This window comes from Streptomyces bambusae (genome assembly GCF_020532645.1).
Classification (GTDB): domain Bacteria; phylum Actinomycetota; class Actinomycetes; order Streptomycetales; family Streptomycetaceae; genus Streptomyces; species Streptomyces bambusae.
The window spans coordinates 1-56907 of the sequence record NZ_JAJAUZ010000048.1 but is presented as its reverse complement, the minus strand read 5'-3'; the positions used below and the strand labels follow the sequence as shown (position 1 = coordinate 56907).

Genomic DNA, 56907 nt, shown 5'->3' with positions numbered 1-56907 from the left:
ACTCGTCCTCGGCGACAAGGTCGCCGACCACGTGTTCCGCACGAAGCTCGTCTCCTTCGCATAGTCGACGACGTCCGCCCGCCCGCCGGTTCGACACCGCCGGGCGGGCGGGTGCCGGACCCGCCCGGACGCCCTCAGCCGGACCCGCCCGGCGGCGGACCCCACCTCCGGCACGGACAAGCCCGGGAGGGGCCGCGGCCTTGGTGCCTGCGGCCCCTCCCGGGCGTCGGGTCAGGAAGGGTCGCCGTACTGGAGACCGCGTCCGTTGGTGCCGACGTACACACGGCCGAAGGTGTCGGGGTCGCCGGTGATGACGCCGACGCCTCCGATGCTGCCCCACTGGTGGGCGTCGTCGTTGATGCGGACCCAGGTGCCGCCCTTGTCGGTGGAGCGGAAGACTCCGGTGACGTCCTTGACGGTGCCGATCAGGTACAGCGCCTGGTAGGACGCACCGGGTGCGGCCTTGCCGAAGCCGACGGCGGAGGCGGACTTCACCGCGGCGAGCGCGGTGAAGGTGCGGCCGCCGTCGGTGGAGTGCAGGAGCCCCTGGCCGCCGCCGGCGATCCACAGGTCCCCGGTGACTCCGGGTACCGCCTTGAGCCGGCCGTCGGCGGGCAGGTTGGCCGCCCGTGCGGTGAACGTCGCGCCGCCGTCGGTGCTCGCGTAGAGGGTGCCGCCGGACAACGAGTAGAAGGTCCCCGCCGAGGACCGGTCGGCGACGACCACGGCGTCGGCGCCCAGCCCGCGGACCTGCGACCAGGTCGCGCCCCGGTCGGTCGAGCGGTACGGCACCTGCCCGGCCTGGGTCCAGACGATGGTGGAGCCGTCAGCCGCGAGCGCTGCCCGGCCGGTGTCCGCGCCGGCCACCGGTTCGGACCGGAAGCCCGTCCAGGTGCGGCCGCCGTCGGTGGAGTAGGCGCCGTCCTGCGCGCCGCCGCGGCCGACCCGGACCATGATCGAGGGCTTGGACTGGGCGAAGTCGATCGACGTGCTGTTGGTCATCATCGGGTTCTTCAGCCGTCCGGCGGGCACCTTGGTCAGCGAGCCGTGGCGGAATCCGCCGAGGTCACCCATGGCGGTGATGACGTGGGCCCCGCCGGGCGGGGCGATCGCGTCCATCAGCGCGGTCTCCTCCAGCCCCCGCGCACCCACGCTCCAGTGGCTGGTGCCACCGCTGTCGGTGGCGTCGGCGTCCTTGCTGCGCAGGATGCCGCTGCCGGTGCCGTACAGCACGTGCCCGGAGTCGAAGGGGTCGATGGCCAGAGCGGTCATCCAGTGCCCCGTGCCCGTTCCCACGTAGGGGGCGGCGGAGGCGTCGCGTACCGAGTGCGCGGCCAGTGCCCTCCAGGTCGTCGCACCGTCGGTGGTCCGGTAGATCTCGTCCTCCGGCCACCAGCGGCCGAGGGTGGTGACCATCACCGTGGACGGTTTGCGCGGGTCGACGGCCAGACCGGAGAACCCGTAGGTGCCCTGGGACGGGGAGACGTCCTTCCAGGCCCCGCCGGCCGGCGTGTGCTTCCACACCGAGCCCGCCGTCACGCCGTTGGGGCCGAGGGCGTTGGTGTACGTCAGGTACAGCGAACCGTCGCCGGACAGCACGCCGTGCTGCGGCAGCCGGCCGGTCGGCTGCCCGGGGACGGTCTGCCAGGTGTCGCCGCCGTCGGTGGACCGGTACAGGGAGGCCGACTTGTCCGCGACGCCGACATACACCGTCTTGCTGCCGGCCGGGCCGTACGTCACGAAGGAGATGCCCGCACCGCTGCCCGCCCCGTCCTTGACCGGGAACGAGGAGACCTGCCGCCATGTCGCACCGTGGTCGTTGCTGCGCCACAGGCCGTTCTTGCGGGTGCCCAGCAGCAGGGTGCCGTGGCGGGCGGGGTCGATCGCCAGCCGCTCGCCCGCCCCGCGACCGTCCTCGTTGGCACCCAGCTTGAAGGGGAGAGCCGTGCGCTTGAAGGTGCGGCCCCGGTCCGTGGAGCGGAGAAGGGCGCCGTTGCCGGCCCAGTCGTTGGTGTAGGTGCCTGCCGCGAGGTAGAGCCGCCTGGGGTCGACGGGGTCGGTGGCCACCGCATCGATGCCGAGGAGGTTCCAGTCCTTCTCGCCGACCCAGTCCGTCAGCGGGATCCACTGGCGGGCGCCGGTGTCCCAGCGGTAGGCGCCTCCCATGTCGGTGCGTGCGTACAGCAGGCCCTTCTCGCGGGCGTTGAACACCAGCCCGGTGACGTAACCGCCGCCGACCACCTGCGCGTTGCGCCACACGTACGGTCCGGTCCCGGCCGCCGGGGCCTCGGCCACCCGCACCAGCTTCCACTGCTGGTTGGTGCTGCCGTGGCCGCGGTACTGGATCACTCCCGCACCGTCGGCCGTGGAGCCGCCGGAGACGTCGAGGACCAGGCCGCTCCTGCGGGAGGTGAAGACGACGGCGCCGGAGCCGCCCACCTCGTCGATGCGCCATTCCTGGGAGGCGGCGGGGCTGTCGGCCTGCTGCTCCGCGACGGCGGCCTGGGCGGTCGAGTCGCCGGCTATGCCGAGCACTTTGCCGCTGTTGCGGTTGACCAGCTCGTAGTGGCCGTCGCCGGTGGGCCGCAGTCTCCACTGCTGGTTGGCGCTGTTCTGGTCGGTCCACTGCTGGACGCGGGTGCCGTCGGCGGTGGAGAAGCCGTTCACGTCCAGCGCCTTGCCGCTGTGGACGGAAACCAGCCGGTAGTAGGCGTCGGGGTCGATCGTCGCAGCCTGCGAGTCGTCCTGAGTGAACAGGAGGTACGGCACGACGGCGGCGGGGACGCCGAGCAGCAGGGCGGTGGCGCTCCAACGACGGCGGTGACGGCCGCGGCTCCTGCCGCGGGTGGGGATGTTCATGTGCGTGTGCTCCTTGCGTTTCACCGTGGTCCGGGACAGCTCAGCGCTGCAGGGTGAGGACACCCGGCCGGTACGGCAGTCGGTCGTAGGGGCCGTCCGCGCGGGGGGACTTGCCCTGGTAGAGGAACTGCAGGTTGCACGGGTCGACGGTCATGGTCTGGTCGGGATTGCTGCGGACCAGATCGCCGTGGCTGATGTCGTCGGTCCAGGTGGCGCCGCTGTTGGCCTTGCCCGCGAAGGGGTTCGCCTCGCTGGTGGCCTGCGGGGTCCACGTACCGCTCAGGCTGGAGGCGGTGAACGAGCGGAAGTAGCGCCGTTCGTTCGCTCCGCGGGCCTCGACGATCATGAGGTACTGGTTCCGGCCCTGGACCTTGTAGACCTGCGGTGCCTCGAACAGGTTCTTCGCCGTGTCGCTCATGACCGTCGTGTACGACGAGCCGAAGTTGCCCGGGAAGTTCCCGATCGGCATGCTCGCCCGGTAGATCTTGCCGTTGTCACCGGCGAAGAACAGGTACATGGTGCGGTCGTCGGCGATCAGGGTCTGGTCGATCGGGCCGGTGCCGGACTCGGTGCGGGGGATGCTGCCGGTGAACAGGGGCTGCGGCGCCGACCAGCCGTTGGGGTTGGTGGGGTCGCTCGACGTGCGGTAGCTGAAGGGGTGCGCACCCCACTGGTAGGCCAGCACCCAGATCTTTTTGGGCGCGAAGTAGAACAGCGTCGGCGCCACCGCGTTCTGGCCCATTGCGGTCTGGCCGGCCGTCGCCATGTCCGGCCAGTCCGTGAAGGGGCTGAACGCCATCGAGCCGTACGAGGTGCCCGACGCGCTCGACGCGTAGACCAGGTGCTTGCCGCCGTGCACCACGTGGGTGAAGTCCTTCACCGCGGCCCAGCCCCGGGACGGCTGGGCGAGGGGGCCCGTGGAAGTCCACCGGTACGTGGACGGCAGGGCACAGGGGCTGCCGTCCGTCCCGGAGGGGGCGGACCACTTCTGGTTGCCGACGGACGCGCAGGCATGCAGTTGGATGGGGGTGCCGTTCGCGGTGGCCGCGCCGACGGCATCGAGGCACAGCCCGGACTGGACACCGGTGATCGTGCCGTCGGTGTTGACGTTCCACTGCTGGTTGGCGCCGCCGTTGCAGTCCCAGACGATCACGGCGGTGCCGTTGGTGGTGCCCTTGCTCCGGGCGTCGAGGCACTTGTCGTCGTGGACCTTCAGCTGCTTGGCGGCGGTGTGGGTCCAGCGTTGGTTGCCTTGTCCGTTGCAGTCCCACAGCTGCGCCCGGGCGCCGTTCGCGGTGGCGGAGCCGGGGAAGTCGATGCAGCGGCCGGAGGCCACTCCCTTGATCTCCCCGGTGCCGTGGACCGGCTTTGCCGGGGTGGTACCGGAGCCGGACCGGAGCGCCTTCATGACGGCGGTGTACGCGGGCTTGGGCTTGCCGTTGTGGTCGAACAGCAGGGGGCTTTCGCCGCTGCGCCAGGAGTCGCCGTCACGGATGCCCCACACCGTGATGCCGGTGCACCGGGCCACGGACAGGCAGGCGCCGACCGTGTCCGCGTAGTGGCTGGGGGATGCCTGGGCGATGTCCAGCTCGGTGATCTGGACGTCGACGCCCAGGGCCGCGAAGGCGGCCAGCGTGGTCCTGAAGCTCGCCGGCGGGCCGTTCGTCCCGAAGTGGCTCTGGAAGCCGACGCAGTCGATGGGCACGCCGCGGGACTTGAAGTCCTTGACCATGCGGTGGACGCCCTGGGTCTTGGCGTCCGACCAGTTCTCGATGTTGTAGTCGTTGTAGCAGAGCTTGGCCGAGGGGTCGGCGGCACGGGCGGTGCGGAACGCCTCCTCGATGAAGCCGTCGCCCAGCACCTTCTGGAAGACCGAGGTGCGCAGCCGGCCGCTGCCGCCGTCGGCGAACGCCTCGTTGACCACGTCCCAGGCGTAGATCCGGCCCTTGTAGTGGGTCATCTGCGTGGTGATGTGGTGGTTCATCACGCTGCGCAGCGTCGTGGCGTCGCCGATGGAGCCGACCCAGGACGGGAGCTGCGAGTGCCAGACCGTGGTGTGGCCGCGCAGACGCTGGCCGCGTGCCAGGGCACGGTCGACGATCCGGTCCGCGGGGCCGAAGTTGAACCGGCCGCGGGACGGTTCGACCGTGTCCCACTTCATCTCGTTCTCCGGGGTGATCATGTTGAACTCCCGGTCCGCGAGTGCGGCGTACGTCGAGTCGGCGAGCCTGCCGGCGGCCACGGCCGTGCCGAAGTACCGGCCCGAGGGGGCCGCCTGGGTGCCGAGGGACGCGGCTCCGGCGGAGCCGGGGAGAAGCGTCAGGGCACCGGCCAACAGCGCCGTGGCCGACAGTCCGACAACCCAGGTACGACGGCGCCGGCGGAGCCGGTGCGTGCCCTTCATGCTGCACCTCGGGTGGCGCGGCTCGCCTGGGGCTCGGTGGTCGTGTGCGCACCGGCCGGTACGGCGCGGTCCGCCGCGGGGCCGGCCGGGTGCACGGTGTGGTGCCGTTCCCGGGTTCCGGTGGCCCGGCGCGCGAGGGGATGTCGCTTCATGGAGCTGCTTCCTTGAGGGATACGTCGTGGGGAGGGGGAGCCCCAGCGCCGCCGCCCACGGCGAGCGGGAGGAGGGGCGCCCCACGAAGTGGAGGCTTCCGGGGCCGGGGGCGCGTAACGAAAATCTCGCGCCACCCCGGCGATCACTCCCGTGATGCATCCCACAGGCGAAAAGCGTTATGCCCCTCCCGCGGACCGGCGGTCCTTGCCGGCCGTCCCTGCGGGACGTCCCTACCGGCCGTCGCGCACGATGAAAGACGCCTGGCCGGCGAAGGCCCGCGTGCCGTCGGAGCCGTCGAGCCAGATGCCGCCGTCCCGGTGGCGGAGGACCGAACCGGGGTAGTTGTGGGCGTGCAGGGTCACCGACCCGGCGACCGCCCCGGGACGCGGGCAGAAGGTGGTGTCCTCCCGGAACAGCCCGCTGCCGTCGTCGCCGCTCAGCCGGAGCCGCAGGTAGCTGTGGCGCAGGTAGCGGCCGTCGGCGGCACGGAAGGTGACGCACCCCGCGTCGGCGAGCCCCGGGACCACGTGGAACGTGACCCGCTGCCGTGTCTGCGGGTTGCCGGCCGCGGACACCCGGCCGAGCGTCGCGAAGTCGCCGGCGTACGCGAGGTACGAGCCGGGTTCGTCGGCGGACTCCAGCGAGCGCGCACCCAGCGGAACCGTTCCTGCACGGGCGGACGGACTCGCCGACTGCGGTCCGGCCGACGGCCGGGTGCCCCTCGGAGCCGGGGCGGGGGTGCTCGGCGCGGGGCTGCCGGCCGCGGGGGCGCCCGTTGTGGACGGTCCGGCCGTGGGTGCGGCGACGGCGCCGGGCGCCCGGCGCTCCGGTTCCGGCCAGGCCGCGTAGGTCGCGGTCCCCGCGATGAGCACCGCACCGGCGGTGATTCCGATCAGCGGATGGGCGGTCAGCATGGGGAGTTTTCCGGCCAGCACGCCCGGCAGGCTGCCGCTGCCCCCCGTCGCCGTGGCGGCGGCGACCGGTGCCGCGGCCAGCCCTGCGGCGCCGCCGGCCGAGCCCGACAGCAGGCCCTTGGCGACCAGCGCGGCGAGCAGTCCGCCCGGGACCGCCAGGGGCGCGAGGCTGAGGAGCAGCAGCTCGGCAGAGACCCGGTTCGCCGCCCTCCCCGTGCAGAGCGGGCAGTCGCGGGTGTGCCGCGCGATCCGCTTCCGCCACACCGACGTGCGCAGTCCGTCCCAGCCGGCGACGGTCTCCTCCAGCTGCGGACAGCGCGGCCGGGCCTCCAGGGCGGCGACGATCGTCCGGCTCAGGTCCAGTTGCTCGCGCATGCGTTGCAGGCGGACTCCGGCGTGGGCGACGGTGAGACCGGTCGCGGCCGCCGTGTCCTCGCGGCTCAGGAGTCCGGCGTTTTCCTGCCACCACAGCGACAGGAGCACCCGGTGGTCCGGGTCGAGCCACCGGCCGGCTTCGGCGATCTGGCGGCGCTCGTCCGACACGTGGAGCCGCACGATCGCGGCGTCCTCGGGTTCAGCGCCGGCGGCCGGTATCCGGAGTGCCTCGTCGAGGACCGCGGTCCGGTCGGCGGCGGTGTGCTGCCGCTGCCAGTGCGCGTTCATCTGGCGGAGGGTGATCGAAACCAGCCAGGAGCGGAAGCTCTCGGGGGTGCGCAGGGCAGGCAGGTCGCGCACCGCGCGCAGGAGCGTTTCCTGGACGACGTCGTCGACGTCGGCATGTCCGCTCAGCGCTCGCCGGACGATGTTGTAGACCAGCGGCAGGTAGGCGGCGATCAGCTCTTCGCGCGCCCGGGCATCACCGGCCTGCGCCGCGACGACCAGCCCTGCGTGATCCGCATTCATGAGCCCCGTCCCCACCATCCTCGTCATGGCGTCAGACCCTAACCTCCGGAAAGGTACGCGGCCAAAGGCTGTGCCCTGGCAAACAACCGGTGGCCGCCTGACGGAGCCCCCCGGCACAGGGACGGTGGACCGGCCCGCCCCTGGACGGCAGGCAGGCGGCGGGCCCGGCCTTGTGCCGAGCCCGCCGCACCGGCACGGCTCCGGGACCGGACCCGTGCCGCACCGTCAGCGCTGCAGTGTCAGCAGGCCGGGCCGGTAGGGCCACTGGCCGTAGTCGCCGCCGGAGTTGGGGTCGCGTCCCTGGTAGAGGAACTGCAGGTTGCAGGGGTCGACGGTGAAGGTCTGATCGGCGGCGGTGCGGATCAGTTCGCCGTGGCTGATGTCGTTGGTCCAGGTGGCGCCGCTGTTGGCCTTGCCGGCGAAGGGGTTGCTCTCGGTCGCGGCCTGGGGTGTCCACGAGCCGTTCAGACTGCTGGCCGTGAACGAGCGGAAGTAGCGGCCCTTCGATCCGATCGCCTCGACGATCATGAGGTAGCGGTCCTGGCCCTGGAGCTTGTAGACCTGCGGAGCCTCGAACAGGTTGTCCGTCGTGTCGCTCATGACCACGGTCGAGGTCGTGCCGAAGCTGCCCGGGAAGCTCCCGATCGGCATGCTCGCCCGGTAGATTTTGCCGTTGTCACCGGCAAAGAACAGGTACATGTTGGTGCCGTCACCGATGAGTGTCTGGTCGATGGGTCCCGTTCCGGAATCGGCGATGCCGCCGGAGAAGAGCACCTGCTGCGAGGACCAGCCGTTGGGGTTGGAGGGGTCGGTCGACGTCCGGTACGAGAAGGCGCTGCCGCCTCCCCACTGGTAGGCGAGCACCCAGATGTTCTTCGGTGCGAAGTAGAAGAGCGTGGGCGCAACGACCGAGTTGGCCATGGTGTTCTGGGCGGCCGAGGCCATCTCCGGCCAGGTCCCGAACAGGCCGAAGTTCATCGAACCCCAGCCGGTTCCCGGTCCCGCGCCGTGCGTCGTCGCGTAGACGAGGTGCTTGCCGTTGTACGGGGCGACGGTGAAGTCCTTGAGCGAGGCCCAGCCCGCCTTGGGTTGCGCCAGCGCGCCCGTGGAGTTCCAGCGGTACGTGGACGGGAGGGCGCACGTGCCGGGGGTGCCGGCACCGACCTTGACGAGCCGCCACTGCTGGTTGGTGCCGCCCCAGTCGTCGTACTGGACCACGTTCGCGCCGTCGGCGGTGGATCCGCCCTGTACTTCGAGGGCCTTGTTGCTGTGGCGGGCGACCAACCTCACGTAGCCGTCCGGGCTGTCGGCCAGCCGCCACTGCTGGTTCGTCCCGTTCACGTCGGCCCATTGGACGACCGGGGCACCGTTCGCGGTGGACCCGTTCTGAACGTCGAGCACTTTGCCGGAGTGGCGGGACTTGAGGCGGTAGTGGCCGCCGCCGGAGTCGACGAACTGCCATTGCTGCTGGTTCTGGTCGTTCCTGGCCCACTGGGTGATGCGGGCGCCGTCGTTGGTCGCCAGGTTGTACACGTCCAGCGCCTTGCCGCTGTTGCGGTTGACCAGCACGTACGAGGCGCTGGGGTCGACGGTGGCCGCCGCCGCGGGCTGGACGCCGAGGAAGGCGGCGAGGAGCAGCAACGGCGCGAAGACGGCCGTCAGCCGTTTCACGTGCAGCGGGGACGGGGGGCGAAACCTCATGGGAGCTCCTTCGGTTCGGGGGTCTGGTTGTCGGGGTGGTTGGGGTTGTCGGGGTGGCGGGTCCGGGCCGCATGGCGAGCGATGTTAGCGCTAACAAAATTGGGTACGGTCGTTCGGCGAAGCTTTGTACGACCTCTCCTTCGGGGCGGAGCCTGCACAGGACGGGTCAGCCCTTGGTGGCGCCTGCCGTGAGGCCGCCGATCAGCTGCCGCTCGGCGACCGCATAGAAGGCGAGCGCGGGGACCATGGCGAGCACGACGTAGGCGAAGACGAAGGCGTAGTCCGTCGAGTACTGCCCCTGGAACTGCTGGACTCCGACCGGAATCGTCTGCCATCGCGGGTCGTTGAACACCAGCAGCGGCAGGAAGAAGTTGTTCCAGCTCGCGACGACCGCCAGCACCGACACCGTGCCGAGCGCCGGACGCGCCATCGGCAGCAGGATCCTCCAGAAGAAGCGGAACTTGCCGCAGCCGTCCATGACGGCTGCCTCCTCCAGCTCCGCCGGTATGGTCCGGAAGAAGCCGCGCAGGATCACGATCGTCATGGGAAGCCCGAAGGCCGCCTGTGGAAGGATCACTCCGAGCGGGTTGTCGAGCAGACCGAAGGTGCGCAGCAGCAGGAACAACGGCAGGACGGCCACCGCGAACGGGAACATGAGCCCGATCGTGAACAGGGTGTAGAACAGCTCCCGTCCCCGGAAGGCGTAGCGGGCCAGCACGAACGCCGCCATCGCGGACACCGCCACCGTGCAGCACGTCGTGCCGATCGCGATCCCCGCGCTGTTGGCGATCTGCCGCCAGAACACCGCGTCGCCGAGGATGCCGGTGTAGTTGCCGGCCTTCCAGTGCCCCGGCAGCCCGAACGGATTGGCGGTCAGCTCGCCGGTGCTCTTGAAACCGGAGATCACCGCGTAGCCCAGCGGCACGACGACAAACGCGCCGATCAGCCAGAGCACGGCGTGCAGCGACAGGCCCCGTACCCTGCTCCGGGCCTTCATCGGGCTCCTCCTGTGGTCACGGCTCCGCTCAGGTCGCGGCGCAGTACGTACCGCTGGTAGAAGAGGGAGAAGACCAGACTGATCATGAACAGCACCACGCTGATCGCACTGGCGTAGCCGACCTGGTAGCGCTTGAAGCCGAACTGGAACATCGAGATCGCCATCGTCTCGGAGGAGTGGTTGGGCCCGCCGGCCGTCATGACCCACACGAGGTCGAAGAGCTGGATGGCCCCGATGACCGAGAGGAACACGCTGATCCGGATCGTCGGGCCGAGCAGCGGCAGCGTCACGGAACGGAAGCGCTGCCAGGCGTTGGCACCGTCGATGGCGGCGGCTTCGAGTACCTCGCCGGGGATGCTCTGCAGCCCGGCGAGGAAGAGCATCATGTGGAAGCCGAAGTACTTCCAGGTCATGACCACGAACAGGGTCGGCAGGACCGTCGAGGGATCGGCCAGCCACCTGCCCTGCAGCCCCTCCAGGCCGAGTCGGCCGGCCAGCTGGTCGGCCATGCCGTCACCAGGAAGGAGGATCATCGTGAAGAGGACCGCCGTGACCACTTCGGACAGGACGTACGGCGCGAAGAACAGCATCCGGTAGACGGCCCGGCCGCGCAGTCTTCGGTTGAGCAGGGCGGCGGTGAACAGGGCGAGCGGCAGCTGCACGGTGAGCGACAGGGCGATGAGGTACAGCCCGCGCTCCAGATCGCCGAGGAAGACCTCGTCGCCGAACAGCCTGGCGTAGTTCTCGAAACCGACGAAGTCCTCCATCGGGCCGGCCCCGCCCCACTTGAAGAACCCGGTGTGGACGGCGACGGCGATCGGGGCGAGGACGAAGACGAGGAAGAGGACCAGGGCCGGGACGAGGAACCATGCGACCGACGCCCAGCTGCGGACCCCGCGCAGGAACGAGCGGGCCGGAGCGGGCGGGCGCGCCGGCGGGGTGTCCTGCGTGCGCTCCTCGGTCAGCGTGGACACGGGGCTAGGCACCCTGTGCAGCCTCGGTGATCGACTCGGTGACCTGCTCGGGCGTCCTCTTGCCCGCGATGAGGTCGGCCACGCTGTCGTTGATCTCCTGGCCGACCGCCGGCGGGTACGCCTGGTCGAGGAAGAGCTGGAAGCCCGTCGCCCTGACCAGGCTGTCGGCCACCGCCTTCCTGTTGGCGTCGGCGATCCGGCTCTCCGCGCCCTTGACCACCGGCAGGTAGCCGTTGGAGGCGAGCAGCTTGGACTCGTTGTCCAGGACGAAGAACTTCAGGAAGTCCAGCGCCTCCTTCGGCGCGCCCTTGCGCAGGGCGAAACCGCCGCCACCTCCGAGCACCTCGGTGACCTGGCCGGTGCCGCCGTCGACCGCGGGGAAGGGGAAGAAGCCCAGGTCCGCTCCGAGGTCTGCGCCCGCGTCCACCTGGACCGACGGCCCCCACTGCCCCATCAGCTCCATGGCGGCCTTGCCGTTGCCCATGGTCGCGGCCTGCCCGCCGGGGGTGGAGTAGCCGGCTCCGAGGAAACCGGTCTGGAACGGCCGGAGGTCGACCAGTTCCTTGAGGTGGGCGCCCGCGCGGACGAAGCCGGCGCTGGTGAAGTCCTTGGTGGTCGCCGCCTGCTGCAACGCGGGGAGCCCGGCGACGCGCATGGCGAGATAGGCCCAGTAGAAGTGGCCCGGCCACTTCTCCTTGCCCGCGAGGGCGATCGGAGTGACGCCCGCCGCCTTGAGCTTCCCGACGTCTTCGAGGAACTCGGCCCAGGTGGCCGGCGGAGCGGTGATCCCGGCCCTGGCGAAGAGCTTCTTGTTGTACCAGAAGCCGACCATGCCGACGTCGTAGGGCACCGCGTAGGTGCGGCCCCCGAACTGATAGGCCTGGAGCGAGACGGGGGTGAGGTCCGACGACCAGCCGAACGCGTCGGTGAGGTCCTCGACCAGCCCCGCGTCGACCTGCTGCCGCAGGACCCCGCCGCCCCAGGTCTGGAAGACGTCGGGCAGCCGGCCCGCGGAAGTACTGGCCGTCAGCTTGGACTTGAACGCCTCGTTCTCCAACGAGGTCGTCTTGATGGTGATTTGGGGATGGGCGGCCGTGAACGCCGAGGAGATCTGCGGGAACAGGGACTTGCCCGGCTCCGTGGTGGCGATGTTCCACCAGGCCAGGGTCACCTTGCCGCCGGCCGCCCGACCCGCCCCCGGTTCCCCGCCGCCGCAGGCAGCGGTCAGCGAGGCGGACAGGGCGGTCAGGCCCGAGAGCGCAAGGAAGCGTCGTCGACTCGGGGGTGTACTGGCCATGGGACCTCCGGGGTGGGGATGCCGGTTCGAGTTCGAAAATGTTTCGTAACACTCTCGAATTCGTGCTGCCACAAACTAGGAACATGGGATCCCCCGGTCAAGCCTTATCGCCGAATTCCCTTTACCTACAGCCTTCTTGATGGTTGACAACCCGGTCGAACCGACCGGAGACTCGTCGAAAGTTTGCGATATCTGTCGCCAGCCCGGGCGTCCGCGCAGAGGAGAGAAGTTGAGCGAGCAGCGTCCGACCCTGGCCGTCATCGCCGCCGCGGCCGGGGTCTCCCAGGCCACCGTGTCGAAGGTGATCAACGGCCGCACCGATGTGGCGTCTTCGACACGCGAACGGATCGAGAGGCTGCTGCAGTCCCACAACTACCTCCCGCCCGGCCGTCAGGGCAGAGCCCGAAGGTCGGGCCTGGTCGACTTGATCATCGGCGGTCTGGACAGCGCCTGGGCCGTGGAGATACTGCGCGGCGTCGAGGCCGAGTGCGCCCAGCGGAGGGTGGGCACCGTCGTGTCGCTCCTCCCGCCGGGCGAGGCCACACCGTCGAGCTGGGCCTCGCTGCCGGTCCTGCACCACAGCGACGGCGTCATCCTCGTCACCGCCTCGGTCACCCCGGCGCAACGCGCCCAGGTCGAACAGGCCGGTGTGGCGCTGGTCGTCATCGACCCGATCGACCTGCCGGGCAACGGTGTGCCCAGCATCGGCGCGACCAACTGGGCGGGCGGCCTCGCCGCCACCGAGCACCTGCTGGACCTGGGGCACCGCCGGATCGCCGCGATCGGCGGGCGCAAGGAGATGCTCTGCAGCCAGGCCCGCATCGACGGGTACCGGGCCGCGCTGGAGCGGGCCGGGATCGAGGTCGACCGCGACATGATCCGGTTCGGCGACTTCCAGCACGAGGGCGGATTCCAGCGCGCCCGGGAACTCCTCGCCCTCCCCGAGCCGCCGACCGCCGTCTTCGCCGGCAGCGACCAGCAGGCGATGGGCGTCTACGAAGCTGCCCGGCAGGCCGGTCTGAGCATCCCGCAGGACCTCAGCGTGGTCGGCTTCGACGACCTGCCGATGTGCGAATGGCTGTCACCGCCCCTGACGACAGTACGCCAGCCGCTGGAGGAGATGGGCCGGCTCGCCGCCCGCACGCTCTTCCAGCTCCTGGACGGCCAGCCCCTGGTCAGCCCACGGATGGAGCTGTCGACCGAACTCAAGGTCCGGCTCTCCACCGCCCCGCCCCGTCTCTAGGAGAACTCCGTTGACCGAGCCCTGGCGTGACCCCCTCCTGCCCGTGTCCACACGGGTCGCCGATCTGCTGAAACGCATGACGCTGGAAGAGAAGGCGGGCCAGCTCACCGGATTCTGGGCGCTGCCCTCGGATCCGGGTGCACCGGTCGCGCCGGTGGAGGACGACTCCGGCGAGTCCGCGCCGGCCCTCGACGACATCGCCGCCCACGGACTCGGCCAGCTCACCCGGGTGTACGGCACCGCGCCGGTCACGGCGGAAGCCGGAATGGAACGGCTCGCCTCACTCCAGAGGCGGGTGACCGGGTCCGGCCGGTTCGGGATCCCGGCGGTCGCCCACGAGGAGTGCCTGACCGGGTTCATGACGTGGGGTGCGACGGTCTTCCCCGCGCCGCCGGCCTGGGGTGCGACCTTCGATCCCGGGCTCGTGCGCGCCATGGCCGCCGCCATCGGCGATTCGATGCGGCGGGTCGGTGTCCACCAGGGGCTGGCTCCCGTGCTGGACGTGGTCCGCGACTACCGCTGGGGCAGGACCGAGGAGTGCATCGGCGAGGATCCCTACCTCGTCGGAGCCATCGGCACCGCGTACGTGCAGGGCCTGGAAGGCGCCGGGATCGTGGCCACGCTGAAGCACTTCGCCGGGTACTCGGCCTCGCGCGGCGGCCGGAACATGGCTCCTGTCGCCTCGGGACCGCGGGAGTTCAGCGACGTGCTGGTCGAGCCTTTCGTACGGGCGCTGCGCGAGGGAGGGGCCCGGTCGGTGATGAACAGCTACACCGACGTGGACGGCGTCCCGGTGGCTGCCGACGAACGGCTGCTCACCGACCTGCTCAGGGATGAGCTCGGTTTCAGCGGTGTGGTCGTCGCCGACTACTACGCCGTCTCCTTCCTGGAGACCCGGCACGGCGTCGCCGGATCGCGCGGCGCGGCGGGCGCGCTGGCGCTGACCGCCGGAATCGACGTCGAGTTGCCCACGGCCCGCTGCTACGGCGAGCCGTTGACCGGACTGGTGCGGTCGGGAAGCCTCTCCGAGGAGCTCGTCGACCGGGCCGTGGAACGGGTCCTGCGGCAGAAGGCCGAGCTCGGCCTCCTCGACCCCGGCTGGGAGCCCGTCAAGCCCGAGCCGCTCGACCTCGACCCGCCGGAGAACCGGGTCCTGGCCAGGCTCCTGGCCGAACGGTCCACCGTACTGCTCGCCAACGACGGCGTCCTGCCACTGCGACCGTGCCGGGTGGCGATCAGCGGGCCCTACGCCGACGACCCCCGGTCCTTGCTGGGCTGCTACTCCTTCCCCAACCACGTCGCGCTGCCCGACGACCTCGGGGTGGAGATCCCGACGCTCCGCGAGGGGCTCACCTCGGCCGGGTTCACGGTCACCGAGGACGAGCCGGACGTGAACGTGCTGGTGCTCGGCGACCGGGCGGGCATGTTCGGCCGCGGCACCTCCGGAGAGGGCTGCGACGCCGAAACCCTCGACCTGCCCGGTGACCAGGCCGCACTCGCCTCCGCCGTACTGGACTCCGGGGTGCCGACCGTCCTGGTCGTCGTCTCCGGGCGGCCCTACGCGCTCGGCGCGCTCGCCGACCGGGCAGCGGCCGTGGTGCAGGTCTTCTTCCCCGGGGAGGAGGGCGGGACGGCACTGGCCCGGATCATCAGCGGGGCCGCGGAACCGTCCGGCCGGCTGCCCGTCTCCGTCCCCCGCCGGGCCGGCGGCCAGCCCGGCACCTACCTCCACGCCGGGCTGGGCGGACACACCGCCTGGAGCTCCGTGGACCCGACCCCGCTGTTCCCCTTCGGACACGGGCTGAGCTGGACCCACTTCACCTGCTCGGACCTCTCGGTGGATCCCGTCGCCGCGACGGACGGGACCGTCACTGTTTCGGTCACCGTCCGCAACGTCGGCGAGGTGGCCGGGACCGAGGTGGTCCAGCTGTACCTGTCCGACCCCGTGGCGTCCGTCGTCCGGCCGCGGCGGTGGCTCGCGGGTTTCGCCCGGGTCGAGCTGCGGCCCGGCGCGGCCGCCCGGGTCACCTTCGACGTCCACGCCGACCGGACCTCCTTCACCGGGCTCGACCTGCGCAGACGAGTGGAGCCCGGGGAGGTGGGCGTGGCGGTCGGACGCTCCAGCGGCGACCTTCCGCTGCGCGGCTCCTTCGCTCTGGAGGGCCCCCTGCGCCACCCGGGGGCCGACCGGGTCCTGTCCGTGCCGGTCCGGATCGTCCCGGTGCCATGACGGGCTTCTCGGGTGATCCCGTCCTGCCGGGGTTCCGGCCCGACCCGTCCGTCTGCCGGGTGGGAGCGGACTACTACCTGGTGACCTCCAGTTTCGAGTGGTTCCCGGGCCTTCCCGTGTTCCACAGCCGCGATCTCACCGACTGGCGGCGCATCGGCTCCGCACTCGACCGGCCGTCCCGGCTCGACCTCACCGGGTGCGCGCCCTCGCGGGGTCTGTTCGCCCCGACGATCCGGCACCACGACGGGGTCTTCCATCTCGCCTGCACGCTGATGGACGGCCCCGGCCACTTCGTCGTCACGGCGACCGACCCTGCGGGGCCGTGGTCGCCACCGCACTGGCTGGAAGGCGAGGGCTTCGACCCCTCGCTGTTCTTCGACGACGGGCCGGACGGCGGCGACGGCCGGGCCTGGTTCACCGCCGCCCGCGTGGTGGACGAGGGCGCCGGCCGCACCGAGATCTGGATGCGCGAATACCTTCCCCGCGAGCGGCGGCTCACCGGACCGGAGCACGTCCTGTGGTCGGGAAGCCACCCGGGCGCCCGCTGGTCGGAGGCCCCGCACCTCTACAGGATCGACGGGAGCTACCTCCTGCTCACCGCCGAGGGCGGCACCGATGTGGACCACAGCGTGGTGGCCGCCCGAGCCGACCGCGCGACCGGTCCCTACCGGGGCGCCCCCGGGAACCCGGTCCTGCCGCCCGCCGAAGGCCCGGTGATCTGCACCGGGCACGCCGACCTCGTCCAGACGCCGGACGGTGACTGGCGGGCCGTCCTGCTGGGCGTCCGCCCGGGCTCCGCCCTCGGCCGCGAGACGTTCCTCAGCCGGATCACCTGGGACGACGGCTGGCCGGTCTTCTCCCCCGTCGTCCACACCGCCCCCCGCCGCCCCTTCCACGACGGCTTCGCCACCCTGGCCGCCGGCTGGAGCACCCTGCGCACCCCACTCGAGCGGTTCTGGACCACCGGCGACGGACTCCGCCTCCGGCTGCGCCCCGAACGTCTCGGCGAACCCTCCACCCCGTCCCTCCTGGTCCGCCCCCAGGAGCATCCCGACTGCGACGTGTCCACCGAACTGCATTTCACGCCGTCAGTGCCGGACGAGGAGGCGGGCCTCGCCGTGGTCCTCGACGACGACACCCACCTGCTGTTGCTCCGCACCACGGAAGGACTCTGCCTCCGCCGCGGGCCCGAGGTCCTGGCCGGCGCTCCCCTGCCACCGGGGCCGGTCCGGCTGGGGGCCCGCATCCGCGGCTTCGCCCACACCTTCGCGTACGCGGCACCGGACGGCCCCTGGCTGGACCTGAAGGCCGTCGAAGCGACCTTTCTCACCCCTCTGTTCACCGGCGTCCAGCTGGGCCTCTACGCCACCTCCAACGGCCGCCCCGGCACCGGCGAAGCCCACTTCGCGTGGTTCGACATCACGTACCCGAGCAGGCGGGACCCGCCGGGACGCGGGCGCCTGTGATCCGTATCAGGCCGGCAGACCAGGGGCGGACCCGCGCACGGTCAGCCGGGTCGGGAGGATCAGCGGACCGGGCCGGCGTCCTTCGAGCGCACCGACCAGCATCCTGGCCATCTCCTCCCCCAGCGCACGCACCGGCTGGTGGACCGTGGTGAGCGGCGGGCTGGTGTGCCGGGCGCTCGCCAGGTCGTCGAAGCCGATCACGGCGACGTCCTCGGGCACCCGGATCCCGCGTTCCCGCAGGATGCGCAGAGCGCCGATGGCCATCGCGTCGGAGGCCGCGAACACCGCGTCGGGATCGGGGTGCGCCCGGAGCAGCCGCTCCATCGCCTCGGCGCCGCCGTCCTCGGTGAACCGCCCCGGCTCGACCCCGAGCAGCGGCAGGCCGGCCAGCGCGAGTCCGTCGGTGAACCCCCGTTCCCTCGCGGCGGAGGCCCTGGTGTCCACCTGGCCACTGATCATGACGGGCCGTCGGCGGCCCGTGCGGGCGAGATGCTCGGCGGCCAGGCGGGCACCGCCCTCGTTGTCGGCGTCCACGTACCAGGCTGGCTCCCCCCTGAGCGGGCGTCCGCCGAACACGACCGGCAGATCGGCCTCTTCGCACAGGCGGCCCAGCGAATCGTCGCCGCGCAGCGCCATCAGCATGACGCCGTCCGCCCGGCGTTGGCGCAGCAGCCTCTCGAACCTCTGCCGGCCGCGCGGGGTGTTGGCCAGCAGCAGGATCAACTCGAGTTCCGTCTGCTCCAGAGCCGTGCCGACGCCGACGACGATCTCCGCGAAGAAGGGGTCGGCGAACAGCCCCGGCTCGTCGCTGGAGACCGCCAGCACCACCGCTCCGGCCCTGCGGCTCGCCAGCGCCTGCGCGGACGGGTTTGGTACGAAGTCCAGCTCGCGCACGGCCCGTTGGACCGCCTCCCGCTTGGCGCGGCTCACGTGCGGGGCGTTGTTGATCACCCGGGAGGCCGCCGTGCGCGACACACCGGCTCGCGCAGCCACCTCGTCGAGCGTCGGCATGCGTTTGGGCGACGGCTCCATCGGCGACCTGCTCCTCGTGCTCACGCGGACGGCGAACGGCGGTCATGATTCCACGCGCGGGCACGGCTGCGGAGCCGATCACGGGCGTCGTCCCGGATCTCGATCCGGCGGCGCCTCCAACCTCTGGCGCCATGACCGCGGCAAGAGTCGTTTCGCGTTCAACCTATTGACACGCCCGGGCGCCCGCCCCAATCATCCCCTCAGCGCGATCCGGACCCGTCCACAAAACCGGAAGCGCTTCCAACTTCCCCACCTCTCGGAGGAAGCATCACCGTGCGCACCCGCATCCGAGCCGCTTCGGCTCTCCTCGCCGGCGTCCTGACCACCGGCTTCGCACTCCTCGGCATCGGCCCGGCCCACGCCGCCGACCCGACCGGCATGACCAGCGGCTTCTACACCGACCCCGACAACTCCGCGCTGCGGTGGGTCAACGCGAACCCGGGCGACGGGCGGGCGGCGGCGATCCGCACGTTCATCGCCCAAACACCGGCGGCCCGCTGGTTCGGGAACTGGAGCGGTGACATCGGCGCGGCCGCCGGCGCCTACGTCGGCCGTGCGGACTCCCACGACAAGCTGCCGATCCTGGTCGCGTACAACATCCCCAACCGGGACGTCTGCGCCGGTCACTCCGGCGGCGGCGCCGGGAGCCGCGCCGCGTACGACGCCTGGATCGCCGCCTTCGCCAGTGGCATCGGCAGCCGCCCGGCCGTCGTCGTCCTCGAACCCGACGCGCTCGGCCACGAAAGCTGCATGACGCCCGCCCAGGTCGCCGAGCGCAACGCGATGCTGAAGAACGCCATCGCCCAGTTCAAGGCCAAGGCGCCGAACACCTGGGTCTACCTCGACGCCGGGAACCCCGGCTGGGTGTCCGCCTCGACCATGGCGCAGCAGCTCGTCGCCGCCGGTGTCAGCGGGGCCCGCGGCTTCGCGCTGAACGTCTCCAACTACTTCACCACCGACCAGAACACCGCCTACGGCAACGCGGTCAACTCAGCCCTGGCCTCCTACGGCTACACCAAGCCGTTCGTCGTCGACACCAGCCGCAACGGCAACGGGTCCGACGGCCAGTGGTGCAACCCGGCCGGCCGCCGGATCGGTACGCCCAGCCGACGCGGCGGTGGTGCCGAGATGCTTCTGTGGATCAAGATCCCCGGCGAGTCAGACGGCAACTGCGGCATCGGGTCCGGCTCCTCGGCCGGGCAGTTCCTGCCCGAGGCCGCCTACAAGATGATCTACGGCTACTGACCCCTCCCCTCGTCATCCGAGCTGTCCGTCCTGGAGGTTCTCCATGGGATTACCTGTCATGCACCTGCCATCCACCCGCCGGAAGGCCGGCGCTCTGCGCACAGCCCTGGTCGTCGGCGTCCTCGGTGCGGCCGCCGTGCTGGTTCCGCCGGCGACCTCGCAGGCCGCCGAGAGCACGCTCGGCCGCGCGGCAGCGCAGAGCGGCCGCTACTTCGGCACCGCCATCGCCTCGGGCAGGCTGGGCGACCCGGCGTACACGACGATCGCGGGCCGCGAGTTCAACTCGGTGACGCCCGAGAACGAGATGAAGATCGACGCCACCGAGCCCCAGCAGGGCCGGTTCGACTTCGCCGCCGGTGACCGCGTCTACAACTGGGCGGTGCAGAACGGCAAGCAGGTACGCGGCCACACCCTGGCCTGGCACTCCCAGCAGCCCGGCTGGATGCAGAACCTCAGCGGCAGCGCGCTGCGCCAGGCGATGACCCACCACATCAACGGCGTGATGGCCCACTACAAGGGCAGGATCGTCCAGTGGGACGTCGTGAACGAAGCCTTCGCCGACGGCAGTTCGGGGGCCCGGCGCGATTCCAACCTGCAGCGCACCGGCAACGACTGGATCGAGGTCGCCTTCCGCACCGCGCGGGCCGCGGACCCGGCCGCCAAGCTCTGCTACAACGACTACAACATCGAGAACTGGACCTGGGCCAAGACCCAGGCCGTGTACGCCATGGTCCGGGACTTCAAACAGCGCGGCGTGCCGATCGACTGCGTCGGCTTCCAGGCCCACTTCAACAACGACAGCCCGTACCACGCCAACTTCCGGACCACTCTCCAGAGCTTCGCCGCGCTCGGCGTGGACGTGGCCGTCACGGAACTCGACATCCAGGGCGCCTCGGGCACCACCTACGCCAACGTGACCAACGACTGCCTGGCCGTCCCGCGCTGCCTCGGCATCACCGTCTGGGGGGTGCGCGACACCGACTCCTGGCGACCGGAGCATGCGCCGCTGCTGTTCGACGGCAACGGCAACAAGAAGCCCGCTTACTCGTCGGTGCTCAACGCACTCAACGCCGGCTCCTCCACACCGACCCCGTCGCCCGGTTCCGGGCCGATCAGGGGCGTCGGCTCGGGGCGCTGCCTGGACGTGCCCGGGGCCGCCACCGCCGACGGCACCCAGGTCGCCCTGTGGGACTGCAACAACCGCATCAACCAGCAGTGGTCGTACACCACCGAACGCGAGCTGCGGGTGTACGGCACCAAGTGTCTCGACGCCGCCGGCACCGGCGTCGGCACCAGAGTGCAGATCTACAGCTGCTGGGGCGGCGACAACCAGAAGTGGCGCCTCAACTCGGACGGGTCGATCGTCGGAGTCCAGTCCGGCCTCTGCCTCGACGCCACCGGCAACGGCACCGCCAACGGCACCCTGATCCAGCTCTACACCTGCTCCAACGGCAGCAACCAGCGGTGGACCCGCACCTGACCCACACCCCGAACGGGCCCGCCCGCCGACCGGCTTCCCGGTCGGCGGGCGGGCCCGGCGTGCGGGGCGGTCAGGAGCAGGGGGCACCGCCCAGCGTGAAGCGTCCCGGAATCCCGTTGGTGCCCGAATACGTCGCCTGGAAGCCGAAGCTCGCACTGCCGCCGGGCGCCAGCGTGCCGTTCCACCCGGCGTCCCGGGCGGTGACGGAGGCGCCCTGCTGGCTCACCGTGGCGTTCCAGGCGTTGCCGATCAGCTGGTCACCCGCGAAGCTCCAGCCGAGGGTCCATCCGGAGACGGTCGAGGTCCCGGTGTTCTTCACAGTCACCGTCGCCGTGAAGCCGTTGCCCCAGGAGTTGTCGATCCGGTACGCCACCGTGCAGGGGGCCGCGGGCGCGTCGTCGTCCGCCTCCGTGGCCGTGAACGTCGCCGGCTGCACGCCGGACCCGCCGGCCGAGAACGTCGCACTGCCCGGGGACGTGTCGGCATCCTGCGCTGCGTGGACCGGAACCCGCTGCGCGGTGGCCCAGTCGGCCGGGGTGAACACGAGGGTCGCGGCCGCCGACAGGTCCTGGTCGCCGGAGGTCCGGTCCACCTTCACGGTGACGTTCTGCTCGGGTGCGGCCGAGAGCCGCACGCCGACCGTCGCCGAACCGCCCTCCGGGACCGTCACGGCCGCAGGTGTCACCTGGACGGCGGGCACCGCCGGGGCGCCGCGCCGCTCGGCTGCGAAGGCCGCCAGCCAGGCCAGCGAGGCGTTCCAGTTGATGGCCACCTCGTTGGTCGAGTACGAGCCGATGTCGTCCACATAGCACGCCGCCGGTGCGCAGCCCGCGAGCTTCTCCCTGGCCACGGGGTCCTCCAGTCCGGCGTTCGGCCCGCCCGCGAAGGAACCGGCCGGCGGGTGCGGCAGCGAGGGGTCGTTCTGGTGCGCCCAGAAGCGGTGGTGCTGGTTCTCGGAGTAGCGGTCTCCGTAGCCGGTCACATAGGAGAGGCCGAGCGCGTTGCGGCCGAGAAGGTAGTCGAGGGACTCCAGCGCTCCGGTCCGGTAGCGCTGCTGACCGGTGAGCTCGTACGCGACGGCGAGCACGATCGCGTTGTTGGCGACGGAGCTGTTGGAGCCCCACACGTAGCCGGTGACGGGGAGCGGGACCGCGTAGCCCTGTCCGGCCATGGTGGCCAGATGGGCGTCGGCGGCGGCGGTCAGCAGGCCGCGCAGCCGGGCCGTTTCGTCGGCGGGCAGGGACACGCCGGGGACGGTGGCGAGGGTGATGCGGCCGGGTGTGGCGGTGCCGCCCCACCAGAACGCGTCAACGGGCTTGGTGTGGTGCGGGGAGGAGGTGACGGCCTCCCGGTATGCCGACTCGCCGGTGGTGGCCAGGAGTTCCGCCGCCGCCCAGTAGAACTCGTCGGACACGTCGGCGTCCTCGTAGGCACCGCCACCGGTGTTGTCGCTCGCGGGAGCCAGCACGTTCGGGTTGGCCCTGGCCGCCGTCCAGGCGCGGCGGGCCGCGTCCAGGCAGCGGGCGGCGAACGCGGAGTCGTACGGGGCGTACACGCGGGCGCACTGTGCGCCGGCGGCTGCCAGGTTCAGGGTCGCCGCGGTCGACGGCTTGTGCAACTCGCGTGGTGCCGAGTCGAGTTCGGGCCGGGTCGGCAGGGCGGTCCACGTGGCGTCGTGCATCTTGTGGAAGGCCATGCCGGCCATCGGCTTCCCGGCCGGGACCTGCATCCGCATCAGGAACTCCAGCTCCCAGCGGGCCTCGTCCAGCACGTCCGGTGTCCCGTTGGCACGCTCCGGCACCCGCAGCGTGCCGTCACCGAGGGCGGCCTCGCTGCCCGAACGCCGGGCCCTTTCGAAGGAGTTGACCATCTCCCAGACGGATATGCCGCCGTTGACCACGTACTTCCCGTGGTCGCCGGCGTCGTACCAGCCCCCTCGTACGTCCCGTGTGTAGTCGCACACCCCGGTCTGGCAGGGGACACTGGTGTCGCCCTTGTTCGGGGCGACGCCGAGGTGCCCGGCCGGGCGGGCGTAGGCACTGCCGTCCACGAGGGCGGCATCGATCGCGATCCCACTGCGCTGCTGGTAGAAGAACGACATGCTGTCGGCGCGCAGTCCGTCGTACAGCGAGGCGGAGATGTCGAACGGGTGGCTGGTCCGGCCGCCCGCGACGAGGGTGAAGCCGGTGCCGGTGCCGGTGTACGCGCCGAAGTCCACCAGGTGCGTGGACTGACCGGACGCCTGGTCGGCACCGCGCACCGTGGTGGTGCCGGAGGCGACCACCGCGCCGGAGGCATCGCGCAGTTGCCACGCGAGCGGGGCGGTCGCGGAGTCGGCCACGGTGGCCCGCTTGGGGCCGTCGGGCAGGTAGCCGAGCTGGTTGACCCGGACGGGCGTGTCGGCAGCGGTGGCCGCGCCGGCGGCAGCTGCGACCGGAGTGTCCAGGGTGGTTGTGGACAGGGCGCCGACGGCTAGCGCCAGTCCGACGAGGGCGGCGGACGCGCGGCGCGGCACGCCGCGGGCGGGGGTGACAGAGGGCACGGTCGAAGCCTTCCGTGGGGGCGGACAACGGGTGTGGGAGCGCTCCCATGAAGCCAGTCGGCCGGACGGCCCGTCAAGGCTCTTGTCTGCATGCCGAGTCGGGATGCCTGCTCAGCCCTTCGGGGCGCGAGTGGCGTTGCCGTAGTACGCGTCCGGTCCGTGCTTGCGGGTGAAGTGCCGTTCCAGGAGATGCCCCGGCGGTTCGGAGGTGGCTCCGAGGCGGGACCCCAGCGCCAGTGTGTGCAGGGCCATCTCCGCCACGGCCTCGCAGACGATGGCGTTCTCCAGCGCGGCCGTCGCGGTGGCGCCCCAGGTGAAGGGACCGTGCCGCGAGACGAGCGCTCCGGGGACCTCGTCGGCCCGGCGCCGGTCGCCGTCGAGCAGGGCGACGATCACCTGTCCGGTGTTGTACTCGTAGTTCTGCGCGCACTGCTCGGCAGTGAGGTCCGCCGTCACCGGGACGGGTCCGTTGAAGGTGTCGGCGTGCGTCGTGCCGAGTACGGGGATCGGGCGGCGCGCCTGGGCGAACGCGACGGCGTGCCTCGAGTGCGTGTGGGTGACTCCCCCGATGGAGGGGAAGGCCCGGTAGAGGCACCGGTGGGTCTCGGTGTCGGTGGACGGCTTGAGGCGACCGTCGACGACGCGGCCGTCCTCCAGGGCCACCACCACCAGGTCGTCCTCGGCGAGGTCGGCGTAGGAGACGCCGGACGGCTTGATGACGAAGACGCCCGCGTCGCGGTCCACTCCGCTGACGTTTCCCCAGGTGAGGGTGGCCAGGCCGGCCTCCGGGATGCGCAGGTTGGCCGCGAGGACCTCGCGACGGAGGTCCTTCAGGTTGGGCTCGCTCACTACAGCTCTCACCGTCTCTCCGGCATGCGCGGCGGTTTCTCGGGCCGGCGTGCGGCAGTCCCCGCGGTCGCGCACGAGTGTGGGCAGGGTTGATCGGGGCCGCGACAGGCTTCGCGGCTGCGCTACCGCAGCTCCCCTGGCAGATTGTGAGCGCTAACAAGCAGCAATCTCAAGATGTACGAGGAGATTTCCGCCCCCATCCCATAGTGAGCGCGGCATAATGTGAGCGCAAACATCACCACTCACCCGCATCACCTCCCGAACGGTCCCAGGTGTGTGCGGGCCGCGCCGGGTTCGATACCTTGAGGGAAGGCCGCTCGATGAGGAAAGGAAGAGAATTGACCCAGCCCCCGGACGTCTCGCGAGCGCCCACGATGACGGACGTCGCGCGCGTCGCCGGCGTGTCCCACCAGACCGTTTCACGGGTGCTCAGCGACCACCCGAACGTCAGCGCCAAGACCCGCGCCGCGGTGACGCAGGTCATCGAACAGCTGGGGTACCGGCGCAACTCGGCGGCCCGGGCGCTGGCCACCCGGCGGACCCACACCCTGGGCGTCATCGCGGTGAACACCACGCTGCACGGGCCCGCCAGCACCGTGGCGGGAGTGCAGGAGGCGGCCCGGGACCGCGGCTACCTGACCTCCGCCGTCACGCTGCGGACCGCCACCCAGACGGCTCTCGCCGAAGCCATGCAGCACCTCGCCGGATGGGGCGTGGAGGGGATCGTCGCCGTCACTCCGCAGCGTGCCGCGGTGCGCGCCCTGGCGGCACTGGAAGCACCCTGCCCGGTGGTCACCGTGGAAGGCGGCCACACCCTCGACCTGCCGGGGGTGTCGCTGGACCAGAACCTCGGCGCCCGCATGATCACGGAGCACCTGCTCGCCTCGGGCCACGCCACCGTGTGGCACGTGGCGGGTCCGTCCGACTGGCTGGAGAGCGAGGCCCGCACGCAGGGCTGGGAGGAGACGCTGCGCGAGGCCGGCGCCGACGTCCCGCCCGTGCTGCGCGGCGACTGGAGTCCGCTGTCGGGCTACCAGGCCGGTCAGCAGCTCGCGGGCCGGGTCCTGGCCTCACGGGGGCGGGGCGCCGGCCTCACCGCCGTGTTCGTCGCCAACGACCAGATGGCCCTCGGTGTCCTGCGGGCCTTGCGGGAAGCGGGACTGCGCACACCGGAGGACGTGGCGGTGGCCGGGTTCGACGACATCCCCGAGGCGGAGTTCTTCCCGCCTCCGCTGACGACCATCCGGCAGGACTTCGCCTCGCTCGGACGCGACAGCATCGGCCTGCTCCTCGACCACATCGAAGGCCGCACCGACGAGTCGACCCACCTGGTGGTGGCGCCCGAGCTGATCGTGCGCGCCAGCACGGCCCGCAGGATCGCTCCCGCCGCCGAATGACCCTCGTCCGCACGGGGATCGGCGCCACCGGGAGAACCGGTACCGGTCCCGGCGGAGGCCGTGCCATGACGAAACCGCTGTCCGGTGCCCCCCGGCACCGGACAGCGGCCACGGCCGGCGCCGCCCTCTCAGGAGGTGACCGTCGTGAACCGGTGGATCGTCGTCGACCGGTACACCTCGCCCGGACGCAGGACGACCGTCGGGTGGTCGGAGCGGTTCGGCGAGTCCGGGAAGTGCTGCGTTTCCAGCGCGACCCCCGCATAGGCCTGGTAGGGCCTGCCCCCCTTGCCCGTGATGTCGCCGGTCAGGCCCTGGGCGGTGTACACCTGGATTCCCGGTTCCGTGGTGAGGACGTCCATGCGCCGTCCTGAAGCGGGGGCGTACAGAACGGCAGCCTTCAGGGGACGGTCCTGCCTGGCGCCGCCGAGGACCCAGTTGTGGTCGAAGCCGCCTCCGGCGAGAGCCAGTTGCGCATCCGGTCGGGTCAGGACGTCGGAGAGGCGCCGGGGCCGGCGGAGGTCGAACGGGGTACCGCTCACCGAGCGGTGTGGGCCGTCGGGGATCAGCTCGGCGTCGACCGGGGTGTAGAAGGGGGCCTCGACCTGGAGATGGTGGCCCAGGACGTTGCCGCGCCCCTCGCCCTCGAGGTTCCAGTAGGCGTGGTTGGTGAGATTGACGACCGTCGGCGCGTCGGCGGCCGCGTGGTACGACAGAGTCAGGTTGTCCTCCCGGTCCAGCGTGTAGGTGACGTGGACGTCGAGGGCACCGGGGAATCCCTGGTCGCCGTCGGGGCTGTGCAGGTACAGGCGGACACCGGTGCGGTGCGCGGAGTGGAAGGGTTCACACCGCCAGACCCGCTGGTCGAACCCGTCGGGGCCGCCGTGCAGCGTGTGCCCGTTCTCCTGGGTGGCGAGCCGGTGGGTGACCCCGTCGAGGACGAGCCGGCCGCCCGCGATCCGGTTGGCGTACCGGCCCGCCGTTGCGCCGAAGTAGCGTGCCGAGCCCTCGCAGGCGCCGGCGTCGCGGGGGGCGAGCACCACATCGGCGTTGTAGCCCCAGCGGTCGGGCAGGACCAGCGAACGGAGGCGGGCCCCGTGCGTGTGGACCTCCGCGCGGGCCCGGCCCGGGAAGCCGAACCGCCACCGCTCTCCCGTTCCTTCGCCGTCCAGGCGCTGGGGGTGGTCCGCCCTCGGACCGGCGGTGGTCTGCCCGGGCTCGACGGCCCGGCCGGAGGACTCGCGTAAGTGTTCCATGGAGGTGTTCCCTTGGGTCAGTCGGCGGCGGGGCGGCGTCCGGTCATCAGTCGTTGCAGCACGATGAACACGAGCAGCAGGGCGCCGATGACGATGCGGGTCCACCAGGAGCTGAGCGTGCCCTGGAAGTTGACGACCGTCTGGATGAGGCCGAGGACGAGCACGCCGAGGGCGGTGCCCAGGACGAAGCCGGAGCCTCCGGTCAGCAGCGAGCCGCCGATCACGGTGGCGGCGATGGCGTCGAGTTCCATGCCCATGGCGTGCAGGGCGTAGCCGGAGAGCATGTAGAAGGTCAGCAGGAGGCCGCCCAGTGCGGAGCACAGGCCGCTGACGGCGTACACGGCGATCTTGGTTGCGCCCACCGGGAGGCCCATCAGGCGCGCGGACGACTCGTTGCCCCCCAGCGCGTACACGTTGCGACCGAAGCGCGTGTGGTGCAGGACGACGAAGGCGGTCACCAGTACGGCCAGGGCGATGACCACCGGGATCGAGACGAACAGTCCCCCCGGACCGTACAGCCGGGTCTGCGCGATGCCCACGGTGGTGGGGTCGCTGATCGTGATGGATTCGGTGCTGATCATGTAGCAGAGCCCGCGGGCGAGGAACATGCCGGCCAGGGTGACGATGAACGGCTGGATCTCGAAGGCGTGGATGATCCAGCCCATGAGGGTCCCGCCGGCGGCACCGACCAGGAGGACCAGGGGGATGACGGTGGCCAGGGGCCAGCCCTGGGATTCGATCAGCCAGGCGGTGAGCATGGTCGACAGGGCCACCACGGAGCCGACGGACAGGTCGATGCCGCCAGTGAGGATGACGAACGTCGCCCCGACGGCGACGACCAGCAGGAACCCGTTGTCGATCAGCAGGTTGAGCAGGACCTGCGAGGAGAAGAAGCCCTCGTAGCGCACCGATCCGACGCCGAACATGGCGACCAGCAGGACGGCCGTGACGATCAGCGGGATGCGGATGCGGGTGCGAGGGGACACGGTGGCGAACGGGCGGGTGAGTTGCGCGGCGGCACTCGCCATGCCGGTGGTCATGCGCCTGCCTCCTGGTGCTGCGGGGCTGCACCCGCCGTCTTGTGGGGTCGGGGGGCGTTCGTCCTGCGGCGGCGCAGGGCCTTGGCCCGGAAGGCCGGTGACTGCACGAGGCAGACGACGATGACGACGAACGCCTTGAAGACGAGGGTGGTCTCGGGCGGGACGCCGAGGGTGTAGACGGTGGTGGAGAGGGTCTGGATGGTCAGGGCGCCCAGGACGGTTCCCCCCAGGGAGAAGCGTCCTCCGGTCAGGGCGGTGCCTCCGATGACGACCGCCAGGATCGCGTCGAGTTCGATCCAGAGGCCGGCGTTGTTCCCGTCGGCGCTGGAGACGTTCGAGCTGATCATCAGCCCGGCGACGGCGGCGCACAGCGCGCTGAAGACGTAGACGAGGGCGAGCAGACCGCCGGCGCGGATCCCGACGAGGTGGCTGGCGGCGGGGTTGCCGCCCACGGACTCGATCAGCATGCCGAGCGCGCTGCGACGGGTGACGAAGGCGGTGAGCGCGACGAGGGCGGCTGCCAGGAGGACGGCGAACGGGAAGAACAGCCAGTAGCCGCCGCCGATCATCTTGTAGGGGGCGCTGGTGACGGTGATGATCTGGCCGTCGCCGATCAGCTGGGCGACTCCGCGGCCGGCGACCATGAGGATCAACGTGGCCACGATGGGCTGTACCCCCAGCCCGGCCACCAGGAGGCCGTTGGCGAGGCCCAGTACGAGGGCGACTCCGAGGGCGAGGGCGACAGCCGTGACCATGGTGGCGACGCTGCCGGGACGGGCGGCGGTGGATATGTGCCCGCAGGCGAGGGCGCCGGCGATGGCGACCGTGGAGCCCACCGAGAGGTCGATGCCACGGGTGGCGATGACGAGGGTCATGCCGAGCGCCACCAGGATGAGGGGCGCCCCGAACTGGAGGATGTCGATGAGGCTGCCGTAGAGGTGGCCGTCGCGTACGCGGACGGCGAAGAAGTCGTGGTGGAACGCGAGGTTGCCGAGGAGCAGGGCGAGCAGGGCGAGCGCGGGCCACAGCAGCCGGTGGCCCGCCAGTCGTCTCCCGGCTCCGCCGGACGCCCGGTCCGTGGCGGGGTGGGGGGTCATGAGGCGGCTCCGGTGGCGATGGTCGTGAAGACGCGGTCGGGTGTGACGCTGTCGTCGTTCTCAAAGGTGGCGACCATGCGGTGGTCGCGGAGCACGGCGATGCGGTGGCTCAGGCGCAGGACCTCTTCGAGTTCCGCCGAGATGAACAGCACGGCGGTGCCTTCGTCCGCCAGGCGGGCCACGAGTCGCTGGATCTCGGCCTTGGCCCCGATGTCGATGCCCCGGGTGGGTTCGTCGAGGATCAGGAGCCGCGGTGCGGTCAGCAGCCACCGGGCGAGGAGGACCTTCTGCTGGTTTCCGCCGCTGAGGTGGCCTATCTGCGCTTCGGGGTCGGCCGGGCGGATGTCCAGGGCTTTGATCCAGTGCCGTGCCAGTTCGTCCTGCTGGGCGCGGGCCAGGGGTCTGGTCCAGCCGCGGGTGGCCTGCAGGGCCAGGACGATGTTCTCGCGGACCGTGAGCTCGCCCACCAGCCCTTCGGACTTGCGGTTCTCGGAGCAGAACGCGATGCCCCGGGCGATGGCGTGGCGGGGGGTGCGCAGGGCTGTCCTCTCGCCCTCGATGCGCACTTCTCCCCCATCTGCGCTGTCCGCTCCGAACAGGAGGCGCGCCGCCTCGGTGCGGCCCGAACCCAGGAGGCCGGCCAGTCCGACGACCTCTCCGCCGTGGATGTCGAGGTCGTACGGTTCGATCGAGCCCGCACGGGCCAGCCGGCGGGCCCGGAGGAACGGTTCGGCGGACGCCCGGCCGGACGGCTCCCCGGCGTCGCGGCCGGACAGCTGGTCGAGGGCTGCCAGTTCGCCGCCGATCATGCGCTGGACCAGCGTCACCGGAGTGAGTTCGCCGATGGGGTACTCGCCTTCCAGGCGGCCGTTGCGCAGGATGGTGACGCGGTCGCACAGATCGAATACCTGGTCGAGGAAGTGCGTCACGAACAGGATGGCCACACCGCGGTCCCGCAGGCGCCGCACCAGCGTGAAGAGCTGGGCCACCTCCTCCCGGTCCAGGCTCGACGTCGGTTCGTCCAGCACGAGGACCTTGGCCGAGACGTCCACGGCCCGAACGATCGCGACCAGTTGCTGCACCGCCAGTGAGTGCGAGCCGAGCAGGCTCGTGACGTCCAGGTGCAGGTCCAACTCGGTCAGCAGCTCTGCGGCCCGCTTCCTCAGGGCGGACCAGTGGACGAGACCGAACCGGCGCGGTTCGCGCCCGATGAGGATGTTCTCGGCGACCGAGAGGTTCGGGCAGAGGTTCACCTCCTGATAGACGGTGCTGATTCCGGCCTGCTGCGCGTGGAGGGGGTCCGTGAACGCATGGGGCCGGCCGTCGACGAGGATGCTCCCGCCGTCCGCGGGGTGGACGCCGGTGAGCACCTTGATCAAAGTGGACTTCCCGGCGCCGTTCTCGCCCATCAGGGCGTGCACCTCACCGGGGAAGAGCCGCAGGGCGACTCCGTCGAGGGCGAGCACGCCCGGGAACTGCTTGCGGACGTCCTGGGCTTCCAGGACCGGCCGCGGGGTGGACGGGGATGCCATCCGCCCTCCTGTCATGGGTCGGTGGTGGAACGGGAGCCGGCTGACGGGACGGCACCGGGGCCGGGGCTCCGCCGGCACCGGAGCCTGCCGCGTCAGTAGGTCCGGGACGGCAGCGCGGCTGCGGCCTTGTCCTGCGGGAAGACGCCTTCCTCGGTCTCGACACGCTTCGGCACGGTCTCCCCCGCCACGACCTTCTTGGCCAGCTCCATCAGCTGGCCCCCGAGCATGGGGTTGCACTCCACCACGACGTTGATCTTGCCCTGGGTCATGGCGACGAAGGCGTCCTTGATCCCGTCCACCGAGATCACCTTGATGTCCGTACCGGGCTTCTTGCCGGACTCCTCGATGGCCTGGATCGCGCCGAGGGCCATGTCGTCGTTGTGGGCGTAGAGGACGTCGATGTCCTTCTGGGACTTCAGGAACGCCTGCATGACCTCCTTGCCCTTGGCACGGGTGAAGTCCCCCGTCTGCGAAGCGACGATCTTGAACTTGCCGTCGCTGCGGATGGCGTCGGCGAAGCCGGCCTTGCGGTCGTTGGCGGGTGCGGAGCCCGTGGTGCCCTGGAGCTCGACGATGTTGACCGGCCCCGGCTGGTTCGCGTAGGCGCCGGTCAGCCACTCGCCCGCGGACTTGCCCTCCTTGACGAAGTCGGAGCCCAGGAAGGTCTTGTAGAGGGAGGCGTCCTGGGTGTCCACGGCGCGGTCGGTGAGGATGACCGGGATGCCCGCGTCCTTGGCCTCCTTGAGCACCGTGTCCCAGCCGGATTCCACGACCGGCGAGAACGCGATGACGTCGACCTTCTGCTGGATGAAGGTGCGGATCGCCTTGATCTGGTTCTCCTGCTTCTGCTGCGCGTCGGAGAACTTGAGGGTGATGCCGGCCTTCTTCGCGGCCTCCTGGACGGACTTGGTGTTGGCGGTACGCCAACCGCTCTCTGCGCCGACCTGGGCAAAACCCATGGTGATCGGGCCGCCGGAGCGCGCCTTGGTCGCGGCGGCCGGGCCGGAGCCGGGGCCCTCGGTCGAGCAGGCGGTCAGTGCCGAGGAGGCGAGGAGGGCGGCGGTGAGGACGAGAGCTGCTCTGCGGGCCATGACGGGTGTCCTTTCGGGAGGTGCGGAAAGCGCCCGACCCGGGCCGTGCGTGCCCGGGTCGGGGGCACGGCGGCGTCGGGGCTCGGTGGGCAGGAAGGGTTGCCCGAGGCGGGCGCCGTCGCATTGTGAGCGCTAACAAGCCCGCTTCTCAACCCCCGTGCATGCATTTCCTGTCCATTTACCGGTCCGCACCGACGATCCGGACCCCAACGTCGCGCGGGAATGGCGCACATGATCCGCACCTGCGTCTTGCCTCCTGGCATTGTTAGCGCTCACAATCGGTGCCCTCGGGCTCTCCTCCCGACTGCCGCAATCACCGGCCCGGCACCTCCGGTCGCCTGCTGCACCGCCATCCGCCCCGCATCCCCTTCGAAAGGCACTCCGTTGACGTCACCCCCTCACCCCGCGCCCCTCCCGCATGCCGGGGAACCCGAGCAGTACACGGTCGGCGTCGATTTCGGCACGCTGTCGGGCCGCGCCGTGGTGGTCCGGGTCCGCGACGGCCGGGAGCTGGCTGCGGCGGTCCACGTCTACCGGCACGGCGTCATCGACCGGCAGCTGCCGCGCGGCGGTGCGCAACTTCCGCCGGACTGGGCCCTGCAACACCCCCAGGACTGGCGGGACGTACTGCGCCACGCCGTCCCGGAGGCCGTGGCGGCAGCCGGGATCGATCCCGCCGCGGTGATCGGCATCGCCACCGACTTCACCGCCTGCACCGTGCTCCCCACACTGGCCGACGGGACCCCCCTCGCCGAGACCGACCTCGCCGGACGCCCGCACGCATGGCCCAAGCTGTGGAAGCACCATGCGGCCCAGCCGTACGCCGACCGCATCAACGAACTCGCCCACGCCCGCGGCGAGAAGTGGATCGCCCGCTACGGCGGCCGGATCTCCGCAGAGTGGCAGTTCGCCAAGGCCCTCCAGGTCCTTGAGGAGGATCCGCTCGTCTACGAAGCCTGCGCACGGTGGATCGAGGCCGCCGACTGGATCGTGTGGCAGCTCACCGGATCCGAGTCCCGCAACGCCTGCACCGCCGGCTACAAGGGCATCCACCAGGACGGCTCGTACCCCGGCGAGGAGTACCTGGCGGCCTTGAACCCACGGTTCGGCGACTTCGCACGCACCCGGCTCGCCTTCCCCCTCGCCGCCCTCGGCTCACGCGTGGGCTCCCTCTGCACCGAGGCAGCAGCCTGGACGGGGCTGCCCGCCGGGATCGCCGTGGCCGCCGGCAACGTCGACGCCCATGTCACCGCCGCGGCCGCCCAGGCCGTCGAGGACGGTCAACTGCTCGCCATCATGGGGACCTCCACCTGCCACGTCGTGAACGCCCCCGTCCTCGCCGACGTCCCCGGCATCTGCGGTGTGGTGGCCGGCGGAATCGTCGAGGGCACCTACGGCTACGAGGCCGGCCAGAGCGCGGTCGGCGACATCTTCGCCTGGGTGCTGGACCAAGGCGTCCCGCCGGACTACCTGGCCGAGGCCGACGGCCGCGGCGAGGACCTGCACACCCTGCTGACCCGCAAAGCCGCCCGGCAGCCCGTCGGCGGGCACGGCCTGGTCGCCCTCGACTGGCTGAACGGCAACCGCTCGGTCCTCGTCGACCACCACCTCTCCGGAGTCATCGTCGGCCTCACCCTCGCGACCCGCCCCGAGGACGTCTACCGCGCACTGCTCGAAGCCACCGCGTTCGGCACCCGCGTCATCGTGGAAGCCCTGGAAGCAGGCGGCGTACCGGTGCACGAGTTCATCGTCGCCGGCGGACTGGCCAAGAACGAACTGCTGATGCAGATCTACTCCGACGTGCTGCGACGCCCCGTCTCCCTCGCCGCGTCCGAGCAGGGCCCCGCCCTCGGGTCGGCCATCCACGCGGCGGTGGCCGCCGGCGCCCACTCCGACGTCCGCGCGGCCACCGCCGCCATGGGCCGCCGACTGCCGGCCGTGTACACGCCCGACGCCTCCCGGGCCGACGCCTACGACGCCCTCTTCGCCGAGTACCGCCTCCTGCACGACCACTTCGGCACCGGCGGCCTGCTGCACCGGCTGAGGAACATCCGCGACACGGCCCGCACCGCGCTCTGACCTCCCCCTCCGTCCGCTCCGCACACCCGCCCGCCCCCATCGAGGGACGCCACCGCAAGGAGTCCATGTGACCAGCCCAACGACCACCGACCGGGAGATCTGGTTCCTCACCGGCAGCCAAAGCCTGTACGGGGAGAAGACACTCGAGCAGGTCGCCGACCAGTCGCGGCAGATCGCCGCCCTGCTGACCGACGTCTCCGGCATTCCCGCACGCGTGGTCTGGAAGCCGGTCCTGACCGACGCCGAGGCCATCCGCCGGACGTGCCTGGAGGCGAACGCCGACGACCGGTGCACCGGGCTCATCGCCTGGATGCACACCTTCTCGCCGGCCAAGATGTGGATCGCCGGGCTGGACGCGCTGCGCAAGCCGCTGCTGCACCTCCACACCCAGTCGAACGTGGCCCTGCCCTGGGACACCATCGACATGGACTTCATGAACCTCAACCAAGCCGCCCACGGAGACCGCGAGTTCGGGCACGTCCAGACCCGCCTCGGGGTGCCCCGCAAGACCGTGGCGGGCCACGTCTCCGATCCGGTAACGACCGCGCGCGTCGCCGTCTGGGCGCGCGCGGCGGCCGCACGGTCCGAACTGGCCACCCTCAAGGTCGCCCGCTTCGGCGACAACATGCGCGACGTGGCCGTCACCGAGGGCGACAAGGTCGAGGCCCAGCTGCGCTTCGGCGTCTCCGTCAACACCTACGGCGTCAACGACCTGGTGGAGGTCGTCGACGGCGCGGACGACACCCGAGTGGCATCCCTCGTCGAGGAGTACGGGGACCTGTACCACCTGGCGCCGGAACTGCGGCCGGGCGGCGACCGGCACGGCTCACTGCGGTACGCGGCCCGCATCGAAGCAGGCCTGCGCACCTTCCTGGAAAGGGGCGGATTCGGCGCCTTCACCACCAACTTCGAGGACCTCGGCGGACTGCGCCAGCTGCCCGGGCTCGCGGTCCAGCGGCTCATGGCCCAGGGCTACGGCTTCGGCGGAGAGGGCGACTGGAAGACCGCGGTCCTGCTGCGCGCCCTCAAAGCTGCCGCCGCCGGCCTCCCCGGCGGCACCTCCTTCATGGAGGACTACACCTACGACATGACGCCCGGCGACGAGCTCATCCTCGGCGCGCACATGCTCGAAGTCTGCCCCACCCTCGCGGCCGCCAGGCCCACCTGCGAGATCCATCCCCTCGGCATCGGCGGGCGGGAGGACCCGGTGCGCCTGGTGTTCGACGCAGCCCCCGGCCCGGCCGTGGTCGTCGGTCTCGCCGACCTCGGCGACCGCTTCCGCCTGATCGCCAACGACATCGACGTGGTGGCCCCTCCGCAGCCACTGCCCCTCCTGCCGGTTGCCCGCGCCGTCTGGCGTCCCCACCCGGACCTGCGGACCTCCACCGAATCCTGGCTGACGGCCGGCGGGCCGCACCACACCGTCCTCAGTTCCGCCCTCACGTCCGAGCACCTCGACGACCTGGCGGAGATGCTCCGCATGGAACTCGCCCTCATCGACGGGACCACCACGCCGCAGCGGTTCCGGCGCGAGCTCCGCTGGAACCAGGCCTACCACCGGCTGGCACTGGGGCTGTGAGCCGTCCGGAGCCCGGCGCGTGCCGACGTCAGGGACGTCGGTGCGCGCCGGGCCGCCCGGGGCCGGGCCGTTATTCGAGCAGTTCCGCGTACGCACCCATGGCCAGGGCGATGTCCGCCTGGGCCCAGAACCGGTGGTACGTGAAGACGGGCGCCGCGCCGCCCGCCAGGTACGCCTCGACCTTCGGCCAGGCGGGGTCGTCCTCGTAGAAGGTGCGGATCGAGGCGAAGGTGGACGAGGAGTTCACCGTGTCGCCGTTCGGCATCGTGCCGCTCCACGTGCCCGGGACGTACACGGGGTCGTCGAAGCGCGTGTAGTCGGTCCGGGTCTCCGGGACGGAGAGCCCCAGCGGGTCCTGGTGGTGGGCCCACATGCCGTCGAGCAGGGCCTTGGCGACCCTCTTGGCCTCGGCGTCACCGGACTTGGCCGCGTAGTAGGTCAGCGTCTTGGCGTAGGCGGCCGCCACGCCCACGTCGTCGGTGTAGTCGGCGACCGTGACGTGCAGTCCCTTGTTGGCTCCGGGCGCGGACGGGTTCCAGGTGTCGGGTGCGCCGGACCACTGGAGGGTGGAGGGGATCCGGTAGGTGCCGTCGGGGTTGATCGTGGTCTTCGACAGGGCCCAGCGGACCCACTTGTCGAGCACGGTCTTGGCGACGGCGTCGCCGGTCTGCCGGTAGAGCTCGGCGACCCGTTCCATGGACCATGCCTGGAATCCGAACCACTGGTTCGAAGCGGGGTCGTGGTAGACGGGCTTCTCGTCGTAGAAGAGACCGTGGAAGGTGGGGGTCCCGGCCGGCGGCTGTGCGTAGCGGCCCTGCCAGCTGTTGGTGGCGCCGCCGGCGATGGCGCCCTCGTCGGACTGGAGCCAGCGGTAGAAGTCCAGCTGCCGGTCGAGGCTGGTCGCCCAGTCCGTGGCACCTGTCGCCGACTTGGGTTTCAGCGGGGCGTACTCGCTGAGTGCGTAGGCGGCCAGCGGGTTCTGGTACCCGCTGTGCGCGTGGCTGGAGCCGATCCGCCAGGACCAGCCGGCCGAGGGGTCGGCGGCGCCGCCCCAGGCGTAGTACCAGGACATCAGGTAGTGCGCGCTGTCCTTGCCGGTGCCGGCGGGGCAGGTGGTCGGGCCGACGCAGTTCCCGGACTTCTTGAAGTACTTGTCGAACATGGAGTAGCGCAGGTAGTCACCCATCTTGGCGGCCTTGGCGACGGTCGCGGTGACCTGGGTGCCCTTGCCCTGCGCCTTGGCCCAGATGTCGGCCCAGTAGGCGGCCTGGACGGCGCGTGCGTCGGCGTCCGGGGCGTTGGTGAATCTCCACTGCCTGGCGTAGGAGGAGTCCCCGGTGAAGAGGTCGAGGTAGCCGTTCCTGCCCCCGAAGGTGAAGTTGTCGCAGGTGGGGTGCGGAACGGTCTCCCAGACCGATTCCTGGGGCCCGCGCTGGAAGGTGTTGATGTACGAGGGTCCGGTCGCGGCCGGTCCGGCCGAGCACTTACCGGGCTCGTTGCCGTATCCGTAGACGTTGTCGACGTCCTGGAGCCAGTGCATGCCGTAGATGTCGTCCGTGCCGTACGTGCTCTTCAACTCGCCGGCGATCGGGTCCGAGCCGGCGGTGACTCCTCCGTCGAGCCGTGCCGGGTACTGCGACGGGAGGTCGTGCTCGGGGGCGTAGGTGGCGGGCTTGGAGGCGTTGTACGAGCCGGTGGTGGGCTGGTCGGCGTGGGTGGGGATCATGAATTTCTCCATGGTGTCCCACGCCCCGTTGAACTTGGTCCAGTCCCCGGTGATCTTCCCGTACATCGCTTGCAGCCAGATCAGGTAGCTGTACGCCTCCGAGGTCGTCTCGTGCCCGTGGTCGGGGGCCTCGACGATCAGTGTCTCGACGGAGTGGTAGGGGATGCCCTCCGGTGAGAAGTAGCCGTTCGCCGGATGGGTGATCTTCCCGTGGAGGTCCAGGAAGCGGGCGTCGTAGGTGGAGCCGGCGGCCAGCTGTGCGACCGTCACCTCGGCCTTCGTGTGGCCGGGGGCGGTCGCGGTGAAGACGGCCGTGCCGCTGCCGGTGGTCCCGGCGGCGACGGTCACCTTCCGGGCGGTGTTCCAGTCCGCCGGGGTGAAGGTGAGGGTCGCGGGTGAGGCGGACAGGTCGGTGTTGCCCGAGGTACGGGCGACGCCCACCGTGACGTTCGCGGCCGGCTGCTCGGACAGCTTCAGGTCGAAGGTGGCGCTCTCCCCACGCCGTACGGAGAGCTGCGCCGGGGCGGCGACGAGCGCGGGCCCGGCGGCGACGGTGATGCCGACGGGGGCCGACTCCGCTGATGCTCCGAGGCTGTCGTACGCCTTGGCGTAGAGGGAGTGCGAGCCGACGGAGAGCCCGGCGGCCGAGAGGGTGAAGGGCTCGGAGGTGTCGGTGCCGAGGAGGGTGGTGTCGCTGTAGAACTCGACCTTGCCGATGGTGGCCCCGTCGGCCGCGGCGGCGGTGGCGGCGAGGGGGACGGGAGTTCCCGCCGTGTAGACGGCGCCAGCGGTGGGGCTGGTCAGGACGGCGACCGGGGGCTGGTGGGCTCCGGTGCACGGGGTGCCGTTGACGGCGAAGGACGTGGGCGCGGCGTTCGTTCCGCTGTAGCTGAACTGGGCGCCGGTGGTGACTGCGGCACCGGCGGCGACGGTCCTGTTCCAGCCCGGGGCCGCGACGCGGACACTCTTGCCGGACTGGGTCCAGGTGCCGTTCCAGCCGTTGGTCAGCTGCTGGTTGCCGGAGTGGTCGTAGGTGAGGGTCCAGTCCTCGATCGCTGTGGCGGACCGGTTGGTGAGAGTGAGCTCGGCGGTGAAGCCCGAGCCCCAGTCGTTGGTCTTGTAGTCGACGCTGCACTGCACGGCCGCGGCCGCGGCGCTGCCGGCGCCGGCAGCCGTGAGGCCCAGGGGCAGGCAGAGGGAGAAGGTCGCCGCAGTCGTGACGAGCAGCCTGCGCCGTCCGTGGAATCCGGGTGGGGGATGTGTCGACATGCCGATGGTTCTCCTCGCGGCTCGGGAGACGGAGAGGGACAGACACGATCGCGCACACGTTCTGAACCGAGTGGGAGCGCTCCCACTGTGCAGAGATGACGGGACGCCGTCAAGACGCCGAACAGTCCCGGGCGCAGAGCGAGGTATTTACTCAATCCCTCTTTTTTTCGGCGCACTTTGGCGCTACGGTCTGGGCCGCACCAAGTGGGAGCGCTTCCATGAGTCGGCGCGCCGTCAGGGCGCACCTTGCCGCACGTGTTCGCTCATTCACGTCCCCGCCCCCGTCGGCGCTGCCCGGCGGAGCGGTGCAGGCCTCGTCCCGTGACGGTGCACCCGACGGCTCCGGCATTGCCTACAAGGACCCGGGCCAGTGGGTCACTCCTTCCTGCCTTCGCCCCGGTCACGGACCGCGTTCCCCCCGCACTGTCCCCCTTCGACGCCGGGCTGCGCTGCCACCTGCGCGCCCTGAACGAAAGGCATGGCATGAGCCGCACAATCCCCCGGACCGCCTTATTGGCGGCCCTGAGTCTCGTCACGGCCGCCGGCGCCACCGCCACGGCGTTCGGCACCACTTCCGGCACCGCCGCCGCGGGCTGCAAGGTCGAGTACCAGATCACCAACCAGTGGAACACCGGATTCGGCGCCAACGTGATCATCACCAACACCGGTGACCCGGTCGCCTCCTGGACCGTGGAGTGGTCCTACGCGAACGGCCAGCAGGTCACCCAGGGCTGGAACGCCACCCTCACCCAGTCCGGGGCCGAGGTCACCGCGAAGAGCATGTCCTACAACGGATCGCTGGCCACGGGCGGTTCGACGTCCTTCGGCTTCAACGGGTCGCACACCGGCACCAACACCGTCCCCGCGACGTTCAAACTGAACGGCGTCACCTGCAACGGTGCCACCGAGCCGACGCAGCCCCCCACCACGCCGCCGACGACACCGCCGACCACGCCTCCGCCCTCCGGCGGCAAGGTCGACAACCCCTACGCCGGCGCCAAGATGTACGTGAACCCCGAGTGGTCTGCTCACGCGGCCGCCGAACCCGGCGGCAGCAGGGTGTCGAACCAGCCCACCGCCGTCTGGCTCGACCGCATCGCCCTCGTCACCGGCGCCAGCGACAGGATGGGCCTGCGCGCCCACCTCGACGCGGCCCTGGCACAGAAGGGCAGCGGTGAACTCGTGGTCCAGCTGGTGATCTACAACCTGCCCGGCCGGGACTGCTCGGCGCTCGCCTCCAACGGTGAACTGGGCCCCACCGAGATCGACAAGTACAAGACGCAGTACATCGACCCCATCGCCAGGATCCTCGCCGACCCCAAGTACGCGGGTCTGCGGATCGTCACCGCGATCGAGATCGACTCCCTGCCGAACCTGGTCACCAACGTCTCCGGGCGGCCGACGGCCACCCCCAACTGCGACGTGATGAAGGCCAACGGCAACTACATCAAGGGCGTCGGCTACGCGCTCAACAAGCTCGGGTCGATCCCCAACGTCTACAACTACGTGGACGCCGGCCACCACGGCTGGCTCGGCTGGGACGACAACCTCGGCGCCTCCGCCGAGATGTTCAAGCAGGCCGCCACCGCCGAGGGCTCCACGCTCGCCCACGTGCACGGCTTCGTGGTCAACACCGCCAACTTCAGCGCGCTCAAGGAAGAGAACTTCAGGATCGACGATTCCGTCAACGGCACCCCTGTGCGCCAGTCCAAGTGGGTCGACTGGAACCGCTACACCGACGAGCTGTCCTACGCCCAGGGTATGCGCAGCAAGCTGGTCTCCCTGGGCTTCGACCCCAACATCGGCATGCTCATCGACACCTCCCGCAACGGCTGGGGAGGCACCGCCCGCCCCACCGGCCCCGGCGCCTCGACCACCGTCGACACGTACGTCAACGGCGGCCGGTACGACCGGCGCATCCACCTCGGCAACTGGTGCAACCAGTCGGGCGCAGGGCTGGGCGAGCGGCCGCAGGCGGCCCCTGCGGCCGGCATCGACGCGTACGTGTGGGTCAAGCCGCCGGGTGAGTCGGACGGCGCGAGCAAGGAGATCCCCAACGACGAGGGCAAGGGCTTCGACCGGATGTGCGACCCGACCTACACGGGCAACGTACGCAACGGGAACAGCATGTCGGGAGCCCTTCCGAACGCACCGCTCGCCGGGCAGTGGTTCTCCGCCCAGTTCCAGGAGCTGATGAAGAACGCGTACCCAGCACTCTGACACACCGCCGGTGAAGGTCCGGGGCCGTACGGAACGTCCGGGTTCCGTACGGCCTCGGGCCGAGCCGCCCCGGCCCTCAGCCCTGAGGCGCGCTGAACGCCCACGCTCAGGGCTCACGGGCTCACGGGCTCACGGGCTCACGGGCTCACGGGCTCACGGGCTCACGGGCTCACGACGATTCCCGCACAACCAGCTCCGTCGGAAGGATCCGTTGCGGCTCCTCCCCCGCCACGGGACCCGTTCCGTTCCCCTCCCCGATCTTCTGGAGCAGCAGCCTGGTCATGGTGCGGCCCATCTCCTCGATCGGCTGCCGCACGCTCGTCAACGGCGGATCCATCAGGCGGGCCACCGCCGAATCGTCCACGCCCACCAGCGCCACGTCCTCGGGGACCCGCCGCCCCGCCTCGCGCAGCGCCGCCCGCGCACCGGCGGCCATCACGTCCGACGCGGCGAAGACCGCGTCCAGCCCGGGATCGCGCGCCAGGAGCTCGCGCATCGCCAGCCGGCCGCCGGCCTCGGTGAAGTCCCCGGCCGCCACCAGGGCCTCATCGGGCACGATCCCCGCCTCGGCGAGCCCCGCGAGGTAGCCGCCCAGACGTGCTCTGGCCACGTACATGTCCTGTGACCCCGTGATCGTGGCGATCCTGCTGCGGCCCCGGCCCACCAGGTGGGCGACGGCCGCCCGGCCGGCGCCGATGTTGTCGGAGTCCACGTAGGCCACCGGCTCGGCCGCCGAACGCCGCCCGTTCATCACCAGCGGCATCCCCAGCCTCGTGATGAGGGCGGGCAGCGGATCATCACCGTGCACGGACGCGAGCAGCACACCGTCGACCCGTCGCGCGGCCACGTAGCGCTCGAACCGCTGCCGCTCCGCCTCGCTGCGGATCAGCGTGAGCAGCAACTGCTTGTCCGCCAGTGCCAGCTCGGTGCTCACCCCGCGGATCAGGTCGAGGAAGTACGGTTCCGCGAACACCCTGGCCTCGGTCTCCGGGATGACGAGGGCGACCGCGTCCGTCAGGCTGCCGGCCAGGACCCTGGCCGCCTGATTCGGTACGTACCCCAGCTCTGCGACGGCCCGGGCAATGGCCTCCTTGGCCTGCTCGCTCACCCCCGGCGATCCGTTGATGGCCCGCGAGACCGTACCCCGGCCGACACCGGCCAGTGCTGCGACCTGTTCCAGGGTGGGCCTGCCGTTCTGGCGTTCGCTCACGCTCGTGAACTCCCCTCTGTGCCATCGCACTCCGGCCGGGCGCGGCCCCGGTCGGCCGGTCGGGCAAGCAGGTGCGCACCCGCCCATGGCAGTGGAACACGCTACGCCCGGACCGGAGTTGGGAGCGCTCCCAGCCTACTCCCGATCCTCTCCCGACACCACAGTTGCAGCCACCACGGCAGTTCTGGAGAACGAAGTGCCTGCACCAAGCGCCGCTTGCGCCAGGGATTCAGATTCACCCCTTGACACCCGCAGCCGCAAGGCCGCAACCTTCCGGCATCGAAGTGGGAGCGCTCCCATCCATGGATGCGACATCGGCTTTCACATCGGGTCCGAGCACCCCTGGCCGAGCCGCCAACAGCCCGCCGGACCCATGGCGCACCACGAACAGCACCGGGGACGAGGAGAGTGCAATGCGTACTTCCAGCAGCAGGCACGAGCGCGGACGCGGACGCCGCACCGTGGGCAACGCAGTCGCCGCGGTCGCCGTCATGGCCACCGGTGCGGCCCTGCTGACCGGCTGCAGCGGCAGCGGGGACGACACGGCCGCCGACGGCACCATCACGCTGCGGATCGGGACCTTCGGTTCCTTCGGCTACGACGACGCGACCGGCGCCAAGCTCTACGCCGAGTACACGAGGACCCACCCGAACATCAAGATCGTGGAGTCCAACGTCGCGGACGGCCAGAAGTACTGGGACACGCTCAAGCTGCGCCTTGCCCGCGGCAGCGGTCTCGCGGACATCCAGGCCCTGGAAGTGGGCTACATCGCGGAGGCCACCGGACCCGCCATGGCCGGCAAGTGGGCCGATCTCGGCACGGCGGGCGGCGCGGACCTCGGCGCGTTCCTCGACTGGAAGGTCAAGCAGGCCACCACGGGCGACGGCAAGGTCATCGGACTCGGCACGGACATCGGGCCGATGGCCATCTGTTACAACAAGGACCTGTTCGCCGCGGCCGGGCTGCCGACCGACCGGGCCGAGGTCGCCGAACTGTGGGCCGGCGACTGGGCGAAGTTCATCGCCACCGGCGAGACCTACAAGAAGAAGGCCCCCGCGGGGACCGCGTTCCACGACTCCGCCGGCGGCCTGTTCAATGCCGTGATCTCCAGCGAGCCGGTGCAGTACGCCAACGCCAAGGGCGAGCTGGACTACGAGAACAGTCCCGGCGTGAAGAAGGCATGGAACACCGCCGTGGCCGCGGCCACGGGCCGACTGACGGCGAAGCTGCGCCAGTTCGACGAGAAGGGCACGTGGAACGCGGCCTTCAAGAACTCGAAATTCGCCACCGTCGCCTGCCCCAGCTGGATGACGGGCATCATCAAGGACCAGGCAGGCCCGGACAACCAGGGCAAGTGGGACATCGCCGCACCGCCCGTGGCCGGGAACTGGGGCGGCTCCTTCCTCGCCGTCCCCAAGTCTGGCAAGCACGCCAAGGAGGCGGCCGAACTCGCCGCCTGGCTCACCGCTCCGGCCCAGCACGCCAAGGTCTTCGGCGTGAACGGCAACATCCCCTCCTCCAAGGACACCCTCCGCTCGCCGGCGGTCCAGAACGCCAAGCTGCCGTACTTCGGCGACACCCCGGTCGGCAAGATCTACTCGCAGGCCGCGGCCGGCATCACGCCCGCCCCGATCAGCCGCTGGGACGGCCAGGTGAAGACCTTCCTCACCGACAACGGCATCCTCGACATCGAGCAGCGCGGCACCGATCCGGCGAAGGCGTGGGAGAACGTCAGGAAGCTGGTCGACGACAAGATCGAACAGTAGTGGGGCCGGGGCGACGGCCCGCCACCACCGCTGCCTCCCCGGCGGGTGCAGCGGGCCGTCGACCGTCCGCACCACCGCGTCCCTGCACGCATCGACCTGGAAGGAAGCCCCCGTGGCCACCTCCACACGGACGGCGAGCGGTGGCTCCGCCCCGCCCGCCCCGGGCGCCGGCCCCCTCACCGGACGGCAACCCTCCGGCCCGAGCAGCCGGCGCAGCATGCTCTACCGCCTCGACCTGAAGGCGGTCCCGTACGTCTTCGTCGCCCCCTTCTTCCTCACCTTCGCCGCCTTCGGCCTCTTCCCCCTGATCTACACCGGCTGGCTCTCCCTGCACCGGGTCGAGCTCGGCGGCAGCGCGCAGTGGAAGGGGGCGGACAACTACAGCTCACTGGCGAGCAGCGACTTCTTCTGGAACGCGCTCGCCAACACGTTCACCATCGGTGTGATCTCGACCGTCCCGCAGCTTCTGATGGCCCTCGGCCTCGCTCATCTGCTCAACTACAAACTCCGCGGACGCGGGTTCTTCCGGGTGGCGGTCCTCGCCCCGTACGCCACGTCGATCGCCGCGGCCACGCTGGTCTTCGCCCAGCTCTTCAACACGGACTACGGGCTGATCAACACGGTCCTGGGCCGGGCCGGTTTCGACCCCGTCGCCTGGGAGTCCTCCAAGTGGCCCGCACAGATCGCGATCTCCACGATCGTGACGTGGCGGTGGACGGGGTACAACGCACTGATCTACCTCGCGGCCATGCAGGCCGTACCCCAGGACCTCTACGAGGCCGCCGCGCTGGACGGCGCCTCCCGCTGGCGCCAGTTCCTCAGCGTCACCATCCCCTCGATCCGGCCGACGATCCTGTTCACCATCGTCGTCTCCACCATCGGTGCCACCCAGCTCTTCGGCGAGCCGATGCTGTTCGGCGGCAGCGTCGGCATCAGCGGCGGCAGCGGCAACCAGTTCCAGACGCTGAGCCTGCTCATGTACGAGAAGGGGTGGGTGACCGGCGCGCTGGGCCAGGCCTCCGCCATCGCCTGGGTCATGCTCCTGCTCCTCCTGCTCGTCGGCGGCCTCCGGAAGGTCGTGTCCCGCTTGAACCGCAACCGCAACCGCAACCTCGCCCGCCGCACGCGCACGACGGCAGGGAGCTGAGCCCGTGACCCGCACACGCGACACGACCACCGCCAGGGCGCCTCGTACCGGGCGGCTGCGCCCGTCGGCCGGACGCCAGCACCACGCCGGACCGCTGACCTACGTCCTGCTCGGCCTGGCCGCCCTCGTCTCCCTCTTCCCCCTGTACTGGAACCTCGTCGCCGCGTCCCACACCGGCGAGCGCGTGGTCGAGGCACCGGCCCCGCTCCTGCCGGGTCCCCGGCTCCTCGACAACCTCTCCTTCGCCTGGAACCAGGTCGACATGGGCGAGGCACTGGTCAACACGACGATCGTGGCCGGCCTGGTGACCCTCTCCACCGTGCTGTTCTCCACCCTGGCCGGCTTCGCCTTCGCCAAGCTGCCCTTCAAGGGCCGGGGCGCCCTGCTGGCGCTGGTGGTGGCGACCATGACGATCCCGCCGCAGCTCAGCGTGATCCCGCTCTACCAGATCATCACCGACCTCGGCTGGGTCGACCGGCTCCAGGCGGTCGTCCTGCCCTCCCTGGTCGCGGCCTTCGGTGTGTTCTTCATGCGCCAGTTCCTGATCGAGGCACTGCCGACCGAGCTGGTGGAGGCGGCCCGCATCGACGGTGCGCACAGCCTTCGGATCATCTGGCACGTGGTGTTCCCCGTGGCACGGCCCGCGATGGCGGTCCTCGGCATGCTCGTCTTCGTACAGGCCTGGAACGACTTCTTCTGGCCGTTCATCGCGCTGACCCCCGACGGCAACCCCACGCTCCAGGTCGCCCTGGCCGGCCTCGGCGCGGGGAACCACACCGTCAACCAGGCCGTCGTGCTGACCGGCGCCCTGATATCGACGGTGCCCCTGCTGCTGGTCTTCGCCGTCCTCGGCAAGCACGTCGTCGGCGGCATCACGGCCGGCGCCGTCAAGACGTGACGGCCTCCCGTCCTCACGCCCGTCTTCCGCCACCGTACCGATCCGGCACGACTCCATCCGAACCTGCATTGGGAGCGCTCACCCATGACCGCGTCCGAGACCCGGCCCCTCACCGCCGCCCGCACGTTCCCGCCCGGCTTCCTCTGGGGAACGGCCACCGCCGCCTACCAGATCGAGGGCGCCGTCCGCGAGGACGGCCGGACCCCGTCCATCTGGGACACCTTCTCGCACACCCCGGGAAAGGTCTTCGCAGGCCACACCGGTGACGTCGCCGTGGATCACTACCACCGGTTCCGCGAGGACGTCCGCCTCATGGCCGACCTCGGGATGGGGGCCTACCGGTTCTCCGTGTCCTGGTCACGGGTGCAGCCGACCGGCCGGGGCCCCGCCGTCCAGAAGGGTCTGGACTTCTACCGGCAGCTCGTCGACGAACTGCTCGCTGCCGGCATCGCACCCGCGCTCACCCTCTACCACTGGGACCTCCCCCAGGACCTGGAGGACGCGGGTGGCTGGCCGGAGCGCTCGACCGCCGAGCGGTTCGCCGAGTACGCGGGCCTCGTCGCCGATGCCCTCGGGGACCGGGTCGCGCGCTGGACCACTCTGAACGAGCCCTGGTGCAGTGCCTTCCTCGGCTACGGTTCAGGAGTCCACGCCCCGGGCCGCACCGACCCGGTCGCCGCCCTGCGCGCGGCCCACCACCTCAATCTCGGTCACGGCCTGGCCGTTCAGGCCCTGAGGGCGGCGCTGCCCGCGGACGCTCAGCTCGCCGTCTCCCTCAACCTCCACGAGGTCCGCCCGCGGACCGCTTCGCCGGAGGACGCGGAGGCGGCCCGCCGCATCGACGCCGTCGGCAACCGGATCTGGCTGGGCCCGATGCTGGAGGGTGCCTACCCCCAGGACCTGTTCCGGGACACCGCGCGCCTGACCGACTGGTCCTTCGTCCGGGACGGCGACACCGCGGCCATTCACCAGCCGCTGGACCTGCTGGCCGTCAACTACTACACCCCGACGGTCGTCTCGCTCGTCGCGGCGGGCCGGGAGAAGCCGCAGGACGACGGCCACGGCGACAGCGAGCACTCGCCCTGGCCCGGCGCGGACGACATCGCCTTCCACCGGGCGCCCGGTGAACGTACTGCGATGGGCTGGGCGGTGGACGCGAGCGCGCTGTACGACCTGCTGACCCGGACCGCCGCCCGGTATCCCGGCCTGCCGCTCGTGGTCAGCGAGAACGGGGCGGCGTACGAGGACGAGACCGGCCCGGACGGTACGGTCCACGACCCGGAGCGCGCCGCCTACATCCACGCCCACCTCGACGCCGTGCACCGGGCGATCTCCGACGGCGCGGACGTGCGCGGCTACTTCCTGTGGTCCCTGCTCGACAACTTCGAGTGGGCGTACGGCTACGCCAAGCGGTTCGGCGCCGTACACGTCGACTACGTCACCCTGAAGCGCACACCCAAATCCAGCGCCCACTGGTACTCCCGGGTGGCCCGGACCGGACAGCTGCACCCTCCGGGCGGCGCGTAGGGCCGGCGCGTAGCGACAGACCTCAGAAGGCGGGGAGCTGCGCCGGGTCGGAGATGATCCGGTGGACGGTGGACCAGGCGGCGCCGAGGACCGGGCCGCGGCGCCCGAGAGCCGAGGGCCGCACCGCCTCCGGTGGCCAGGGCCGGACGGTGACCCGGGCCGCCAGTTCGGCGCGTACCGGCGGCAGGAGCCAGTCGGCCAGTTCGGCGTAGGCGCCGCCCAGGACCAGGGCGTCCGGGTCGATCAGGTTGACCGCCGAGGCGAGTGCGAGGCCCAGGGCGCGTCCGGCCCGGTCCAGGGCGCGCAGGGTCGCCGCGTCCCCGGCCCGGGCCCTCCGGGTCAGCAGGGCCACCGGGTCGCCGGCGCCCGCCAGCCCGGCCTCGCGCAGTACGGCGGCTTCGCCGGCGTACTGCTCCAGGCAGCCCCGTGCTCCGCAGGGGCACGGTGGGCCCTCCGGGTGCACGGGAAGGTGACCGAGTTCGCCCGCGAAACCGCGGGCACCCCGGAACAGCCGACCGCCCAGGACCAGCGCGGCGCCGATCCCCGCCTCGGCGGAAACGTGGACGAACGTCTCGGCAGGGCGTCCCTGCTGCCGCTGCTCGGCGAGTGCGCCGAGGTTGGCCTCGTTCTCCGGCTCCGGCACCGCGTCGGGGTCGGGCCAGTGGTCGGCGGGGCGGACGGTCTGCCAGCCGAGGTTCGGGGCGTTGGCGACCAGCCCGCCCGGGCCGTCCGGCACCACGCCCGGCACGGCCATGACCCGGCCCGCGACCCACAGGCCGAGGACCGCGGCCTCGGACTCCGCCTCGGCGCCCAGCGCGGCGGCCTCCGCCAGGACCTGCCCGGCCGGCCGTCCCGCGTTGGCCTGCTCCACCCGCCGCCACACGCGCGGAGCACCGCGCAGGTCCACGACGCAGGCGGCGAGATGAGCGACGCCGATCTCCAGTCCGAGGCCTGCGGGACCCCGGTCGTTCAGGGCCAGGGCCCGTCCGGGGCGGCCGACGCGGCCACTGGGCGCGGTCTCCGCCTCGGTCAGCGCACGACGGGCGATGAGCTCGTCGACCAGGGAGGAGACGGCCGGCCGGGTCAGGCCCGTCTGGCCGGCGACGTCCGCCCGGGAGAGCGGGCCGTGCGCCGCAACCGCGCCCATCACCACCGCGAGGTTCTGCCGGCGCATCCCCTGCTGCGAGGCGGGCGCGGCTTCCACGCCCCCGCTCGCCCTGCCCGTCCCCGCCATCGCGCCGCCGCTCCTATCGCTGTGCAGGCGGAACCTCCTGCAAGGCCCGCGCCCTCCGCAGCGTACTGGCGATCCTTGCGAGGGTGTCATCGTCCCGGGGCATGGGGTCCAGTACCCGGCCACCGGCGGTCCCCCAGCGCCGGGCGACGGCGTCGGCGGGCTCGCCCGTGAGCAGTGCGGCGGCCTGGGCGGCGGCCCCGAGGGCGACCGGTTCCCGGATGTCGGGCACCTGGACGGCGCGGCCGGACAGCCGCTGGACGGTCCGCTGCCAGGCCGTGCCGCGGGCGCCGCCGCCGATCAGCAGCAGGGGTTCGTCGGGAGCGGGGTCCTCGCCTCCGGCTCGCAGTACGTCGTCCAGCGCCCCGAGCAGGGCCTGGACGGCTCCGTCGTAGGCGGCCTGGAGCAGCTGTCCCGGTGTGGTGTCGTGGCGCAGCCCGTGGACCAGGCCGGACGCGCCCGGGAGGTCCGGGGTGCGCTCGCCGTCGAGGTAGGGAAGCACCACGGCCGTGCCACCTCCTTCGACGTCCTCGCGGTCTCGGCCGACGAGGGCGGCGAAGCGGTCGACGGCGAGGGTGCAGTTGAGCGTGCAGGCCAGCGGCAGCCAGCCGCCGAGGGCGTCGGCGAAGCCGGCGACGGTTCCGCTGGGGTCGACGGGCCGGGTCCGGCCGACGGTGTAGACGGTGCCGGAGGTGCCGAGGCTCAGCACCGGACGTCCGGGCGTCAGGCCCAGTCCGAGGGCGGCGGCCATGTTGTCACCGGTCCCGGTGGCCACGAGGGCGCCCTCGCGCAGGGGCATCCCGGCGCGGACGGCACCCGCCGGGGCGCCGGGCGGAAGGACCCGCGGCAGCAGGCCGGGGTCGAGGCCGATCCGGCCGAGGACGTCCTCGTCGTAGCCGTCCGGTCCCCACCAGCCGGTTCCCGAGGCGTCACCGCGGTCCGTCACGGCCTTGCCGGTGAGCCGCTCCGTCAGGAAGTCGTGGGGAAGCCGGACGGCCGCGACGCGGTCGGCCGCGGCACGTTCGTGCGCTCGCAGCCAGGCCCACTTGGTGGAGGTGAAGGCTGCCGTCGGGACGCTGCCGGTGCGGTGCGCGAGGTCTGCCGGGCCGAATGCGGCTCCGAGTGCGGCTGCCTGCGGGGCGGAGCGGACGTCGTTCCACAGGAGCGCCGGGCGCACGGGCCGGCCGGCCGCGTCGAGGGTGACCAGGCCGTGCTGCTGGCCGGCGATCGAGCAGGCGGCAGCGCGGTCCGCCCAGCCGGTCCCGGCCATGGCGTCGCCGAGGGCCCGCCACCACTGTTCCGGGTCGCTCTCGCGTCCGCTCCCCGCACTGACGGTGTGCGCGGCGCGGCCCTCACCCAGGACGGCGCCGGACTCCAGGTCGACGGCGACGGCCTTGGTGGACTGGGTGGAGCTGTCGACACCGATCACGACACGCTGAGCAGACATGCGTTTCCTCCGGTGGGGTTCCCTCGGGCCTGTCTGCATACTAATTTGTTTTTTGCCATTACAAATACCCCTCGGCTGCTCCGGAGCACCTCATGACCACCGACCCGCTCACCCCCACCCCCGCGCACAAGTTCACCTTCGGCCTCTGGACCGTGGGCTGGCAGGGACAGGATCCCTTCGGCTCCGCCACCCGGGCCGCCCTCGACCCGGTCGAGACCGTCGAGCGGCTGGCCGGGCTCGGCGCCTACGGCGTCACGTTCCACGACGACGACCTGATCCCCTTCACCGCCGGCGAGGCCACCCGCGAGCAGGCCGTCAAGCGCTTCCGCACCGCTCTCGACACCGCCGGGCTGAAGGTGCCGATGGCCACCACCAACCTCTTCACCCATCCGGTCTTCAAGGACGGCGCCTTCACCGCCAACGACCGGGACGTGCGGCGGTACGCACTGCGCAAGACGATCCGCAACATCGATCTGGCCGTGGAACTCGGCGCCTCGGTCTACGTGGCATGGGGCGGCCGCGAGGGCGCGGAGTCGGGGGCGGCCAAGGACGTGCGCACCGCTCTCGACCGGCTGAAGGAGGCCTTCGACCTGCTGGGCGAGTACGTCGACACCCAGGGCTACGACCTGCGTTTCGCGATCGAGCCCAAGCCCAACGAGCCGCGCGGCGACATCCTGCTGCCCACGATCGGCCACGCCCTGGCGTTCATCGACGAGCTGGAGCGGCCGGAGCGGGTCGGCCTCAACCCGGAGGTCGGCCACGAACAGATGGCCGGGCTGAACTTCGCGCACGGCATCGCCCAGGCCCTCTGGCACGGCAAGCTGTTCCACATCGACCTCAACGGCCAGACCGGCATCAAGTACGACCAGGACCTGCGTTTCGGAGCGGGCGACCTGCGCCAGGCCTTCTGGCTGGTCGACCTGCTGGAGTCGGCGGACTACGACGGCCCCCGCCACTTCGACTTCAAGCCGCCGCGCACCGAGGACGCCGCCGGCGTCTGGGCCTCGGCGGCCGCCTGCATGCGCAACTACCTTCTCCTGGCGGAGCGTTCCCGCTCCTTCCGGTCCGATCCGGAGGTCCGGGCCGCACTCGCCGCCTCCCGGCTCCCCGAACTCGCCCTCCCCACGGCCGAAGACGGCCTGGCCGGCCTCCTGTCCGACCGGTCCGCCTTCGACGACTTCGACGTCGAAGCCGCCGCCCGCCGCGGCATGGCGTACGAGCAACTGGACCAGCTCGCTCTCGAGCACCTCCTCGGCGCCCGCTGAGGCGGACCGTCCACGGGCCGGGGCGTCGCCGCTCCACGCCCCGGCCTGTCGAAGAGACCTGATGACTGATGTTGGCGCTAACAAGACATGTGCACCAACGACGGAGCGACAGGACCAAGACTCCCTCCATGTCGACCATCCAAGCCGGCGCACCGACAACGGCTCTGTTCTGCAAGCCGGTTGTCTGAACGGTGATCGCGCAGACTCTTGACGACATTCTTGTTAGCGTTAACACTCAGGTATCGCCAGGCCGGACACGCCGGACGACCCGATCCGCGCAGCGCGCGGACACGGCTTCGGACCGGCGCCGCTCGACCGCATCCGGTCCTCCCGGCCGGGTCGCACTGCGCCGGTCGCGGAACACCACTGGAGGAACTGTGCGGAAGCTTTCAGCCGGCCTTGTCACCCTGGGTCTGACCCTGTCGCTGGCAGCCTGCGGCCAGAGCGCCAACGGGGCAGGAGGGAAAGGAAGCGAGGAGGCCAAGGGCGGCCTCGTCGGCATCGCGATGCCGACCAAGTCGTCGGAGCGCTGGATCAACGACGGCAACAACATGGTCAAGGAATTCCAGGCCAAGGGTTACAGAACCGACCTCCAGTACGGCGACAACGTCGTGGAGAACCAGGTCGCCCAGGTGGAGAACATGATCACCAAGGGGGCCGACCTGCTGGTGATCGGCGCCATCGACGGTTCCTCGCTCACCAACGTGCTCCAGAAAGCGGCCGACGCCGGCATCCCCGTCATTTCCTACGACCGCCTGATCCGCGGCACTCCGAACGTCGACTACTACGCGACATTCGACAACTACAAGGTCGGCGTCCTCCAGGCGAACTACATCGTCGGGAAGCTCGGCGTCAAGGACGGCAAGGGCCCCTTCAACATCGAGCTGTTCGCCGGTTCACCGGACGACAACAATTCCGCCTTCTTCTACAACGGTGCGATGAGCGTCCTCAAGCCGTACATCGACAGCAAGAAGCTGGTCGTGCAGAGCGGCCAGACCTCGCTCAGCCAGATCGCCACGCTCCGCTGGGACGGCGGTCTCGCCCAGTCGCGGATGGACAACCTGCTGAGCAAGTCGTACACCACCGCCCGCGTCGACGCCGTGCTCTCCCCGTACGACGGCATCTCGATCGGCATCATCTCCTCGCTCAAGGGCGTCGGCTACGGAGCCGGCCGGCCACTGCCCGTCGTCACGGGCCAGGACGGCGAGCTGGCCTCGGTGAAGTCGATCATCGCGGGCGAGCAGACCCAGACCGTCTACAAGGACACCCGCCAACTGGCCAAGGCAGCCGTCCAGATGGGCGACGCGCTGCTGACCGGCGGGAAGCCCGAGGTCAACGACACGAAGCAGTACGACAACGGCGTCAAGACCGTCCCTGCGCAGCTGCTCCAGCCCGTCAGCGTCGACAAGGAGAACTACCGCAAGGTCCTGGTGGACAGCGGCCAGTACACCGCGGACCAGCTCAAGTAGCCCCGGACCGGACCGGCCGACGGGTCCGGCGACACCGAACCGGCGGTGCGGCACCCGGCATGCCCGGCTCCGCACCGCCCCGACGATACGGATGCACACCCATGGCCCGACCCGTTCTCGAGATGCGGTCGATCAGCAAGACGTTTCCCGGTGTCAGGGCTCTCTCCGAGGTCAACCTGACCGTTGCCCCCGGCGAGGTGCACGCCGTCTGCGGTGAGAACGGCGCGGGCAAGTCCACACTGATGAAGGTGCTCAGCGGGGTCTACCCGCACGGCGCCTACCAGGGCGAGATCTACTTCGAGGGCGAGCCCTGCCGGTTCCGGGACATCCGGGCCAGCGAGCAGCGCGGCATCGTGATCATCCACCAGGAACTCGCCCTGGTGCCCCACCTGTCGATCGCCGAGAACATCTTCCTCGGCAACGAGCACGCCACCCGGGGCTTCATCAGCTGGCACCGGACCCTGACGCACGCCGCCGCACTGATCCGGCAGGTCGGACTCGCCGAGAGCCCGCACACCCGGATCGCCGATCTCGGCGTGGGCAAACAGCAACTGGTCGAGATCGCCAAGGCGCTCGCCAAGGAGGTCAGGCTGCTCATCCTGGACGAGCCGACCGCCGCCCTGAACGACGAGGACAGCCGCAAGCTGCTCGACCTGATCCTCGAACTGAAGGCCCAAGGGATCTCCTGCATCCTCATCTCGCACAAGCTCAACGAGATCGCCCGGGTCGCCGACGCCGTCACCATCCTGCGGGACGGGCGGACCATCGAAACCATCGCGATCGGCCCCGAGGGCATCTCCGAGGAGCGGATCATCCGCGGCATGGTCGGCCGCGATCTCGAACACCGCTACCCCGAGCGCACCCCGGTGATCGGCGACATCGCCTTCGAGATCGAGGACTGGAGCGTCCGGCACCCGATCGACCGGCGGCGCAAGGTGGTCGACGGCGTCTCGCTGCACGCCCGCCGAGGCGAGATCGTCGGCATCGCCGGGCTCATGGGGGCCGGCCGCACCGAACTCGCCATGAGCGTCTTCGGCCAGTCGTACGGCCGTTGGACCGGCGGCCGGGTTCGGCTGCACGGCCGGGAGGTCCGCACCCGGACGGTACCGGAAGCGATCGGGCACGGCATCGCCTACGTGACCGAGGACCGCAAACAGCTCGGCCTCCACCTCAACGACGACATCAGCCGGAACATCTCGCTGAGCGCCCTCGGCAAGGTCGCCCGGCGGGGCTGGGTCGACCGCCACGAGGAGGCGCGGATCGCCGAATCGTTCCGGCGGACCATGGGCATCAAGGCCCCCTCGGTGTTCGCCGAGACCGGCAAGCTCAGCGGCGGCAACCAGCAGAAGGTCGCCCTCAGCAAGTGGATCTTCGCCGAGCCGGAGGTCCTGATCCTCGACGAACCGACCCGGGGCATCGACGTCGGCGCCAAAGCGGAGATCTACTCCGTCATCGCCGAACTCGCCACCGAGGGCAAGACGGTGCTGGTCATCTCGTCCGAACTCCCCGAACTCCTGGGCCTGTGCGACCGGATCTACACCATGGCCGCAGGCCGCATCACCGGTGAGGCGACCCGTTCGGACGCCACCCAGGAATCCCTCATGCGGCTCATGACCGTGAGCACCGCATCCACCGACACACAGGTATAGGCATGGCGCAGACCAGAACCACCCCAGACACCGCTCCCGGTACGCCGGAGACCGGCCGGAGACCGTCGGCGGGCCACATCGTGGCCCGGGCACTGCGAGGCAACCTGCGCCAGTACGGGATGCTGCTCGCGCTGGCGTTGATCGTACTGCTGTTCCAGATCTGGACGGACGGCATCCTGCTCCAGCCGCTCAACGTCACCAACCTGATCCAGCAGAACGGCTACATCCTCATCCTGGCCGTCGGAATGATGATCGTCATCATTGCCGGGCACATCGACCTGTCGGTCGGCTCGCTCGCCGCCTTCGTCGGGGCGGCAGCGGCAGTGATGATGGTCGAGCACCGGATGGCATGGCCCCTGGCGCTGGCGGTCGCGCTGCTGATCGGGGCGCTCGCCGGCGCCTGGCAGGGGTTCTGGATCGCCTATCTCGGGATCCCCTCGTTCATCGTCACGCTGGCCGGCATGCTGCTGTTCCGCGGCGGGACCCAGATCCTCCTCCAGGGTCAGTCGATCGCGCCGTTCCCCAAGGGCTTCCAGAACATCAGCAGCGGCTTCCTCCCCGCGGTCGGCCCCTCGACCGACTACCACAACCTCACCCTGCTCCTGGGGCTCTCGGTGCTGGCCATCGCCATCCTGCAGGAGGTACGCGGACGACGGCGGGCCGCCTCGTACGGCCTGGAACCGCTCCCCGCGGGACTCTTCCTCGTGAAGCTCGGCGCGATCACGGCGGCCGTGACGGCCTTCACCCTGCTGCTCGCCAGCTACCACGGCGTGCCGATCGTCCTGCTGATCCTCGGAGTCCTGTTGGTCGGCTTCGGATACGTGATGCGCAACTCGATCCTCGGCCGGCACACCTACGCCATCGGCGGCAACGAGGCGGCTGCGCGGCTGTCCGGGGTGAAGAGCAAGCGGGTCGTCTTCCTGGCCTTCGTGAACATGGGCGTCCTCGCGGCCCTGGCCGGGCTGGTGTTCGCCGCGCGGCTCAACGCCGGTACGCCGCAGGCAGGCATCAACTTCGAGCTGGAGGCGATCGCCGCCGCCTTCATCGGCGGAGCCTCGGCGAGCGGCGGTGTGGGTACCGTCCTCGGTGCGCTCACCGGCGGCCTGGTGCTGGGCGTCCTGAACAACGGCATGTCGCTGGTGGGCGTGGGGACCGACTACCAACAGGTGATCAAGGGCCTGGTCCTGCTGGCGGCCGTCGGCTTCGACGTCTACAACAAGCGCAAGGCCGCAGCCTGACCCGGCTTCCCGCCCGGCCGGCCCCCCACCCCCCGCTCCCACCGACCAGGAGACCGCCATGCACCGACTCCTTGCCTGGCTGACGGCGGCTGCCGCCGCACTTGCCGGACCCGCCGCGACGGCGACACCGGCGGTGGCCGCGGACTCCGGCGCCTTCAGCGTGCTCACCTACAACGTCGCCGGACTGCCCGAGAGCATCTCCAGCGCCCCGACACCGCGCGAGCCAAGCACCACGGAAATCGGCCGGCGGATCGCACCGTACGACATCGTCCACGTGCAGGAGGACTTCAACTACCACGCACGCCTGTACGCCGCCGACACCGCCCACCCGTACCGCACCCCCACCAGCGGCGGGGCGGGCATCGGCAGCGGGCTGAACACCCTGTCGAAGTCCCCTTACGACACCGATGACTTCGAGCGGGTCCGCTGGAACTCGTGCCAGTACGACTCGGGTGACTGCCTGACGCCCAAGGGCTTCAGCTTCGCCAGACAGCGCCTCGCCGAGGGGGTGTACGTCGACTTCTACAACCTGCACACCAACGCGGGCACGAGCGCAGGCGACCTCGCGTCGCGGGCCGACAACCTGAACCAGCTCACCGCGTTCATCAGAAGCCACTCGGCAGGCAACGCGGTCATCGTCATGGGCGACACCAACACCCGCTACACCCGTGCCGGCGACACCATCGCCGAGTTCACGGCCGCCAACGGCCTCGAAGACGCCTGGGTCGAGCTGATCCGCGGGGGCATCCCGCCCTCGAAGGGCAGCGAGCCCCTCGTCTGCGACCAGTCCGCGCCGACCGTGCCTCCCACCTGCGAGCTCGTCGACAAGGTTCTCTACCGGAGCAGTCGGCTGGTCTCCCTGAACGCGACCTCGTACGCCAACGACCACGCGGATTTCCTCACAGGCGACAAGCTCATGCTCTCCGACCACGACCCCGTGGCGGTCCGGTTCTCCTGGGAGCGCAATCCGGCCTACCGTCTGAGCGAGCAGTTCGGCGGACCGCACGGCACGCGCTTCAACGACATCGACCGCATCCCCGCCGGCGCCCGTGCCACCGGCATCGCCCTGCGGGCCGGCGCCCGCGTCGACGGGATGGGCATCACCCTGGACAACGGGACGACCCTCGCCCACGGCGGCACAGGCGGAACCACAGCCTCCCTGAGGCTCGGCAGTGGCGAGTACGTGACCACCGCCCACCTGTGCCGTGCCCAGAAGGACGGCCACACCCGCATTTTCCACGTGCGCTTCACGACGAACCTCGGCCGCACCCTGGCCGGCGGCACCGCCACCCCCGACTGCGTCACCCACACCGCCCCAACCGGCTGGCAGATCACCGGCTTCCACGGCCGTTCGGGCGACGAGATCGACAAGATCGGCTTCATCCAGACTCTTCGCTGACACACGCCGCTCAACAAATGGGCCCTGCCGGAGGTATGGCGCCGCACCCGCATCGGGTGCACGCTGCGCAACGCGCGTAGAAATGACGT

38 protein-coding genes are annotated in these 56907 nt (G+C 70.9%); 18 read left to right on the top strand and 20 right to left on the bottom strand.

Annotation, left to right across the window (positions count from 1 at the left end):
* Window positions 1-231: 231 nt before the first annotated feature.
* The 8 genes from LG634_RS27490 to LG634_RS27455 form a co-directional block, all read right to left on the bottom strand.
* Window positions 232-2859 (bottom strand): RICIN domain-containing protein, encoded by a 2628-nt coding sequence (locus LG634_RS27490; protein WP_226737426.1) that lies wholly within the window; start codon window positions 2857-2859, stop codon window positions 232-234.
* A gap of 40 nt (window positions 2860-2899) precedes the next feature.
* On the bottom strand, window positions 2900-5263 hold the full coding sequence (locus LG634_RS27485) for a non-reducing end alpha-L-arabinofuranosidase family hydrolase (protein ID WP_226737424.1): 2364 nt from the start codon (window positions 5261-5263) through the stop codon (window positions 2900-2902).
* Window positions 5260-5415 carry a hypothetical protein gene (locus LG634_RS27480; RefSeq protein ID WP_226737422.1) on the bottom strand — a complete coding sequence of 52 codons (156 nt, stop codon included), beginning with the start codon at window positions 5413-5415 and terminating at the stop codon, window positions 5260-5262. Before LG634_RS27480 ends, LG634_RS27485 begins: the two co-directional genes overlap by 4 nt.
* Window positions 5416-5646: 231 nt before the next feature.
* On the bottom strand, window positions 5647-7233 hold the full coding sequence (locus tag LG634_RS27475; RefSeq protein ID WP_226737420.1) for a sigma-70 family RNA polymerase sigma factor: 1587 nt from the start codon (window positions 7231-7233) through the stop codon (window positions 5647-5649).
* 225 nt (window positions 7234-7458) lie between these two features.
* Window positions 7459-8934: a non-reducing end alpha-L-arabinofuranosidase family hydrolase gene (locus LG634_RS27470; RefSeq protein WP_226737418.1), complete on the bottom strand. Its 1476-nt coding sequence runs from the start codon at window positions 8932-8934 to the stop codon at window positions 7459-7461.
* 166 nt (window positions 8935-9100) lie between these two features.
* Complete coding sequence (locus tag LG634_RS27465; protein ID WP_226737417.1) at window positions 9101-9931, bottom strand: carbohydrate ABC transporter permease; 831 nt, start codon at window positions 9929-9931, stop codon at window positions 9101-9103.
* Window positions 9928-10917 carry a carbohydrate ABC transporter permease gene (locus LG634_RS27460; protein ID WP_372482499.1) on the bottom strand — a complete coding sequence of 330 codons (990 nt, stop codon included), beginning with the start codon at window positions 10915-10917 and terminating at the stop codon, window positions 9928-9930. Before LG634_RS27460 ends, LG634_RS27465 begins: the two co-directional genes overlap by 4 nt.
* A complete protein-coding gene (locus tag LG634_RS27455) occupies window positions 10910-12202 on the bottom strand; it encodes an extracellular solute-binding protein (RefSeq protein WP_226737415.1) in 1293 nt (430 codons plus the stop codon). The genes LG634_RS27460 and LG634_RS27455 overlap by 8 nt, the downstream gene beginning before the upstream one ends.
* A gap of 229 nt (window positions 12203-12431) precedes the next feature.
* Between LG634_RS27455 and LG634_RS27450 the strand changes: the two genes are divergently transcribed.
* From LG634_RS27450 to LG634_RS27440, 3 genes are read left to right on the top strand one after another with little or no spacing between them, the layout of a single operon-like run.
* Window positions 12432-13445: a LacI family DNA-binding transcriptional regulator gene (locus LG634_RS27450; protein ID WP_226737413.1), complete on the top strand. Its 1014-nt coding sequence runs from the start codon at window positions 12432-12434 to the stop codon at window positions 13443-13445.
* 10 nt (window positions 13446-13455) lie between these two features.
* Window positions 13456-15675: a glycoside hydrolase family 3 N-terminal domain-containing protein gene (locus LG634_RS27445; RefSeq protein WP_226737411.1), complete on the top strand. Its 2220-nt coding sequence runs from the start codon at window positions 13456-13458 to the stop codon at window positions 15673-15675.
* Entirely contained in the window at window positions 15672-17141 is a 1470-nt protein-coding gene (locus LG634_RS27440) for a glycoside hydrolase family 43 protein (protein ID WP_226737409.1), read from the top strand. The genes LG634_RS27445 and LG634_RS27440 overlap by 4 nt, the downstream gene beginning before the upstream one ends.
* A 6-nt stretch (window positions 17142-17147) precedes the next feature.
* Here LG634_RS27440 and LG634_RS27435 read toward each other — a convergent pair whose 3' ends face one another.
* A complete protein-coding gene (locus LG634_RS27435) occupies window positions 17148-18173 on the bottom strand; it encodes a LacI family DNA-binding transcriptional regulator (protein WP_226737407.1) in 1026 nt (341 codons plus the stop codon).
* Between the two features lie 273 nt (window positions 18174-18446).
* Between LG634_RS27435 and LG634_RS27430 the strand changes: the two genes are divergently transcribed.
* Complete coding sequence (locus tag LG634_RS27430; protein ID WP_226737405.1) at window positions 18447-19418, top strand: glycoside hydrolase family 6 protein; 972 nt, start codon at window positions 18447-18449, stop codon at window positions 19416-19418.
* Window positions 19419-19476: 58 nt separating this feature from the next.
* Window positions 19477-20898, top strand: coding sequence for an endo-1,4-beta-xylanase (locus LG634_RS27425; RefSeq protein WP_372482498.1), 1422 nt, complete (start codon window positions 19477-19479; stop codon window positions 20896-20898).
* A gap of 70 nt (window positions 20899-20968) precedes the next feature.
* Here LG634_RS27425 and LG634_RS27420 read toward each other — a convergent pair whose 3' ends face one another.
* Both LG634_RS27420 and araD read right to left on the bottom strand, forming a co-directional pair.
* Window positions 20969-23440: a glycoside hydrolase family 9 protein gene (locus LG634_RS27420; protein ID WP_226737401.1), complete on the bottom strand. Its 2472-nt coding sequence runs from the start codon at window positions 23438-23440 to the stop codon at window positions 20969-20971.
* A gap of 111 nt (window positions 23441-23551) precedes the next feature.
* A complete protein-coding gene (gene araD / locus LG634_RS27415) occupies window positions 23552-24289 on the bottom strand; it encodes an L-ribulose-5-phosphate 4-epimerase AraD (RefSeq protein ID WP_226737399.1) in 738 nt (245 codons plus the stop codon).
* Window positions 24290-24609: 320 nt separating this feature from the next.
* Here araD and LG634_RS27410 point away from each other — a divergent pair, with 320 nt between their 5' ends.
* On the top strand, window positions 24610-25686 hold the full coding sequence (locus tag LG634_RS27410) for a LacI family DNA-binding transcriptional regulator (protein ID WP_372482497.1): 1077 nt from the start codon (window positions 24610-24612) through the stop codon (window positions 25684-25686).
* A gap of 128 nt (window positions 25687-25814) precedes the next feature.
* Here the strand turns inward: LG634_RS27410 and LG634_RS27405 are convergent, their stop codons facing one another.
* The 5 genes from LG634_RS27405 to LG634_RS27385 form a co-directional block, all read right to left on the bottom strand.
* Window positions 25815-26939 (bottom strand): aldose epimerase family protein, encoded by a 1125-nt coding sequence (locus LG634_RS27405; protein ID WP_226737395.1) that lies wholly within the window; start codon window positions 26937-26939, stop codon window positions 25815-25817.
* A gap of 17 nt (window positions 26940-26956) precedes the next feature.
* A complete protein-coding gene (gene yjfF, locus LG634_RS27400) occupies window positions 26957-27979 on the bottom strand; it encodes a galactofuranose ABC transporter, permease protein YjfF (protein WP_226737393.1) in 1023 nt (340 codons plus the stop codon).
* A complete protein-coding gene (locus tag LG634_RS27395) occupies window positions 27976-29076 on the bottom strand; it encodes an ABC transporter permease (RefSeq protein WP_226737391.1) in 1101 nt (366 codons plus the stop codon). The genes yjfF and LG634_RS27395 overlap by 4 nt, the downstream gene beginning before the upstream one ends.
* Window positions 29073-30608 carry a sugar ABC transporter ATP-binding protein gene (locus LG634_RS27390; RefSeq protein WP_226737390.1) on the bottom strand — a complete coding sequence of 512 codons (1536 nt, stop codon included), beginning with the start codon at window positions 30606-30608 and terminating at the stop codon, window positions 29073-29075. Before LG634_RS27390 ends, LG634_RS27395 begins: the two co-directional genes overlap by 4 nt.
* A 92-nt stretch (window positions 30609-30700) precedes the next feature.
* Entirely contained in the window at window positions 30701-31699 is a 999-nt protein-coding gene (locus LG634_RS27385; protein ID WP_226737387.1) for an ABC transporter substrate-binding protein, read from the bottom strand.
* Window positions 31700-32083: 384 nt separating this feature from the next.
* On the opposite strand from LG634_RS27385, the gene araB reads away from it, so the two are divergent.
* Both araB and araA read left to right on the top strand, forming a co-directional pair.
* Complete coding sequence (gene araB, locus LG634_RS27380; protein ID WP_226737385.1) at window positions 32084-33778, top strand: ribulokinase; 1695 nt, start codon at window positions 32084-32086, stop codon at window positions 33776-33778.
* Between the two features lie 67 nt (window positions 33779-33845).
* Window positions 33846-35357 (top strand): L-arabinose isomerase, encoded by a 1512-nt coding sequence (araA, locus tag LG634_RS27375; RefSeq protein WP_226737383.1) that lies wholly within the window; start codon window positions 33846-33848, stop codon window positions 35355-35357.
* A gap of 70 nt (window positions 35358-35427) precedes the next feature.
* On the opposite strand, the gene LG634_RS27370 is transcribed toward araA, so the two are convergent.
* Window positions 35428-38352 carry a glycoside hydrolase family 48 protein gene (locus LG634_RS27370; RefSeq protein WP_226737381.1) on the bottom strand — a complete coding sequence of 975 codons (2925 nt, stop codon included), beginning with the start codon at window positions 38350-38352 and terminating at the stop codon, window positions 35428-35430.
* A 483-nt stretch (window positions 38353-38835) separates the two neighbouring features.
* Here LG634_RS27370 and LG634_RS27365 point away from each other — a divergent pair, with 483 nt between their 5' ends.
* Window positions 38836-40572 (top strand): glycoside hydrolase family 6 protein, encoded by a 1737-nt coding sequence (locus tag LG634_RS27365; RefSeq protein WP_226737379.1) that lies wholly within the window; start codon window positions 38836-38838, stop codon window positions 40570-40572.
* A gap of 169 nt (window positions 40573-40741) precedes the next feature.
* Here the strand turns inward: LG634_RS27365 and LG634_RS27360 are convergent, their stop codons facing one another.
* A complete protein-coding gene (locus LG634_RS27360; RefSeq protein WP_226737377.1) occupies window positions 40742-41782 on the bottom strand; it encodes a LacI family DNA-binding transcriptional regulator in 1041 nt (346 codons plus the stop codon).
* A 413-nt stretch (window positions 41783-42195) separates the two neighbouring features.
* Here LG634_RS27360 and LG634_RS27355 point away from each other — a divergent pair, with 413 nt between their 5' ends.
* From LG634_RS27355 to LG634_RS27340, 4 genes are all read left to right on the top strand, one after another.
* Complete coding sequence (locus LG634_RS27355) at window positions 42196-43548, top strand: ABC transporter substrate-binding protein (protein WP_226737376.1); 1353 nt, start codon at window positions 42196-42198, stop codon at window positions 43546-43548.
* A gap of 112 nt (window positions 43549-43660) precedes the next feature.
* Window positions 43661-44695, top strand: a complete 1035-nt coding sequence (locus tag LG634_RS27350; RefSeq protein ID WP_226737374.1) for a carbohydrate ABC transporter permease — start codon at window positions 43661-43663, stop codon at window positions 44693-44695.
* A 4-nt stretch (window positions 44696-44699) separates the two neighbouring features.
* Entirely contained in the window at window positions 44700-45593 is an 894-nt protein-coding gene (locus LG634_RS27345; RefSeq protein WP_372482496.1) for a carbohydrate ABC transporter permease, read from the top strand.
* An 84-nt stretch (window positions 45594-45677) separates the two neighbouring features.
* Complete coding sequence (locus LG634_RS27340) at window positions 45678-47120, top strand: GH1 family beta-glucosidase (protein ID WP_226737372.1); 1443 nt, start codon at window positions 45678-45680, stop codon at window positions 47118-47120.
* Window positions 47121-47142: 22 nt separating this feature from the next.
* On the opposite strand, the gene LG634_RS27335 is transcribed toward LG634_RS27340, so the two are convergent.
* Entirely contained in the window at window positions 47143-48354 is a 1212-nt protein-coding gene (locus tag LG634_RS27335) for an ROK family protein (RefSeq protein WP_226737370.1), read from the bottom strand.
* A gap of 13 nt (window positions 48355-48367) precedes the next feature.
* The gene (xylB, locus tag LG634_RS27330) at window positions 48368-49798 is read right to left on the bottom strand and encodes a xylulokinase (RefSeq protein WP_226737368.1); all 1431 of its coding nucleotides are present in this window, start codon (window positions 49796-49798) and stop codon (window positions 48368-48370) included.
* Between the two features lie 92 nt (window positions 49799-49890).
* Between xylB and xylA the strand changes: the two genes are divergently transcribed.
* From xylA to LG634_RS27305, 5 genes are all read left to right on the top strand, one after another.
* Window positions 49891-51063: a xylose isomerase gene (gene xylA, locus LG634_RS27325; RefSeq protein WP_226737366.1), complete on the top strand. Its 1173-nt coding sequence runs from the start codon at window positions 49891-49893 to the stop codon at window positions 51061-51063.
* 377 nt (window positions 51064-51440) lie between these two features.
* Window positions 51441-52532 (top strand): multiple monosaccharide ABC transporter substrate-binding protein, encoded by a 1092-nt coding sequence (chvE, locus tag LG634_RS27320; RefSeq protein WP_308072682.1) that lies wholly within the window; start codon window positions 51441-51443, stop codon window positions 52530-52532.
* Between the two features lie 101 nt (window positions 52533-52633).
* Window positions 52634-54181: a multiple monosaccharide ABC transporter ATP-binding protein gene (gene mmsA, locus LG634_RS27315; RefSeq protein WP_226737364.1), complete on the top strand. Its 1548-nt coding sequence runs from the start codon at window positions 52634-52636 to the stop codon at window positions 54179-54181.
* A gap of 2 nt (window positions 54182-54183) precedes the next feature.
* Window positions 54184-55419, top strand: coding sequence for a multiple monosaccharide ABC transporter permease (gene mmsB / locus LG634_RS27310; protein ID WP_226737362.1), 1236 nt, complete (start codon window positions 54184-54186; stop codon window positions 55417-55419).
* A 58-nt stretch (window positions 55420-55477) separates the two neighbouring features.
* Window positions 55478-56818, top strand: coding sequence for a jacalin-like lectin (locus LG634_RS27305; protein ID WP_226737360.1), 1341 nt, complete (start codon window positions 55478-55480; stop codon window positions 56816-56818).
* Window positions 56819-56907 lie beyond the last annotated feature (89 nt).

Bases quoted from the DNA above. Each gene is read 5' to 3' on its own strand.
- LG634_RS27490 (WP_226737426.1), bottom strand. From the start codon at position 2,859: ATGAACATCCCCACCCGCGGCAGGAGCCGCGGCCGTCACCGCCGTCGT.
- LG634_RS27485 (WP_226737424.1), bottom strand. From the start codon at position 5,263: ATGAAGGGCACGCACCGGCTCCGCCGGCGCCGTCGTACCTGGGTTGTC.
- LG634_RS27480 (WP_226737422.1), bottom strand. From the start codon at position 5,415: ATGAAGCGACATCCCCTCGCGCGCCGGGCCACCGGAACCCGGGAACGG.
- LG634_RS27475 (WP_226737420.1), bottom strand. From the start codon at position 7,233: ATGAATGCGGATCACGCAGGGCTGGTCGTCGCGGCGCAGGCCGGTGAT.
- LG634_RS27470 (WP_226737418.1), bottom strand. From the start codon at position 8,934: ATGAGGTTTCGCCCCCCGTCCCCGCTGCACGTGAAACGGCTGACGGCC.
- LG634_RS27465 (WP_226737417.1), bottom strand. From the start codon at position 9,931: ATGAAGGCCCGGAGCAGGGTACGGGGCCTGTCGCTGCACGCCGTGCTC.
- LG634_RS27455 (WP_226737415.1), bottom strand. From the start codon at position 12,202: ATGGCCAGTACACCCCCGAGTCGACGACGCTTCCTTGCGCTCTCGGGC.
- LG634_RS27440 (WP_226737409.1), top strand. From the start codon at position 15,672: ATGACGGGCTTCTCGGGTGATCCCGTCCTGCCGGGGTTCCGGCCCGAC.
- LG634_RS27435 (WP_226737407.1), bottom strand. From the start codon at position 18,173: ATGGAGCCGTCGCCCAAACGCATGCCGACGCTCGACGAGGTGGCTGCG.
- LG634_RS27425 (WP_372482498.1), top strand. From the start codon at position 19,477: ATGCACCTGCCATCCACCCGCCGGAAGGCCGGCGCTCTGCGCACAGCC.
- LG634_RS27410 (WP_372482497.1), top strand. From the start codon at position 24,610: ATGAGGAAAGGAAGAGAATTGACCCAGCCCCCGGACGTCTCGCGAGCG.
- LG634_RS27405 (WP_226737395.1), bottom strand. From the start codon at position 26,939: ATGGAACACTTACGCGAGTCCTCCGGCCGGGCCGTCGAGCCCGGGCAG.
- yjfF (WP_226737393.1), bottom strand. From the start codon at position 27,979: ATGACCACCGGCATGGCGAGTGCCGCCGCGCAACTCACCCGCCCGTTC.
- LG634_RS27395 (WP_226737391.1), bottom strand. From the start codon at position 29,076: ATGACCCCCCACCCCGCCACGGACCGGGCGTCCGGCGGAGCCGGGAGA.
- LG634_RS27390 (WP_226737390.1), bottom strand. From the start codon at position 30,608: ATGGCATCCCCGTCCACCCCGCGGCCGGTCCTGGAAGCCCAGGACGTC.
- LG634_RS27385 (WP_226737387.1), bottom strand. From the start codon at position 31,699: ATGGCCCGCAGAGCAGCTCTCGTCCTCACCGCCGCCCTCCTCGCCTCC.
- LG634_RS27370 (WP_226737381.1), bottom strand. From the start codon at position 38,352: ATGTCGACACATCCCCCACCCGGATTCCACGGACGGCGCAGGCTGCTC.
- LG634_RS27365 (WP_226737379.1), top strand. From the start codon at position 38,836: ATGAGCCGCACAATCCCCCGGACCGCCTTATTGGCGGCCCTGAGTCTC.
- LG634_RS27355 (WP_226737376.1), top strand. From the start codon at position 42,196: ATGCGTACTTCCAGCAGCAGGCACGAGCGCGGACGCGGACGCCGCACC.
- LG634_RS27340 (WP_226737372.1), top strand. From the start codon at position 45,678: ATGACCGCGTCCGAGACCCGGCCCCTCACCGCCGCCCGCACGTTCCCG.
- LG634_RS27335 (WP_226737370.1), bottom strand. From the start codon at position 48,354: ATGGCGGGGACGGGCAGGGCGAGCGGGGGCGTGGAAGCCGCGCCCGCC.
- xylB (WP_226737368.1), bottom strand. From the start codon at position 49,798: ATGTCTGCTCAGCGTGTCGTGATCGGTGTCGACAGCTCCACCCAGTCC.
- xylA (WP_226737366.1), top strand. From the start codon at position 49,891: ATGACCACCGACCCGCTCACCCCCACCCCCGCGCACAAGTTCACCTTC.
- mmsA (WP_226737364.1), top strand. From the start codon at position 52,634: ATGGCCCGACCCGTTCTCGAGATGCGGTCGATCAGCAAGACGTTTCCC.
- mmsB (WP_226737362.1), top strand. From the start codon at position 54,184: ATGGCGCAGACCAGAACCACCCCAGACACCGCTCCCGGTACGCCGGAG.
- LG634_RS27305 (WP_226737360.1), top strand. From the start codon at position 55,478: ATGCACCGACTCCTTGCCTGGCTGACGGCGGCTGCCGCCGCACTTGCC.